General features: G+C 27.5%; 60 protein-coding genes (2 of these 60 only partly in view). 14 read left to right on the top strand and 46 right to left on the bottom strand.

Going from position 1 to position 57,671, the window contains the following annotated elements:
- The 12 genes from AMRN_RS05730 to rpmJ all read right to left on the bottom strand — a co-directional run.
- Nucleotides 1-12, bottom strand: the 5' portion of a protein-coding gene (locus AMRN_RS05730; RefSeq protein ID WP_099310588.1) for a hypothetical protein. The gene continues 339 nt to the left of window position 1, outside the view; 12 of the gene's 351 nt are visible here — the first part of the coding sequence; it begins with the start codon at nucleotides 10-12; its stop codon lies beyond the left edge, outside the window.
- Between the two features lie 78 nt (nucleotides 13-90).
- A complete protein-coding gene (locus AMRN_RS05725; protein WP_099310587.1) occupies nucleotides 91-504 on the bottom strand; it encodes a GNAT family N-acetyltransferase in 414 nt (137 codons plus the stop codon).
- 80 nt (nucleotides 505-584) lie between these two features.
- Entirely contained in the window at nucleotides 585-1,028 is a 444-nt protein-coding gene (locus tag AMRN_RS05720; protein WP_079577522.1) for an NUDIX hydrolase, read from the bottom strand.
- Between the two features lie 789 nt (nucleotides 1,029-1,817).
- Nucleotides 1,818-2,207, bottom strand: a complete 390-nt coding sequence (locus tag AMRN_RS05715; RefSeq protein ID WP_099310586.1) for a DUF6678 family protein — start codon at nucleotides 2,205-2,207, stop codon at nucleotides 1,818-1,820.
- Nucleotides 2,208-2,623: 416 nt separating this feature from the next.
- Nucleotides 2,624-4,069, bottom strand: a complete 1,446-nt coding sequence (gene guaB / locus AMRN_RS05710; protein ID WP_099310585.1) for an IMP dehydrogenase — start codon at nucleotides 4,067-4,069, stop codon at nucleotides 2,624-2,626.
- A 21-nt stretch (nucleotides 4,070-4,090) separates the two neighbouring features.
- Entirely contained in the window at nucleotides 4,091-5,452 is a 1,362-nt protein-coding gene (gene gatA, locus AMRN_RS05705; protein ID WP_099310584.1) for an Asp-tRNA(Asn)/Glu-tRNA(Gln) amidotransferase subunit GatA, read from the bottom strand.
- Between the two features lie 166 nt (nucleotides 5,453-5,618).
- Entirely contained in the window at nucleotides 5,619-5,972 is a 354-nt protein-coding gene (gene rplQ, locus AMRN_RS05700; protein WP_099310583.1) for a 50S ribosomal protein L17, read from the bottom strand.
- Between the two features lie 15 nt (nucleotides 5,973-5,987).
- Entirely contained in the window at nucleotides 5,988-6,986 is a 999-nt protein-coding gene (locus AMRN_RS05695; protein WP_079577257.1) for a DNA-directed RNA polymerase subunit alpha, read from the bottom strand.
- Nucleotides 6,987-7,001: 15 nt separating this feature from the next.
- Nucleotides 7,002-7,628 (bottom strand): 30S ribosomal protein S4, encoded by a 627-nt coding sequence (gene rpsD / locus AMRN_RS05690; protein ID WP_099310582.1) that lies wholly within the window; start codon nucleotides 7,626-7,628, stop codon nucleotides 7,002-7,004.
- Nucleotides 7,629-7,638: 10 nt separating this feature from the next.
- Nucleotides 7,639-8,031 (bottom strand): 30S ribosomal protein S11, encoded by a 393-nt coding sequence (gene rpsK / locus AMRN_RS05685; RefSeq protein ID WP_099310581.1) that lies wholly within the window; start codon nucleotides 8,029-8,031, stop codon nucleotides 7,639-7,641.
- Nucleotides 8,032-8,040: 9 nt separating this feature from the next.
- A complete protein-coding gene (gene rpsM, locus AMRN_RS05680; protein WP_079577254.1) occupies nucleotides 8,041-8,409 on the bottom strand; it encodes a 30S ribosomal protein S13 in 369 nt (122 codons plus the stop codon).
- 6 nt (nucleotides 8,410-8,415) lie between these two features.
- Nucleotides 8,416-8,529, bottom strand: coding sequence for a 50S ribosomal protein L36 (rpmJ, locus tag AMRN_RS05675; protein WP_079577253.1), 114 nt, complete (start codon nucleotides 8,527-8,529; stop codon nucleotides 8,416-8,418).
- A 312-nt stretch (nucleotides 8,530-8,841) separates the two neighbouring features.
- Here rpmJ and AMRN_RS05670 point away from each other — a divergent pair, with 312 nt between their 5' ends.
- Both AMRN_RS05670 and AMRN_RS05665 read left to right on the top strand, forming a co-directional pair.
- The gene (locus tag AMRN_RS05670) at nucleotides 8,842-9,204 is read left to right on the top strand and encodes an HIT family protein (protein ID WP_099310580.1); all 363 of its coding nucleotides are present in this window, start codon (nucleotides 8,842-8,844) and stop codon (nucleotides 9,202-9,204) included.
- Between the two features lie 56 nt (nucleotides 9,205-9,260).
- The gene (locus AMRN_RS05665) at nucleotides 9,261-11,318 is read left to right on the top strand and encodes a BCCT family transporter (RefSeq protein ID WP_099310579.1); all 2,058 of its coding nucleotides are present in this window, start codon (nucleotides 9,261-9,263) and stop codon (nucleotides 11,316-11,318) included.
- A 23-nt stretch (nucleotides 11,319-11,341) separates the two neighbouring features.
- On the opposite strand, the gene AMRN_RS05660 is transcribed toward AMRN_RS05665, so the two are convergent.
- The 4 genes from AMRN_RS05660 to AMRN_RS05645 form a co-directional block, all read right to left on the bottom strand.
- Complete coding sequence (locus AMRN_RS05660; RefSeq protein WP_099310578.1) at nucleotides 11,342-12,271, bottom strand: DHH family phosphoesterase; 930 nt, start codon at nucleotides 12,269-12,271, stop codon at nucleotides 11,342-11,344.
- A 76-nt stretch (nucleotides 12,272-12,347) separates the two neighbouring features.
- Entirely contained in the window at nucleotides 12,348-13,601 is a 1,254-nt protein-coding gene (locus tag AMRN_RS05655; RefSeq protein WP_099310577.1) for a coiled-coil domain-containing protein, read from the bottom strand.
- Between the two features lie 203 nt (nucleotides 13,602-13,804).
- A complete protein-coding gene (gene leuB, locus AMRN_RS05650) occupies nucleotides 13,805-14,872 on the bottom strand; it encodes a 3-isopropylmalate dehydrogenase (protein WP_099310576.1) in 1,068 nt (355 codons plus the stop codon).
- On the bottom strand, nucleotides 14,859-15,371 hold the full coding sequence (locus tag AMRN_RS05645; RefSeq protein ID WP_099310575.1) for a 3-isopropylmalate dehydratase small subunit: 513 nt from the start codon (nucleotides 15,369-15,371) through the stop codon (nucleotides 14,859-14,861). Before AMRN_RS05645 ends, leuB begins: the two co-directional genes overlap by 14 nt.
- 175 nt (nucleotides 15,372-15,546) lie before the next feature.
- Between AMRN_RS05645 and rpoD the strand changes: the two genes are divergently transcribed.
- On the top strand, nucleotides 15,547-17,400 hold the full coding sequence (gene rpoD, locus AMRN_RS05640) for an RNA polymerase sigma factor RpoD (protein ID WP_099310574.1): 1,854 nt from the start codon (nucleotides 15,547-15,549) through the stop codon (nucleotides 17,398-17,400).
- Nucleotides 17,401-17,403: 3 nt separating this feature from the next.
- Nucleotides 17,404-18,093, top strand: coding sequence for a hypothetical protein (locus AMRN_RS05635; protein WP_099310573.1), 690 nt, complete (start codon nucleotides 17,404-17,406; stop codon nucleotides 18,091-18,093).
- Here AMRN_RS05635 and AMRN_RS05630 read toward each other — a convergent pair.
- Genes AMRN_RS05630 through hemL form a run of 3 tightly spaced genes read right to left on the bottom strand, consistent with a single transcriptional unit; the run spans nucleotide 18,068 to nucleotide 20,207 of the window.
- Nucleotides 18,068-18,643: a hypothetical protein gene (locus AMRN_RS05630; RefSeq protein ID WP_228150799.1), complete on the bottom strand. Its 576-nt coding sequence runs from the start codon at nucleotides 18,641-18,643 to the stop codon at nucleotides 18,068-18,070. The two genes, AMRN_RS05635 and AMRN_RS05630, sit on opposite strands and share 26 nt — an antisense overlap.
- Complete coding sequence (locus AMRN_RS05625) at nucleotides 18,609-18,914, bottom strand: AtpZ/AtpI family protein (RefSeq protein WP_099310572.1); 306 nt, start codon at nucleotides 18,912-18,914, stop codon at nucleotides 18,609-18,611. The genes AMRN_RS05630 and AMRN_RS05625 overlap by 35 nt, the downstream gene beginning before the upstream one ends.
- A gap of 12 nt (nucleotides 18,915-18,926) precedes the next feature.
- Nucleotides 18,927-20,207: a glutamate-1-semialdehyde 2,1-aminomutase gene (gene hemL / locus AMRN_RS05620; protein WP_099310571.1), complete on the bottom strand. Its 1,281-nt coding sequence runs from the start codon at nucleotides 20,205-20,207 to the stop codon at nucleotides 18,927-18,929.
- Nucleotides 20,208-20,260: 53 nt separating this feature from the next.
- Here hemL and AMRN_RS05615 point away from each other — a divergent pair, with 53 nt between their 5' ends.
- Entirely contained in the window at nucleotides 20,261-21,070 is an 810-nt protein-coding gene (locus AMRN_RS05615; protein ID WP_165772835.1) for an energy transducer TonB, read from the top strand.
- 57 nt (nucleotides 21,071-21,127) lie between these two features.
- Here AMRN_RS05615 and AMRN_RS05610 read toward each other — a convergent pair whose 3' ends face one another.
- Nucleotides 21,128-22,234 carry an FtsW/RodA/SpoVE family cell cycle protein gene (locus tag AMRN_RS05610; RefSeq protein ID WP_099310569.1) on the bottom strand — a complete coding sequence of 369 codons (1,107 nt, stop codon included), beginning with the start codon at nucleotides 22,232-22,234 and terminating at the stop codon, nucleotides 21,128-21,130.
- Between the two features lie 19 nt (nucleotides 22,235-22,253).
- Here AMRN_RS05610 and AMRN_RS05605 point away from each other — a divergent pair, with 19 nt between their 5' ends.
- The 6 genes from AMRN_RS05605 to AMRN_RS05580 are packed head-to-tail and all read left to right on the top strand — an operon-like array spanning nucleotide 22,254 to nucleotide 28,408.
- Nucleotides 22,254-23,240, top strand: a complete 987-nt coding sequence (locus AMRN_RS05605) for an RluA family pseudouridine synthase (RefSeq protein ID WP_099310568.1) — start codon at nucleotides 22,254-22,256, stop codon at nucleotides 23,238-23,240.
- A complete protein-coding gene (locus tag AMRN_RS05600) occupies nucleotides 23,188-24,468 on the top strand; it encodes a fibronectin type III domain-containing protein (protein WP_099310567.1) in 1,281 nt (426 codons plus the stop codon). Before AMRN_RS05605 ends, AMRN_RS05600 begins: the two co-directional genes overlap by 53 nt.
- Nucleotides 24,469-24,471: 3 nt before the next feature.
- Nucleotides 24,472-25,656, top strand: a complete 1,185-nt coding sequence (trmB, locus tag AMRN_RS05595) for a tRNA (guanosine(46)-N7)-methyltransferase TrmB (protein WP_099310566.1) — start codon at nucleotides 24,472-24,474, stop codon at nucleotides 25,654-25,656.
- Nucleotides 25,656-26,318, top strand: a complete 663-nt coding sequence (locus tag AMRN_RS05590; RefSeq protein WP_079577237.1) for a cell division ATP-binding protein FtsE — start codon at nucleotides 25,656-25,658, stop codon at nucleotides 26,316-26,318. Before trmB ends, AMRN_RS05590 begins: the two co-directional genes overlap by 1 nt.
- On the top strand, nucleotides 26,305-27,123 hold the full coding sequence (locus AMRN_RS05585) for a cell division FtsX domain-containing protein (protein ID WP_099310565.1): 819 nt from the start codon (nucleotides 26,305-26,307) through the stop codon (nucleotides 27,121-27,123). The genes AMRN_RS05590 and AMRN_RS05585 overlap by 14 nt, the downstream gene beginning before the upstream one ends.
- On the top strand, nucleotides 27,116-28,408 hold the full coding sequence (locus AMRN_RS05580; protein ID WP_099310564.1) for a murein hydrolase activator EnvC family protein: 1,293 nt from the start codon (nucleotides 27,116-27,118) through the stop codon (nucleotides 28,406-28,408). Before AMRN_RS05585 ends, AMRN_RS05580 begins: the two co-directional genes overlap by 8 nt.
- Here the strand turns inward: AMRN_RS05580 and AMRN_RS05575 are convergent.
- From AMRN_RS05575 to AMRN_RS05540, 9 genes are all read right to left on the bottom strand, one after another.
- On the bottom strand, nucleotides 28,394-28,747 hold the full coding sequence (locus AMRN_RS05575; RefSeq protein WP_099310563.1) for a winged helix-turn-helix domain-containing protein: 354 nt from the start codon (nucleotides 28,745-28,747) through the stop codon (nucleotides 28,394-28,396). The genes AMRN_RS05580 and AMRN_RS05575 overlap by 15 nt on opposite strands.
- A gap of 73 nt (nucleotides 28,748-28,820) precedes the next feature.
- Nucleotides 28,821-29,240, bottom strand: a complete 420-nt coding sequence (locus AMRN_RS05570; RefSeq protein ID WP_099310562.1) for an FKBP-type peptidyl-prolyl cis-trans isomerase — start codon at nucleotides 29,238-29,240, stop codon at nucleotides 28,821-28,823.
- Between the two features lie 96 nt (nucleotides 29,241-29,336).
- A complete protein-coding gene (locus tag AMRN_RS05565) occupies nucleotides 29,337-30,239 on the bottom strand; it encodes a hypothetical protein (protein ID WP_099310561.1) in 903 nt (300 codons plus the stop codon).
- A gap of 47 nt (nucleotides 30,240-30,286) precedes the next feature.
- Nucleotides 30,287-30,424 carry a spore cortex biosynthesis protein YabQ gene (locus AMRN_RS14190; protein WP_165375105.1) on the bottom strand — a complete coding sequence of 46 codons (138 nt, stop codon included), beginning with the start codon at nucleotides 30,422-30,424 and terminating at the stop codon, nucleotides 30,287-30,289.
- A 41-nt stretch (nucleotides 30,425-30,465) separates the two neighbouring features.
- A complete protein-coding gene (locus AMRN_RS05560) occupies nucleotides 30,466-31,653 on the bottom strand; it encodes a tetrahydrodipicolinate N-succinyltransferase N-terminal domain-containing protein (RefSeq protein ID WP_099310560.1) in 1,188 nt (395 codons plus the stop codon).
- 60 nt (nucleotides 31,654-31,713) lie between these two features.
- Entirely contained in the window at nucleotides 31,714-33,561 is a 1,848-nt protein-coding gene (locus AMRN_RS05555; RefSeq protein WP_099310559.1) for a primosomal protein N', read from the bottom strand.
- Nucleotides 33,558-33,968, bottom strand: a complete 411-nt coding sequence (locus tag AMRN_RS05550) for a type II secretion system protein (protein ID WP_099310558.1) — start codon at nucleotides 33,966-33,968, stop codon at nucleotides 33,558-33,560. Before AMRN_RS05550 ends, AMRN_RS05555 begins: the two co-directional genes overlap by 4 nt.
- Nucleotide 33,969: 1 nt before the next feature.
- Nucleotides 33,970-34,146 (bottom strand): hypothetical protein, encoded by a 177-nt coding sequence (locus AMRN_RS05545; protein WP_228150626.1) that lies wholly within the window; start codon nucleotides 34,144-34,146, stop codon nucleotides 33,970-33,972.
- 4 nt (nucleotides 34,147-34,150) lie between these two features.
- Nucleotides 34,151-34,372, bottom strand: a complete 222-nt coding sequence (locus AMRN_RS05540; protein ID WP_079577228.1) for a cell division protein ZapB — start codon at nucleotides 34,370-34,372, stop codon at nucleotides 34,151-34,153.
- Between the two features lie 232 nt (nucleotides 34,373-34,604).
- Between AMRN_RS05540 and cobA the strand changes: the two genes are divergently transcribed.
- Complete coding sequence (gene cobA, locus AMRN_RS05535; RefSeq protein WP_099310556.1) at nucleotides 34,605-35,324, top strand: uroporphyrinogen-III C-methyltransferase; 720 nt, start codon at nucleotides 34,605-34,607, stop codon at nucleotides 35,322-35,324.
- 16 nt (nucleotides 35,325-35,340) lie between these two features.
- Here the strand turns inward: cobA and AMRN_RS05530 are convergent, their stop codons facing one another.
- From AMRN_RS05530 to hypB, 8 genes are all read right to left on the bottom strand, one after another.
- Nucleotides 35,341-35,745: a hypothetical protein gene (locus tag AMRN_RS05530; RefSeq protein ID WP_099310555.1), complete on the bottom strand. Its 405-nt coding sequence runs from the start codon at nucleotides 35,743-35,745 to the stop codon at nucleotides 35,341-35,343.
- Between the two features lie 81 nt (nucleotides 35,746-35,826).
- Entirely contained in the window at nucleotides 35,827-37,704 is a 1,878-nt protein-coding gene (locus AMRN_RS05525) for a sensor domain-containing diguanylate cyclase (protein WP_118897376.1), read from the bottom strand.
- Nucleotides 37,705-37,793: 89 nt separating this feature from the next.
- A complete protein-coding gene (gene hypA, locus AMRN_RS05520; RefSeq protein ID WP_099311343.1) occupies nucleotides 37,794-38,135 on the bottom strand; it encodes a hydrogenase maturation nickel metallochaperone HypA in 342 nt (113 codons plus the stop codon).
- A complete protein-coding gene (locus tag AMRN_RS05515) occupies nucleotides 38,136-39,785 on the bottom strand; it encodes a hydrogenase maturation protein (RefSeq protein WP_099311342.1) in 1,650 nt (549 codons plus the stop codon).
- Nucleotides 39,785-40,780, bottom strand: coding sequence for a hydrogenase expression/formation protein HypE (hypE, locus tag AMRN_RS05510; protein ID WP_079577222.1), 996 nt, complete (start codon nucleotides 40,778-40,780; stop codon nucleotides 39,785-39,787). Before hypE ends, AMRN_RS05515 begins: the two co-directional genes overlap by 1 nt.
- Before the next feature lie 39 nt (nucleotides 40,781-40,819).
- Nucleotides 40,820-41,965 carry a hydrogenase formation protein HypD gene (gene hypD / locus AMRN_RS05505; RefSeq protein ID WP_099311341.1) on the bottom strand — a complete coding sequence of 382 codons (1,146 nt, stop codon included), beginning with the start codon at nucleotides 41,963-41,965 and terminating at the stop codon, nucleotides 40,820-40,822.
- 10 nt (nucleotides 41,966-41,975) lie between these two features.
- Nucleotides 41,976-42,251 carry a HypC/HybG/HupF family hydrogenase formation chaperone gene (locus AMRN_RS05500; RefSeq protein ID WP_079577220.1) on the bottom strand — a complete coding sequence of 92 codons (276 nt, stop codon included), beginning with the start codon at nucleotides 42,249-42,251 and terminating at the stop codon, nucleotides 41,976-41,978.
- Nucleotides 42,252-42,318: 67 nt separating this feature from the next.
- Nucleotides 42,319-43,110 (bottom strand): hydrogenase nickel incorporation protein HypB, encoded by a 792-nt coding sequence (gene hypB, locus AMRN_RS05495; RefSeq protein WP_079577219.1) that lies wholly within the window; start codon nucleotides 43,108-43,110, stop codon nucleotides 42,319-42,321.
- Between the two features lie 120 nt (nucleotides 43,111-43,230).
- Between hypB and AMRN_RS05490 the strand changes: the two genes are divergently transcribed.
- Nucleotides 43,231-43,887 carry a hypothetical protein gene (locus tag AMRN_RS05490; protein WP_099311340.1) on the top strand — a complete coding sequence of 219 codons (657 nt, stop codon included), beginning with the start codon at nucleotides 43,231-43,233 and terminating at the stop codon, nucleotides 43,885-43,887.
- Here the strand turns inward: AMRN_RS05490 and AMRN_RS05485 are convergent.
- Nucleotides 43,884-46,268 (bottom strand): methyl-accepting chemotaxis protein, encoded by a 2,385-nt coding sequence (locus AMRN_RS05485; protein ID WP_099311339.1) that lies wholly within the window; start codon nucleotides 46,266-46,268, stop codon nucleotides 43,884-43,886. The two genes, AMRN_RS05490 and AMRN_RS05485, sit on opposite strands and share 4 nt — an antisense overlap.
- A gap of 246 nt (nucleotides 46,269-46,514) precedes the next feature.
- Between AMRN_RS05485 and AMRN_RS05480 the strand changes: the two genes are divergently transcribed.
- Nucleotides 46,515-46,793 (top strand): DUF3817 domain-containing protein, encoded by a 279-nt coding sequence (locus AMRN_RS05480; protein WP_099311338.1) that lies wholly within the window; start codon nucleotides 46,515-46,517, stop codon nucleotides 46,791-46,793.
- Between the two features lie 24 nt (nucleotides 46,794-46,817).
- Here the strand turns inward: AMRN_RS05480 and AMRN_RS05475 are convergent, their stop codons facing one another.
- From AMRN_RS05475 to AMRN_RS05440, 8 genes are all read right to left on the bottom strand, one after another.
- The gene (locus AMRN_RS05475) at nucleotides 46,818-48,164 is read right to left on the bottom strand and encodes a sodium-dependent transporter (protein WP_099311337.1); all 1,347 of its coding nucleotides are present in this window, start codon (nucleotides 48,162-48,164) and stop codon (nucleotides 46,818-46,820) included.
- A 123-nt stretch (nucleotides 48,165-48,287) separates the two neighbouring features.
- The gene (hypF, locus tag AMRN_RS05470; RefSeq protein ID WP_099311336.1) at nucleotides 48,288-50,516 is read right to left on the bottom strand and encodes a carbamoyltransferase HypF; all 2,229 of its coding nucleotides are present in this window, start codon (nucleotides 50,514-50,516) and stop codon (nucleotides 48,288-48,290) included.
- A gap of 9 nt (nucleotides 50,517-50,525) precedes the next feature.
- Complete coding sequence (locus AMRN_RS05465) at nucleotides 50,526-52,181, bottom strand: hypothetical protein (RefSeq protein WP_099344737.1); 1,656 nt, start codon at nucleotides 52,179-52,181, stop codon at nucleotides 50,526-50,528.
- Nucleotides 52,165-52,728: a HyaD/HybD family hydrogenase maturation endopeptidase gene (locus AMRN_RS05460; protein ID WP_099311583.1), complete on the bottom strand. Its 564-nt coding sequence runs from the start codon at nucleotides 52,726-52,728 to the stop codon at nucleotides 52,165-52,167. Before AMRN_RS05460 ends, AMRN_RS05465 begins: the two co-directional genes overlap by 17 nt.
- Complete coding sequence (cybH, locus tag AMRN_RS05455; protein ID WP_099311584.1) at nucleotides 52,725-53,396, bottom strand: Ni/Fe-hydrogenase, b-type cytochrome subunit; 672 nt, start codon at nucleotides 53,394-53,396, stop codon at nucleotides 52,725-52,727. The genes AMRN_RS05460 and cybH overlap by 4 nt, the downstream gene beginning before the upstream one ends.
- Before the next feature lie 9 nt (nucleotides 53,397-53,405).
- Complete coding sequence (locus AMRN_RS05450) at nucleotides 53,406-55,136, bottom strand: nickel-dependent hydrogenase large subunit (RefSeq protein ID WP_099311585.1); 1,731 nt, start codon at nucleotides 55,134-55,136, stop codon at nucleotides 53,406-53,408.
- Nucleotides 55,137-55,139: 3 nt separating this feature from the next.
- Complete coding sequence (locus tag AMRN_RS05445) at nucleotides 55,140-56,300, bottom strand: hydrogenase small subunit (RefSeq protein WP_099311586.1); 1,161 nt, start codon at nucleotides 56,298-56,300, stop codon at nucleotides 55,140-55,142.
- A gap of 442 nt (nucleotides 56,301-56,742) precedes the next feature.
- Nucleotides 56,743-57,671 carry the 3' portion of a nickel-dependent hydrogenase large subunit gene (locus tag AMRN_RS05440; RefSeq protein ID WP_099311587.1) on the bottom strand. 427 nt of this gene lie beyond the right edge of the window, so 929 of the gene's 1,356 nt are visible here — the last part of the coding sequence; its start codon lies beyond the right edge, outside the window; its stop codon occupies nucleotides 56,743-56,745.

Genomic DNA, 57,671 nt, shown 5'->3' with positions numbered 1-57,671 from the left:
TAATTTTCTCATATTATAACTTTCCTTTAAAAATCTAAAATACCTTTTTAATATAACGTTTGAGTTGAGAAATATTTTGTCATATACATTTTAGTTTAATTTATCTTGTCTTCCAAGTGTCCAAGTTGAATTGTGTTGAGTAAATCCAATTTTTGGATAATACTCTGTTGCATCAGGTGCTGAGAGCAATATAATTTTACATTTATCATTTAATTGTTCTTGAACTTTTGAAATGAGTTTTTTACCAATTCCATTCTTTTGGTATTGTTCATCTACTGCCAAGTCTGATAGGTAACAACAATAATTAAAATCAGTAATTGCTCTTGCAACACCAATTATTTTGTCATCTATTGTAGCCGTTACGATTATATCTGCATTTTCAATCATACCTTTGATTGTTTTCAAATCATCAATAGGTCTTCTTTCGCCTAGAGTTGAGTTTTTTAAAACCTCTATAAATTCTGATGATGTAATATTTTGATTTAGTTTATATTCGATATTCAAGTTATACTCCTTTGTGCATATAACGTTTAAAGTGAGCTAATAAATTGCCCGCAGGGTAGTTTATTAGCTCCACTGATTTGTTATGATTTAGTTCTTTCATTAGCTATTTCCTGCATTAAAATAGGATTTGAAAAATCCATTTCTTTATCTAAAGCTAAAGGAATTAGCCATTGTAAGTTCGGAATAATATTTTTTGGTAAGTTATTCACTTTTACTATATGAACTTCTTCTTTTTCAATAGTCCTGACATCAAAAGCAAGGTCAGAATGAGCATAATATAGGTCCAAATGATAAAATCCGGGACGATGAATATGTGAAAATTGAACCCACTCTTCAGCGTTTATAACAACTCCTGTCTCCTCTTTAAATTCCCTGGACATAGCATCGCAAGACTTTTCATTTTCTTCTATTTTTCCACCCACGCCATTAAACAATCCTCGTTGCCATTTCGGATTTAGCTTTTTTATTAAAACAACATGATTAGAATCTCTTGTAAATAGAAAACCGGTTACATAGTGTTTCACATAATTTCCTTTGAATCATAACTATTTATTAGTAATACATTATATATTAATTACCCATAAAATTACTTAATAGGATTACATTTTTAATGTTATGATATTAACTTAAATAAAGTCCTATAAATATAGCGATATCAATAAAATAATAAATAATATATTACAATATGTAATATTTTTTATCTTATTTTTTATACTTGGTATAATTATTTTTGTTAGATTATTACCAATATGTTTAATATCTTATCAAAATGTTCTGATATTGGTTAAAAATTGTAATAGTTTAACAAAATGCTAAGTATTTCAGGAGTTAAAAATGGGAAAGAAATTACTAGATATTATGAGAGATAAATTCTAAATATTCACTTTTTTATTGAAAAAAGTAAAATAAAAACAACCCACAGGTTTCGAAGCCGAAGGTTCCCTCGCTTATTATTTATTATTTCTGTTTTGTCTTGTGCTTGCACTCTCTTTGAGAAAACTTACATAAAAATATGCTCCCAGCATATTTATTATGCTCAAACAGTTACAAAACTTCTCCGAAACAATAAATAAACACTTGGCTTCTCAAATGCGGGAAGGTACGATATTGACCTTTGCATTTTTTAGTACCATTTAATATTTTCTCTGCCCATTTAGTTAAATAAATTTCGTCAAAATTTAAGGTGACAACTGACCCTATTTTTTTGTTAAGTCCAAGAAGTTCCTTTGTGTTTATAACGCCGCATCAAGAGTAGGCAACACAAATCACTGTACTCAAACTAGCATTCAAATGCCCAGCTCTTTAATACTTTGTTATACGAATACTGGATTTGTATGTTGGTTCAAATATCCCCAAACTCGAAAGTAAGACCCTTCCATAGAATATTTGATTCCATGCTTCTTTAAAATTGCCAGAATTTCATAACTCATATCAGTTTCTTTTGGCGCGACTAAACGTCCACGATACTTAGAAATTATTGGATTAAAATCTATCCACTCGATAGCTGAACTTTCTTCGTAGATTTCATTCCACCAAACTGCACTGAACCCTAAAATTTCTTCAGATGAAATCAGTTTGTATTTTACCCTAATGTATAGAGAGTGGAGCTTTTCAAAATCATGACACAATTCTCGCCACTTAGTTTTGTTCATCACAGAAACTAACTGACGTTCGTTTATTATTTTTCGATATTTTTCGTTCATATTATATTCGTATAACCATTCATTAATAATATATTATATATTAATTACCCATAAAACTACTTAATAGTAATACATTTTTAATGTATGATATTGAGTTAAACAAAATTCCGTAAATACGACGATTTTAATAAAATATTACAATATATAATAATTTTATCCTAACTTATATATTTAATATAATTTTTTAAATGATTTAATTGTTAAGATATTGTAAATTCGTCTTGGGTTTTTAAAATAAATTATAAAAGTTTTAGAAAAATCAATGAAATCAAAAAGTGATATTAGAAATATTAGATTTTAGATTTAGTCAAGGCGAAGCTTGAATTTTAAGCGGAGTGTACATATAAGTACATGAGCATTAAAATTTAAGCTTCAACGCAGAATAAGTTTAAAAGATGATGTTTATAACATCACTTTTAAACGTGGTAGTTAGGCGCTTCGTTTGTAATAGTCACATCATGAACATGAGACTCTTTAAGTCCAGCTGTTGTAATCTCTACAAACTCTGCTTTCTTTTGAAATACAGGAATACTTTCACTTCCTACATATCCCATAGAAGCTCTTAGTCCACCTACCATTTGGTGAATAATATCTGAGATACTTCCTCTATAAGCAACTCTTCCTTCAATTCCTTCAGGTACAAGTTTATCTGTAGCTGTTCCTTCTTGGAAATATCTATCATTACTTCCTTTTGCCATAGCTCCAATACTTCCCATACCTCTGTATGTTTTGAACTTTCTTCCTTGGAAAAGTACAACTTCACCAGGGCTTTCATCAGTACCAGCTAAAGCACTTCCCATCATACAAGAACTAGCTCCAACTGCTAAAGCTTTTGCTACATCACCTGAATATTTAATTCCACCATCAGCAATAACTGGAACTCCATGTTTAGCACCCTCAGCAGCACACTCATCAATTGCAGAAATTTGTGGTACACCAACACCTGCTACTATTCTAGTTGTACAAATAGAACCAGGTCCAATTCCAACTTTTACAGCATCAGCACCAGCTAAGACTAAATCTCTTGTAGCTTCTGCTGTTGCAACATTTCCTGCAATTATTTCAATATCAAGTTCAGCTTTGATTTGTTTTACTGTTTCTAAGATACCTTTTGAGTGTCCATGTGCAGAATCAAGTACTAAAACATCAACACCAGCATCACAAAGTGCTTTTGCTCTGTCCATTTGTCCTACGCCAATTGCAGCACCAACTCTTAATCTTCCAAATTCATCTTTATTTGCATTTGGATATTCTCTTTTTTTATTAATATCTTTAATTGTAATAAGTCCAATTAGTTTGTTATTAACGTTAACAATTGGAAGTTTTTCTATTTTATTTGCGTGCATAATATCAGCAGCTTCATCAAGTGTAGTACCCTCTTTTGCAGTAATAAGAGGCATTTTTGTCATTTTGTCTTTTGCTATTAATGTAAAATCTTTTGTAAATCTCATATCTCTATTTGTTAAAATACCTAATAAAGTATTACTTTCATCTACAACAGGAACACCTGAGATTTTATATGAAGCCATAATATCTTCTGCATCTTGTAAAGTTTGTTCAGGTCCAATTGTTACAGGGTCAATAATCATACCTGATTCACTTTTTTTAACTTTTTTACATTGTAATGCTTGTGTTTCAATATCCATATTTTTATGTATGATACCTATTCCACCAAGTCTAGCCATTGCAATTGCAGCTCTATATTCTGTAACTGTATCCATAGCAGCACTAACAAATGGGATATTTAAGTTAATATTTTTTGTTAGTTTTGTTTCTAAACAAACCTCTTTAGGTAAAACTTCTGATTTTTGTGGTACTAAAAGTACATCTTCAAACGTTAATGCTTTTTTTCTAATTCTCATTTAATATCCCCTTTATAATATTTATTTCTTATAATTTACACATTTTTCTAAAGATAAAGCACCATCAAACATAGTTTGTTCATCATATGCTTTACCTATTAATTGAACACCAACTGGCATTCCACTATTATCTTTATCTACAGGCAATGATATTGCAGGAAGTCCCGCTAAGTTTACAGAGATTGTATATATATCACTTAAATACATATCAAGTGAAGTTTTAAAACTTCCAAACTCTACAGCTGTAGTTGGAGATACTGGAGAAAGTATTAAATCTGCTTCTTTAAAAATTGTTTCATATTCATCTTTTATAAGATGTCTTACCTTTTGAGCTTTGATATAATACGCATCATAGTATCCAGAACTTAATACAAATGAACCTAATAAAATTCTTTTTTGTACCTCATGTCCAAAACCTTGTGATTTTGTTTGTGTGTACATGTCTTTTAGACCTGCATCACCTTTTCTATTTCCATATCTTACACCATCAAATCTACTTAAATTCGCACTAGCTTCTGCAGTTGCTACAATATAGTACGAAGATAGAATCTTTGAAGTATCTACCATATTTTTATAAACAATTGTATGACCAGCCTCTTTTAATGCATCAACTGCTTTATTAAAACCTTTTTTTACTTCATCACTTGCTTGTTCAATAAAGTTTTCAATAACTGCAATTGTAAGTTTTTTATCACTATTTAAATTTTGGCTAACTTTTGGATATTCGACATTTGCAGAAGTTGAATCCATTGGATCATTTCCAGAAATAATATCATATAATATTGCTGCGTCTTCAACATTTTGAGTTATTGGTCCACATTGATCTAAAGAAGATGAATAAGCAGTAATTCCATATCTTGAAACTCTTCCATAAGTTGGTTTCATACCAACACATCCACAATAAGCTGCTGGTTGTCTAATACTTCCACCAGTATCTGTTCCAAGTGCAGCAATAGCAATTCCACCTGCAACAGCAGCAGCAGAACCACCAGAACTTCCCCCTGGAACTTTTGTATTATCAACAGGATTTAAAGTTTTACCATAACATGAAGATTCAGTTGAACTTCCCATAGCAAACTCATCCATATTTGTTCTACCAAATGGACTTAATTTAGCTTCAATAAGATTATCAATCACAGTTGCATTGTATGGCGATATATAATTTTTTAAAATATTACTAGAGCAAGTAATTTCCCAATCTTTTACGTTAATATTATCTTTAATAGCTATAGGTATTCCCTCACCACAAATAGAAATATCATTATTAGTTAATTGTTCTACATAAGCACCTATATTGCTCTGTTTTATCTTTTCTTTTAAATCTTTTCTTAAATCTTTTATTTCCTCACTACTAAGTTGTAGTGCTTCTTTTAGAGTTATCAATTATTGCTCCTAAAATTTGTTTACAAATATAGTATTACGCCACATTATATATAAAAAATGATTAAAATCTAGTAAAGTAAATAGGAGTTGAAAAAATTATTTTTTAAGGAATAAAAAAAGGGACAGAAGCAAAGCTTCTATCCCTTTTGTGAAAGTTTGTTAATAATTACTTAACAAATGAGATGAATGCCATTTGTGTAGCATCACCTCTTCTAATTCTAGTTTTAACAATTGAAGTATATCCACCATTTCTTGTTTCATATTGTGGAGCTATTTCATTAATTAATTTTTTAGTTGCTTCTTTATCTTGTAATGAAGCGAATACTTGTCTGTGAGTATTTAAGTCTGCATTTTTTGATACAGTAACTAATTTCTCAATATATCTTCTTAATTCTTTTGCTTTTGGAACAGTTGTTTCAACTTTTTCTCTTGTAATTAAAGCAATTGCCATATTTTTTAACATTGCTTTTCTATGAGAAGATGTTCTATTTAGCTTTCTATAACCATGCTTATGTCTCATATTAAACCTTTACTACTATACTTTTAATTGTTCAAGCTTTCTTCTTAAAGCCGACGCAATATTTTCTGGAAGTGTATTATCAATAGGGAAACCTAAGCTTTCTAACTTATCAGAAATTTCATCAAAAGATTTCTTTCCTAGGTTTTTGATATTTTTAACTTCTACTTCACTCATAAGTACTAATTCACCTAAATATTTTAACCCAGCTCTATCTAAAGAGTTAAAACTTCTAGCACTTAAATTCAAATCATCAATTTTTACAATCAAATCTTTTAATTCAACTGGTTCTTCACCAGAATCATTAACTGTTACTTCAGATAAATCAAATACCTTATTGAATACTGACATTTGAGAATACATTACAGATATTGCTTCTTTAAAAGCAGTAATTGGTGTAATTTGACCATTTGTCTGTACTGTAAATACAGCTTTTTCAAAATTTGGATTATCTTCAACTAACATTTTTTCAATATCATAAACAACTTTTTTTACTGGCGTGAAAAATGCATCAATAGGAATGTAATCAGGTCCAACTATATCTCTAATATCTTCAGAAGGCATATAACCAATACCTTTTTGAATAATAATTGAGAAAGTTAAATTACAATCACTATTAATCGTAGCTAGGTGTGCTTCAGGACTAACAACTTCAACATCTGCATTAGTTAAGTCAGCTCCCTTTATCTCTCTTGGTCCATCAAAAGAGTATTCAGCAATAACCTGCTCTTCATCACTATTGATTTTAAACTTAATATTTTTAAGATTAATAATAAAAATAGCTATATCTTCAAGCATACCTCTTAATGAATCAAATTCATGATTAGCACCTTCTATTTTAACTGCAATTGGAGCGTATCCAATTGAGCTACTTAATAGAAGTCTTCTTAAAGGGTGAGCTAAAGTAATTGCAAAACCACTCTCAAATGGATATGCTGATATTTTAGCTTCAGTTTCACTGATAGCTTCTATTTCAACTTCTGTCGGTAAAAACGGTGCGTCTGCAAACTTTTTCATATGCTACCTTACTTATTATTTAGAATATAACTCTACAATTAATCTTTCTTCAACAGGAATAACTACTTCTTCTCTTGTAGGAATTCTTGTAAAAATACCAAATACTTTATCTTTATCTACATCTACCCAGTCAACCATACCAGTTTGGTTTGTTAACTCTAAAGCTCTTACGATTTGTGGGTTAGTTTTAGATTTTTCTCTAATTTCAATTTTTTGTCCAGGTTTTACAATATAAGAAGGAATATCTAATTTTTTTCCATCTACTAAAACATGTCCATGTGTTGTAAATTGTCTAGCGTTTGCTCTAGTTGAAGCAAATCCCATTCTATAAACAACATTGTCTAATCTTTGCTCAATTAGTGTAATAAGGTTTTCACCTGTATTTCCACCTTTTGTTGCAGCTATTTTGAAGTATTTTCTAAATTGTTTTTCAGATACTCCATAAAGATATTTAGCTTTTTGCTTTTCTCTTAATTGTAAACCATACTCAGAGATTTTAGTTCTTCTTTGTCCATGTTGTCCTGGAGCGTATGGTCTTTTTTCTAATGCAGACTTTCCATTAAGTCTTCTCTCACCTTTTAATCCAAGGTCTGCATCTAGTCTTCTTTCAATTTTTTCTACTGGTCCTCTATATCTTGCCATTACCTACTCCTTACACTCTTCTTCTCTTAGGAGGTCTACAACCATTGTGTGGTAGTGGTGTAACATCCTTTAACCATGTAACTCTGATACCTTCCATAGCACCAACTGATTTAACTGCAGTATCTCTTCCAGAACCTGGTCCTTGGATTTTGATTCCTACATTTTTAATACCATGTTCCATAGCTTTTTTCATTGCATCTTCTACTGCTTGTTGAGCAGCAAATGGAGTAGATTTTTTACTACCTTTGAAACCTAAGTTTCCAGAACTTGACCATGCAATAGCATTTCCTGCGTTGTCAGTTACTGTTACCATTGTATTATTGAACGTTGCTGCAATGTGAACAATTCCGTCAGCAATATTCTTTTTTACTATTTTTTTTCTAGTTACTTTTCTTTTTGCCATCAGTTATCCTTATTTCGCTGCTGCACCAACAGTTCTCTTTTTACCTTTTCTTGTTCTAGCATTAGTTTTTGTCTTTTGCCCTCTACAAGGTAAACCTTTTCTATGTCTTAAACCTCTGTATGAACCTAAGTCCATTAATGATTTGATATCCATAGCAACTTTTTTTCTAAGATCACCCTCAACCATATAGTTTTTTTGGATCTCTTGTCTAATAGCTGCTGCTTCATCTTCTGTTAGCTCGTGAGCTCTTTTGTTGTAATCAATTCCAACAGCGTCTAAGATTAATCTAGAGTTATGTAAACCAATACCGAAAATGTATGTTAAAGCATACTCCATTCTTTTTTTATTTGGTAAATCAACACCTGCAATTCTAGCCATGTCTTTTTATCCTTGTCTTTGTTTGTGTTTTTTGTTATCGCAAATTACTCTTACGATCCCTTTTCTCTTGATAACTTTACATTTATCACACATTTTTTTAACTGAAGCTCTTACTTTCATAAGCTGGTCCTCTTTTTGTGTTATTTACCACTTTTCAACAGGGAAGAATTACACTTGAAAAAAGCATAAACCTTTTATCAAAAATGTAAGCTAAGCTAAAACAACCTTAATATAAGGAAATTTGCTTTTTTCTGATTCTGCCCAACTCTTTATAAAACACAAATATTTTATAAAAAATTCCTCTTTGGCTGAAAAATGGAATTGGATTATATTTAATGTTTACTTAAAGTATGTTGAATTGTGTATCTAAATAGGTTTTTTAACTTGATTTAGTATATTTTTGATAAAATGATAAAAAAACAAGGATAAAACATGAATTATATTTATGAAAACGATTTAATATATATAGATTTAGAAAAAAGTGAAATACCTTGGTTGAAAATTTTTACAAAAGAGAATTATAAAGAGTTTTGTCATTGTCCTCAAAATGTTAAAAATGAGATTTGGAGTAAACTTGATATTATAGAAAAAGAGATGATTGATTATTTTAATCCTGAAAAAATAAATATTGCTTCATTTGGGAACTATGTGCCTCATGTTCATTTTCATATTATGGCAAGGTTTAAACAAGACTCCTATTTTCCCGAACCTATGTGGGGAAAAAAACAAAGAGAACCAAGCTTAATATTACCCTCATTTGAAGAATTTTATAGTAATTTGAAAAAAAAATTATAGACTTAATTTCAATTTTGATATTATATATAAATATAATAATTTTTTAAAGGACAAAAATGTTAGAGAAACTTAAAAATTCTAACTCAACAATTTTGGTTCCTGTTTTTATTCCTGCTGTTATAGTAATTTTATTATTAGTAGTAGGAACTATAAGCAATCCAAAATTAATGGGAGAAATTTTTTCTTCAACACTTGAATATATCACTGATGACTTTGGTTGGTTTTATATGCTTGCAGTGGCACTATTTTTGATATTTATAATATCAATTTCTATTTCACCTTGGGGACATATTAAATTAGGACCTGATCACTCAGAACCAGAATACAGCTTTTCATCTTGGTTTGCTATGCTTTTTTCAGCTGGTTATGGTATTGCATTATTATTTTTTGGTGTTGCTGAACCTATACTTCATTATGCTGCACCCCCTTCTGGAGAAGCATTGACAATTGAAGCTGCAAAACAAGCTATGCAAATTGCTTATTTTCACTGGGGATTTCATATTTGGGCTATTTATGGATTAGTTGGTTTAACACTTGCATATTTTGCATTTAGACATGGTTTACCTTTATCAATGAGATCAACTCTTTATCCACTAATTGGAGATAAAATTCATGGCCCAGCTGGTCATACAGTTGATACTTTTGCAATTTTAGGAACACTATTTGGTATAGCAACCACTTTAGGTTTATCTGTATCTCAAATTAATGCGGGACTTAATTATTTATGGCCTAGTATTGAAGTAAGTACTACAGTACAAGTTACTATTATTGCTTTAATAACAGCACTTGCCCTATTTTCAGTACTTGCAGGGATGGATAAAGGTGTAAAGAGATTATCTATAATAAATATATTACTTGCTCTTGCACTTATGTTATTTGTATTTACTGTAGGTCCAACTATTTTTATTTTAAATACTTTCTTGGAAAATACAGGTAGTTATTTAAGTAATATTGTTGAAAGAACTTTTAGTCTTCAAGCATATACTTCAAATGATTGGATTGGAAACTGGACATTGTTTATTTTTGGATGGACAATTGCATGGGCACCTTTTGTTGGACTTTTCATTGCTAAAATTAGTAAAGGTAGAACAATTAGACAGTTTGTTGTAGGAGTTATGTTAGTACCTACAATTTTTACATTTTTATGGTTTTCGATATTTGGTGATACTGCACTTCATATGGTAATGGTACAAGGTTATGATTCTTTAATTACAGAAGTTCAAAATGACAAAGCAATAGCACTATTTAAACTTTTTGAAAGATTACCTTTTACAGAAGTAATCTCTTTCTTAACTGTTTTTTTAATTATTACTTTTTTTGTAACTTCATCAGATTCAGGTTCACTAGTAATAGACTCTTTAGCTTCAGGTGGAGCAATTCATACACCTGTATGGCAACGTTCATTTTGGGTTATATTAGAAGGAGTTGTAGCTTCTGTACTTTTAATTGCAGGTGGATTAGGAGCTTTACAAACAGCATCCATTGTAAGTGCACTGCCCTTTGCTATTATTATGTTAATAGCAGGAGTTGGCATGTGGAGAGCTTTGATTATTGAAGATCATAGAGAGCATAGTTTGCAACACACTGTAAATATGAACTTGCAACATCCAAGTGTAGATAATGATGAGTTTTGGAAAGGTAGATTAAAAGAGTTAATTAACTTTCCCAAAAAAGATGTTGTTGAGCATTTTATAAGAAATGATGTTTATAACAGTATGAAAAAAATCAAAAAAGAGTTAAAAGAATCTAATTGGAATTGCGAAATAGAGTATGATGAAGAGTATGTAAGAGCTATTATTTCTATTTATAAAGATGAACATGTAAACTTTAACTATGAAGTTAGATTAAGAGAGTATGATCTGCCAGATTTTGCATATTTAACTCTTGATAAGATGGAAGAAGAACAAACTTATTATTATAATGCAGAAGCATTTTTAAAAAGAGGTGGTTTACATTATGATTTATATGGATATGAAGAGCATACGATAATAAATGATATTTTAACACAATTTGAAAAATATTTAAGATTTATTCATACAACACCAGCAACACTTCCTTGGGATATGGAAGAGCATGATGACTTACTAGATAATGAAAGTGAGACTAATAAATAGACATTTTGTCTATTTATTAAGTTTTATCCATCTATATTAATTTTAGTAATTAACTCATCTAGCACTTTATTAGCATCTTCATGGTCAATTTGACAACCACCAGCAGCTTTATGACCTCCGCCATTATACTTAAGCATAAGTTCACCTACATTTGTATTTGAAGTTTTATTAATAATTGATTTTCCAGTACTATAAACAACATTTTGTTTATCTTTTCCCCAAATAGCATGAATAGAAATATTTGCTTCTGGATACATTGCATATATCATAAATCTATTACCTGGGTATATTATCTCTTCACCTCTATAATCAACTATAATAAGATTTTTATGAATGCTTGTACATCTTTTTAGTTGTTCTTTAAACTGTTCTTCATACTTAAAATATAAATCTATTCTCTCTTTTACATCACTTAAAGCTAAAATATCACTAATATCATGATCTTTGCAATAATCAATCAAATCCATCATTAGCTGATAATTTGCAACAGTAAAATCTCTAAATCTACCAAGACCTGTTCTACTATCCATCAAAAAGCTTAATAATTCCCATCCTTTAGGATTTAATATATCTTCTTTTGTAAAAGATGCACTATCAGCTTTATTGGCTGCATCCATCATTGGTTTAAACTTTGAAGGAAATTTTTCATCTGCACCATAATATCTATATACAACTTCTGCTGCACTAGGAGCATCTGCATCAATAATATGATTATCTTTTTTTTCATTTCTAAGTGTTTCACTAAAATGATGATCAAATGCTAAATACACACCATCAACATATGGCAAATTTGTCGTAATATCACTTGATGTAATTTCTATTTTTCCATCTTGCATATCTTTTGGATGAACAAAAGTTATTTCATCAATAATTCCTAAATACTTTAGTAATGTTCCACAAACAAGACCATCCATATCGCTTCTAGTTACGAGTCTATACTTTTTATCAGACATAATTTTCCTATATAAAAATATTTTTATAAATTTTATCATAAAAAAAATAAATTTGAACTATTGATACAAATATCAATTAAAATAAGACATCTTCTTCTTTTTGTTTTGAACTTTTATTTATTTTTTCTGTTTTAAACTTTAAATAAGAAGTAATTACTTTATGAAAACTGACATTTTTTGTAAAGTCCTCTCTTGCAGTAATTTTATTTATAATAGTTTCCATTGATTCAATATTTTTTACTTCTAATTCTTCTTCTACTTCTGCATATGTACTTAGTAAAGAATCAAATGCAAAGTGATAGTGATATGCAAGTTTTCCCTTATCATTTAAAAGTTTTTTTATAAAAACCCATCTATCAAAAATAATAGACCACGCTTTTTTTTGCTCTGTTGTTATACATAGCTTATTTATAATCTTTTTCCATCTAAATAAGGCAAAGTATGCTTGATGACTTGACCACAACTCTCTTATCCACCAATCTTCATATTTTGGAAATCCTGGGAATTTTTTTTCAATTGGTTTTTCTATTTTAGTATTTTTTGTTTTTAAAAGTTTGTTACTTAAAGTTTTCATTGTTGATTGAATATCAAGAAGTTCTTGTTTTTTTGTACTTTTATCTGTTTGTTTAGCCTGTAAAAGTTCTTCTTGTTCTTTAAAAGATTCTTGAATTTTTTTTATTTGTAGATTTTTTTCTTCTTCTAAATCTTTTTGTTTTTGTAAAGCTTTATCATTAATTTTCTTTATATGGTCTTGTATATTTGACTTTAAAACATAAAAATGAAGTACAACAAGAGGAATTAAAAAATCAATTGTTTGGAATTCTTGTAAATTTTCATCTTCAATTTGATCTTTAATAGCTTTAAACTCACTTTTAATATCTTCTAATTTAGAATGAAACTCTTCTAAATCAGAAAGATTTAATTCTAAAGATTTTTCAGCCATTTCAAGTAACTCTTTATCTTCAAATTGAATACCTTCTGGTAATTCATCTAAAATTCTTAAAACCTCGAGTTTTTTATCACTACTTTCTTCTTTATTTAGTTTTATTCTAGAAGGTTGTGCATCAAAATACTTTTTTCTCTCTGCTAAAATCACGAGCTGCTCTTTTTCTCTTAAAGCTTCTCCTTCAATTGATTGAAGTTGTTCTAACATTTTTTTATATTTTTCTACTAATTGTGTTGCTAATTCAAGTGAATTTTCAGCAGAGGCTAAACCCATACGAGAGAGTCTATATACACCAGTTTCATGATTTTTAATCTGTTTTTCTTGTAAAGCAATTTTTGTTTCATTATCTTTAATGAGTTCTTCTAAAGCAATAATACTTTCCATTTTAATTACCTTTTAAAGATTCTACCTAAATTTACATCAAAAGAATAAATTATTTAAAGAAAATAATAAAAAATTTTAATTAAATATTTATCAAAAGAATTCTTTTACTTTTATCTCAAGTTTTATTTGTAGTATAAGATTTAAACAAAAAATAACGTAAAAAAAAAGAGTTACTTATATTTTTATAAATAAGAGAAAATCTCTTATTTATTTATATAATTGGCGATAATATCACCCATTTCTGCTGTTGTAACAATCTCTTTAGCATCATATGCTGCTAAATCTTTTGTTCTATAACCATCTTTAAGTGCTTTTTTAATAGCTGAATCAATTTTATTTGCTGCTTCATCTTCACCTAAAGAGTATCTAAGCATCATTCCAGCACTTTCAATTGTAGCAATAGGATTTGCGATTCCTTGTCCAGCAATATCAGGTGCACTTCCATGAATTGGCTCATAAACTGCTGTTTTATCACCAGTACTAGCACTTGGCAATAATCCAATTGAACCAACTACCATTGAAGCTGTATCTGATAATATATCTCCAAATATATTTCCTGTTACAATAACATCAAACTGTTTTGGATTTCTAACAAGTTGCATAGCTGCATTATCTACATACATATGAGATAATTCAACTTCTGGATAATCTTTTGATAACTCTTCCATTGTATCTCTCCATAATTGAGAAACTTCAAGAACATTTGCTTTATCAACAGAACAAACTCTTTTATCTCTTTTCATTGCAAGTTCAAAAGCTTTTTTACCAATTCTTTCAATTTCAGGTTTTGTATAAACCATTGTATTAAATGCTTTGAAACCATCATTTTCTCTTGGTTGACCAAAATAAATTCCACCAATAAGCTCACGTACAACCATAATATCAACACCTTCAATAACTTCAGGTTTAAGTGTTGAAGCATTTACTAATTCATCATAAATAATTGCAGGTCTTAAGTTTGCATATACACCCATAGCTTCTCTAAACTTTAAAAGTCCAGTTTCAGGTCTAAGTTCTCGTGGAAGTGTATCCCATTTTTCTCCACCAATTGAACCAAATAAACAAGCATCAGAGTTTAAAACACCTTGTACAGTTTCATCAGGAAGTGGAACACCTGTCATATCAATAGCAATTCCACCCATTAAATACTCTTTATACTCTAAAGAAAATCCACAAGAGTAAGAAACAGCATCTAGTACTTTAATTGCCTCATCAACAATCTCAGGACCAATTCCATCACCTTTAATAATTGAAATATTATAATTCTTCATTATTTTCCTTCTTTATTTCTTCTTTTGCATAGTTTATTAATCCACCAACTGCAATCAACTCTTGCATAAACTCAGGGATAGCAATAAATTCATATGATTTATTAGTTGTATTATTAATAATTTTTCCATTATCAAGATCAATAGAAATTTCATCATTCTCTTTTATTTCTAATGCTTCTGGTAGTTCAAAAATAGGCAATCCCATATTAAAAGCATTTCTATAAAAAATTCTTGCAAATGATGGGGCTACAACAGCAGCAACACCAGCAGCTTTTAAGGCAATTGGAGCATGTTCTCTACTAGAACCACAACCAAAGTTTTCACCAGCAACAATAATATCACCCTTTTGTAGTTTCTTAGGGAAATCTGGATCTGCATCTTCCATTACATATTTTGCTAAATGTTCAGGCTCTGAACTATTTAAATATCTAGCAGCAATAATAATATCAGTATCAATATTTGCCCCAAAATTCCATACTTTTCCAGTAATTACATTCATATTCTGTCCTTAAGTTTTTAGTATTTCTCCATACAATTTTTATCTTATATAATTTTAAATGAAGACGCATTTTATCCAATTATTTAAAAATAATAGATTAAATAGATAAATTTAATTATTTTTTTAACTAATTTCGGTATAATATATGACTATCTAAAATAAGGAACTTTATTATATGAGTGCAAAAGATTTAAATAAATCAATAGAACAAATTGTTAAAGAGTACAAAGATTCTATCTTAACTTATGAAAAAATCATTAAAATCTTTCCAAAAGCACCTTCAGCAGCAAATATTAAAAAACTTCTAGCTTTAGTTCAGTTATATAATGTACAACTGATTAGTTCGCAAGAACAAGCTAAAAGAATGAATGCCGAAGAAGCAAAACGAAAAGCAGAACATAGAAACAAACTAAGAGAAAACGAAGAAGATGTATATGACTTACTAAAGAATAAAGAACTTTTAGAATGGAGTAGATCTGATTCACCTGTTAGGATGTATTTAAGAGAAATGGGACAAATTCCTCTTTTAACAAAAGAAGAAGAAATTGAAATTTCCAAAAAAATAGAAATGGGTGAAGATGTAATTCTTGATGCCATTTGTTATGTTCCATATTTAATTGACTTTATTCTTGAGTATAAAGAACCTTTAGTAAATAGAGAAAGAAAAGTTAAAGAACTTTTTAGAAACTTTGATGATGAAGATTCAGATGATAAAGATGATGACATTGAAGAAGAGTCTGAACCTGAAGAGGAAGAAGAGAAAAAAGGTAAAAAACAAAAAAAACTTGATAAAAGAGCAGAAACAATTATTGCAGCTTTTAAAGTTTTAGAAAAAGCAAAAAAAGATTGGTTAAAATTCTTGACAAAAGAATCAGCAAAATCTGATGATGAAATTGATCAAATGCAACATAATCTAGCTATTGCTTTTAAGAAAAAAATATTAAAAGAAGCTTTACTTGATTTAGGCCCAACTTCAAAACTTATTAGTGAAATCGTAAGAGCTATGGAAACTGCACTAAAATCAGACACTGGTTTTGAACATGAATTAAAAAGATTAGAGTATAGATTACCACTTTTTAATGATATGCTAAAGAAAAACCACCAAAAGATTTTGGATAATATTTTGAACTTAACTAAAGTTCAAATTACTTCTATGGTTCCAGAAGCTACTATGGTAAGTACTTATATGGAGATTAAAAAACTTTTCCAAACAGCAGAAGCAAGTAAAGATGGATTTGATTTAGAACCTGAAGAGTTAAAAGATGTACTAGAACAAATTAAAAGAGGTAAACAAATTACTGATCAAGCTAAGACAAGAATGGCAAAATCAAACCTTAGACTTGTTGTATCTATTGCAAAAAGATATACAAATAGAGGTTTACCTTTCCTTGATTTAATTCAAGAAGGAAACATTGGTCTTATGAAAGCTGTTGATAAATTTGAGTATAAAAAAGGTTATAAATTCTCTACTTATGCAACATGGTGGATTAGACAAGCAATTAGTAGAGCAATTGCTGATCAAGCAAGAACTATTAGAATTCCAATTCATATGATTGAAACTATTAATAGAATTAATAAAATCATCAGAAAAGGTATTCAAGAAAATGGAAAAGAGCCAGATGTAGAAGAGATTGCAAAAGAAGTTGGACTTCCAATTGATAAAGTTAAACAAGTAATCAAAATCACTAAAGAGCCTGTTTCACTTGAAGCACCAATTGGTAGTGATGATGATGGTAAGTTTGGAGACTTTGTACCTGATGAAAAAGCTCCAACTCCTGTTGACAATATCATGAAAGAAGATTTACAAGGTCAAATTGATCAAATTCTTGCTCAATTAAATGAAAGAGAACAAGCAGTTGTAAGAATGAGATTTGGACTTATGGAAGATGCTAGTGATAGAACTTTAGAAGAAATTGGAAAAGAATTAAGTGTTACTAGAGAAAGAGTAAGACAAATAGAATCAAGTGCAATTAAAAAATTAAAACACCCTAAAGTTGGGAAAAATCTTAAAAACTACGTAGAAAGCTAATATATGAGTAATAACTTCTTTGAAAAGTGGGTAGAGTTAGATTTAAATCCAATAATATCTTTTTCTTCAACAGGGAAAATGCTTTACTCAAATCAAGAAGCACAGTTTTTACTTAGTCGAATATCTCAAAAAGAGATATTCGAACTAGCTGTTGAGTATGCACCTAAAAACTTCGGTGCAGAAACTACTTATATTGATCTTCATATGAAAAATTATATTTTTTATGCAATTACTGTTTCATATGAAAATGAAGAAGCCATCAATATAAAACTATATAAAAGTACTATGGTAAAAAAAGAATCAAAACTTAATACTAAAAATAGTGACATAGTAAATGTATTTACTTTAGTTGATTTATCTATTTCAGCAATGAAGTCTAAATCAGACATAAAAGTTATCAAAAATTATGATCCTTCAATTCCTGATTTTAAGTTAAATGCAAAAGAGTTTATAAAAATATTAAATTCATCTTTAGAGTGCTTTAACACTTCATCAATAATTACAACAACAATAATGCTAAAAATAGGAGAGTATATTAAAATTGAGAAGAAAAAATACTCACTTATATCAATCGAAGTATCTAGTAAAGATTTAGCAGACTATAGCAATTTTAAGTATGAAGACAATTCGTCTTACTTTATTCTTACAAAAGATAAGTCAAAAATAGCTATTGACTTACCTCTGATTTTATAATTAGTTTTGTTAATAATACAGCAATAGGAACTATTCCTAAACCAATTAAAAAAGGTATTGGTAAAAATATATTATTATTATTTAAAGAGAAAAATCCAAAAATCAAAATACCATAACCAAGTAGTCTATAAATTGAAACAAAACCACCTGTTGAAAATATTGTATTTTTAAAAGAGTTTCTTTTTACTTTACTTTTCTCTTCTTTTATAATCTCTTTGATTTTTTCTGGTGTCAAATCTTCTTCTTTTATAGGTTCTATATCTTCTGAATATAAATCAAAGGGATCATCAATTTCATCCACTTTATCTCTATCTTCAATTTTAGTTTCCATTTTACTATCAAAATTTTTTAATCTATTTTGTATATTCTTTCTATATGATAAAAAAGAAGAAACAGTAATAACTATAGAAGCAAAAAAAGCAACTTGTGAATTAAGTAACCAATAAAAGTTTTCAAAAGACAAAGAGTAAATTATAATGCAAAGGTCTACAAGTAAAAAGACCTTTGCAAAATTTTTAATCATCTTCATCATCAAATTTTTTATCCCCATATTTTGCTCTATGGGCATATCTTGGATCGTTTTCTAAACCTTCATACTCTTTTTGAGCTCTTTTATATGCTTTTACTATATTTAATACAGCTGCTGCAATACCCCAAAAAAGTCCTAGCCATAAAAGCCAGTCATATCCAAATAGATGTTTCAAGCCATACCCTACACCAAATCCAATCGCAACTGCTGCAACTAAAGAGAGTCCTAAAGATAAATTATCTAAAGCTCTTAACTTAGATTGGTGTTTTGGTTGTTGATTATTATTTTCCATATATTTCCTATCTTATAATTTAGCCATCACTTCTTGTGCAGCTTTAATACAATTGTCAATATCCTCATCACTAATTGCTTCACACATAAATGCTGCTTCATATTGAGAGCAAGCAAAATAAAAACCTCTTTTTAGCATCTCTTGGTGAAACTTAGCAAATCTATCAAAATTACAAGTACCAACCTCTTTAAAGTTTCTTGGTGGTTTTTCACAAAAGAAGAATCCAAACATAGATCCTCTTGAATCAACTTGAAATGCAATATTATTATCTTCTGCTGCTTTTTTAAATCCTGCTAACAGTTTTGTTACTTTTTGGTTTAATTTTTCATATAAACCTTTTTGGGCTTTAATCTTTCTAAGACTTACAAGTCCTGCTGCCATAGCAACTGGATTTCCACTTAAAGTACCAGCTTGATATACTGCTCCATCCGGACTTAAATGAGCCATTATTTCACTACTAGCAGCAAAAGCTCCAACTGGCATACCAGCACCAATTACTTTACCAAAAGTTATAATATCTGATTTAGTATTAACTACACCATGAGCTCCTGTTAAACTCGCTCTAAAACCACTCATTACTTCATCAAATATTAAAAGTGCACCATTTTCATCACAAAGTTTTCTACATTGTGTTAAAAACTCTTCATCAGCTGGAACAAATCCCATATTTCCTGCAATTGGCTCAATAATAATACAAGCAATATCATCACTTGCTTCAAAACATTTTTTTAACTCATCAATATTGTTATATTCACAAAGTAATGTATGTTTTGTTAAATCTGCTGGAACACCTGGTGAGCTTGGAGTACCAAAAGTAGCCATACCAGAACCTGCTTGAACTAATAAAGAATCAGAATGTCCATGATAACATCCCTCAAACTTTAAAATTCCATTTTTACCTGTAACACCTCTTGCTAATCTAATAGCACTCATCACTGCTTCTGTTCCAGAATTTACAAATCTAACTTTATCTATATTGTCATACATCTCAACAATTTCACTTGCAAGTTCAGTTTCTAATACAGTTGGAGCACCAAAACTTAAACCTTTTTTTACAGTTTTAATTACAGCTTCTTCAATATCTTTATCACAATGTCCAAAAATCAAAGGACCCCAGCTTTGAATAAAATCTAAATATTTATTACCATCTACATCAATAAGATAAGCACCCTCACCTCTATCAATAAATGGAGGTGTTCCACCTACACTTTTAAATGCTCTAACTGGTGAATCAACTCCACCAGGAATTACTTTTTTTGCTTCTTCATATGCTGTTATTGATTTATCAAACATTAAATATCCTATCTTTGTTAAATTTAAAAGCTTCATTATACTATAATCCCGTTATGAAAACGTTTATACTAGCACTTATTTTTTCAATTATTATACATATACTTTTTTTATTTAACTATGAGGTTGAAAAAAAGCAAGAAGATTTCCATGAGAAAAAAATAGAGAGTAAAAAGAAAAAAAGCTCTATTACATACGTTCAGCTAAAAAAACCAAAACCAATAAAAAAGAGTGAACCAAAAATTATAAAAGAAAAAAAGAGTTTAAAAAAAGAAATTCCAAAGAAATTTAAAAAAGTACAAAAAGAGATAAAGCCTCAAAAAAGAAGAGAAAAAGTTGTAAAAACAAAGAAAAAAATTGTCAAAGAGTCTAAAAAAATTGTTAAAAAACAAAAAGAATTTAAAAAAGTACAAAAAGAGATTAAACCACAAGAAAGAAGAAAAAGTGTAGATAAAAGTTCACTTGAAAACTTTTTACTTGAAAATCCTGTATTAGATAAAGAGTTACTTGATGATGTAACAAAAAGTTATATTAAACTTTATGGTGATGAATATGATAAGTTTACAAAAGTTCAAAAAGCATTTTTACAAAATAACTTAAAAGATATTGGAAGAATTACACAAAAATATTTAAGTTCTAAAGGTTATCCAAGAATTGCAATAAGGACAAAACAACAAGGAGTGAATGTTGTTGAATTCTTTTTATACCCAAATGGTGATATAAAAGGATTAAAAGTTATAAACTCTTCTAGTTATACAGCCTTGGATGAGAATAGTATAGATACAATAAAAATTGCATATAAAGATTATCCACGTCCTAAAGAGGTTACAAAAATAAGAATATATGTTCATTATAGATTATATTAAAAGTAAAGTAACTAGAATTAAATAGTTACTTTACTAAGAAAGTTAGTATATCTTTTATTACAATTTTCTCTCAAAATCGTACATATCCATAAATCTAAATGCAAGTAAATTTTCTAATATTGCAATTAATACAATAAAATTTATAAAGGAACTTCCACCATATGAAAAAAGTGGTAAAGGAAGTCCAACAACTGGAGCAAAACCTATAACCATAAGTATATTTACACTCATATTAAAAAATATCAATAAACCAACTCCTGAAGCAAAGGCTCTAATTATAAAATCATCTTTAAAGTAGGAGTTCATTAAAAGCAAGTGATAAATCAATAAAGTATAAATTACTATCAGTAAAACTGCACCTAGGAAACCATATCTTTCAACAAAAAAAGCAAAAATAAAATCACTTGTGGCTATGGGTAGAAACTTTAATTGTGTTTGAGTAGCTTCATCACTATCTTTACCGTTTAAACCTCCAGAACCTATTGCTATTATAGATTGTTGTACATGGTAACTTGGCTTTTCAGAAACAAAATCTATTATTCTTTTCTTTTGATAATCTTTAATTAAATATGTATATGCAAAGGGTGCACTAACTGCAACTATAAACATAATAGTTGCCCAAATTCTCCAATTTACACCAATTACAAATAAAATTCCATAACCAACTAAAAGTAAAACAAGTGCTGTTCCTAAATCTGGCTCTTTTGCAATTAAAATAAAAGGCAAAAGAATATAGAATGAAAAATAAATAAAATCTTTGATTCCATATCCATCTCTTGGAGGTGGCCTATTGTGAACCAAATAACCAATCATTAAAATAAATACAGGTTTTATAACTTCTGAGGGTTGAATTGTGGTTTCTAAAAATGGAATACTAATCCATCTTTTAGCACCAAGCCTACTTTCTCCCCAAAACTCAACTGAGAGCAAAAGTGCAATACCTATCCAATAAAATAATGGCATTAACCTTATGTGTTTTCTAATTGGAAGTAAAAATACACCAATAAAAAATAGTAAAGACAAAGAAAAATATACCAATTGTTTATTGGCTAATGTTTCATTAGTTTCACTTATCAAATGGTATGATAATAGTATTAATGGTAAAATAAAAATTATTAATAAATAATCAAAATGAGATACAATTCTCTTATCAAATAAACGCATAATGAAAGAGTAGCAAAATATGGATAAAAATTTTATTGTTTACAGCCCAAATAGACTAGATAAGTTTCTTTCAATGCATATAGATGCATCTAGAAATCAAATAGAACAGCTTATAAAAAAGGGCTTTGTTAAAGTTGATGAAAAAGAATCAAAAAAAACAGGATTAAAGCTAAAAGAGAATCAAAAAGTTAGTGTAAATTTTCCAAAAGCAGAAATTTCTAAAATCAAAGATAAAGATTTTATAATAGAATCTTTAAAAGGCAAAGAGATAAAAGTTATCTATGAAGATGAGCATATATTAGTTTTAAATAAACCTTATAACTTAACTGTACATGATGCACCAAGTGTAAAAGATGCCACTTTAGTTGATTGGTTAAAATTAAAAGATATATCTCTTTCAACAATAAGTGGAGAGCAAAGACATGGAATTGTACATAGACTAGATAAAGGAACCAGTGGTGTTATGGTTGTTGCTAAATCAAATGAAGCACATGCAAAATTAGCAAAGCAACTAGAAGATAAATCAATGGGTAGGTACTATCTAGCAATTATAGATTTACCATTAAAAGAGAATATGATTATGGAAAAACCAATTGCAAGAAATCCCAATAATAGATTGAAAATGGCAATTGTTGAAGATGGTAAATATGCAAAATCTGCATTTGCAAAAATTGCTTTGAGTAAAAATGAAAAATATGAATTAATTGCTGCAAAACTTTTCACAGGAAGAACTCATCAAATAAGAGTTCATATAAGTTCGATAAGTAGGCATATTCTAGGGGATAATTTATATGGGTTTAAGGGCGAATTAAATAAAATAAATAGATTTTATCTGCACGCTTATAGTTTATATCTTTATCATCCTATAACAAACGAAAAAATGAGCTTTAAGGCAGATTTACCCGATGATATAGAACAATTTTTACAGAATAATTTTAAAATGGAGAATATTGATGAAAAACTTGATGAAAATCACATCATCACTTGCTTTGATTCTTTTAGTTAGTGGTTGTAGTTACAAAGGTGACTTAATGTCAGCTAAAAAACCAAAAATTGATGAAACACTTGAAATAGTGGATTCTAATTCTATTAGATCTATAAGTGATATTAATGCGATTGCATTTGAGTGGAAAAAAGTTGATGATACAAGAGTTACAGGTTATAATTTTTATAGAGCAAATTTACAAAAAGATGGAACAAAACTAAAACTTATTGATACTATTGAAAACAAATATATAACTCACTATTTAGATACAAATGTTGAACCAAATACAAAATATGTTTATAAAATATCTAGTGCAACAAAAAATGATGTTGAATCAAAAACTACAAAAGACTATATAGTTTCAACATTAGACTTACCAGAGGGAATTAGCTTTATTCAAGCTATTTCTAATCTTCCAAGACAAATTAAATTAATTTGGAGACCTCATGGGAATGAAAGAGTTGCATACTATAAAGTTGAAAGAAGCTCTCCTCAAACTCCTAAATGGAAAGAACTAGATGATGTAAAAGGAAGACTTCAAGCTGAATATATTGATGAAGATTTAAAAGATAGTGTAGTTTACAATTATAGGGTAACTGCATATACTTTTGATGATATTCCAACAAAACCAAGTCAAATAGTAAAAGCACAAACAAAGGCTTTACCAGCTGGAATTTATACATTAAAAGCTTCAACAAATAGACCAAGAAAAATAGTATTAAATTGGAATGCATCTGAATCTTCTGATATTGTAAGATATAATATTTATAGAAGTTCAAGTGCCACTAGTGGGTTTTCTTATTTAAAAAGTGTTAATAGTAAAACATTAGATTATGAAGATTTTATTAATGAAGATGGAAAAATCTTTTTTTACAAAATTACTGCAACTGATAAAGATGGTTTAGAAAGTAGTTTAAATGTAAATGCAGTAATGGGTTCTACTTTAAATAAAGTAAATAAACCAATTATGACATTAGCACAAATTCAAGGTGAAAAAGCGATTTTAAATTGGCAAAGTGCTGATAAAAGAACAGTTAGCTTCAATGTCTATAAAACAGTAAAAGATGGTATGTTCAATAAAAAGACTATTAAAATATCTGGAATAAAAGCATTAAGATATGAAGATAAAGATATCGTAAGAGGTGTTGAGTATAGCTATTCAATTCAGTCTGTTGATGAGTTTGGGATTGCATCTGAAAAAACAGATACAACACAACTAATATTACCTAAATTAAGAGAGTTAAAATAATCAATGCCTCATATAGTTTTTAATAATGAAAAAAATATAAAAACACCATTTGAAAAAAATGGTGTTGATTTTAAGTTTTGTGCAAAATCATATAACTTTACTAAAGAAGATAGAAGAGTAGAGTATAAAATTGGTGTAAGTTATGAAAGTAAAGATTTTTTATTAACGTTAAAAGATAAAAATGACAATAGAATGCTAAAAGCAGATAAAGTAACTAGAGTTACTCCTGTTACTTTAGTAAAAGATGCATTAAATGCATATGTAGAAGAGATTGGTGCAAATATTGTTTTTTCAAATACAAACAGTTTTAATCAAAAAATAGAGCCTAAAAAAGAGTACTTAAAAGATATACAATATTTTGTTGATGATTTTAAAACTAATAAAGAAATTCAAATAGAAATTGGGTTTGGAAGTGGAAGACACTTACTTTATCAAGCAAAAAAGAACCCTAATGTTCAATTTATTGGATTAGAAATTCATACACCCTCAATAGAACAACTTTTAAAACAGTTAAAAATTCAAGAAATTGATAATGTTTTAGTTGTAAATTATGATGCAAGACTTTTTATGGAATTTATAGATTCAAATAAAGTTGGCAAAATATTTGTACACTTTCCAGTACCATGGGATAAAAAACCTCATAGAAGAATCTATTCAAATGAGTTTATAGATGAAGCATTAAGAGTACTAATGCCAAAAGGAACACTTGAATTAAGATCAGATAGTAGAAAATATTTCGATTATTGTGTTGAGCTTTTAACAAATTTAAATAGCGGAAAAATTACAATTGACATAAATAAAGACTTAGAAGTTTCTAGCAAATATGAAGATAGATGGAAAAAACAAGGTAAAAATATCTATGATGTTGTTTTGCAATGCCAAAGAGAAGATGAAGATATTGATTTAAAATATGATTTCTCTTTTGGGAAAATAAACCTTGAAAAGTTTAAAGATATCATTTCAAATAAACCTATGCTTGATGAAAACTTTTTTATTCATATTGAAGACTTATTTTTATTAGATGAACCAAACTCTGGATTAATAGAAGTTACATTCGGAAGTTTTAATAGACCACTTAGTAAATATATATATGTAGAAAATAATAAGGCTTCATATTATCAAGGTTCGCCTCTTCCTACAAGTTCAAATATTAAAGCCCATGAAAGATTGAAAGAGATTTTAAAATAATGATAAAAGCAAAAAATATCTACTTAGCATATGATGAAAATAAATTTATTATAAAAAAAGGAAACTTTGCAATTAATAGTAAAGAGTTTATTTTTATTGGTGGAACAAGTGGTAGTGGAAAATCTACACTTTTGAAATCATTTTATGGAGATATCGGCTTAAAACATGGTAGTTTAAATATTGATGGACAGGAGATGTATAATATATCTGCAAAAATGCTAAGAAAAGTAAGAAGAGATATAGGAATAATTTTTCAAGATTATAAACTTATACATGAGTGGACAATTGAAGAAAACATAATGATTCCCCTTAAGATAAATGGTTACTCAAATGAAATATCAAGAGATCAAGCAACAAAACTTTTACATCACGTTAAGCTTGGTCATAGAGCAGGATATTATCCAAATGAATTAAGTGGGGGAGAACAACAAAGAGTAGCAGTTGCTAGAGCATTAGCACATAATCCAAAGCTAATCATTGCAGATGAACCAACAGGAAACCTAGATGACTATTCTGCTGAAGTTGTATGGAACTTATTAAAAGGTGCAAATGAACAATTAGGAATAACTGTCGTAGTTGTAACACATAGGGTTCCTAAGAATTTTGGAATTAGATTTAGGCAATTATCAATTGAAGATGGGATAATATATGAAGTTTCTTAAAAATATTCTTGCATTTGTTATACCTCTTAGTGCAATGTTAATAACATTTACCTTATATTTGTTTGCACAAAATACAGTAAATCAATATAAGAAAAAAATATCAAATGATTACTCAATAGTTGTAATAACTAATACCCCTTTAATAAAAGAGAATATAAATAAGCTTTCAAATATAAACGTAAATAGAATTGTTACATTAAAAAAAGAAGAGATTATCGATGATATCAAATCAAACTTATCAGATACATCTATTAAGCTATTAAGACAAAAATTACCAAATTTTTATAAAATTCATTTAGAAGAGTTCCCCACAACAACTGAATTAAATAATATAAAAGATGAACTTTATAAGAATAAAAATATAAGAAAAGTTGAAATTTTTTCAAAAAACCATAACCAAGTCTTTTTGCTGCTATTACTTATAAATGAAATAAGTTTAGTTCTTTTTGTTGTTATTTTAATCTTTTCAATTTTAATACTAGCAAAACAAATTCAAATTTGGTTTTATGAACATCAAGAAAAAATTGCCATACTGCAACTACATGGTGCGTCTATTTTGTATAGCTCTTCTACAATAATAAAATATGCTATTTTAAGTGCATTTATTGCATTTTTCTTAGTTGCAGGATTATTTACATTTCTAGTTAATAATTTAATTTTAATTTTTCCTCAAGAATTAAGCGAAATAGTAGATGTTGAGATATCATTAAGTAGTGAATTAGTTAAACTATTCTTTTTATCTCTTGGTATTTCTATTTTAACAATATTTGGTGTATTAATAAAATATAAGATTAAAAATGATTAAAATAATATTAGCTATTACTCTAATTTTTAATTTCTTAAATGCTTCAAGTAAAAGTATTGAAAAAAAGATTGAAAACAATAAATCAATACTTGATAAAAGTAAATCAAGAAAAATGAAAACAACTTTAAAAATTAAACTTTTAGCAAAACAAATTAAATTGCAAAATAGTGAATTAACAACTCTTGAAAAACAAATAATTAATGTTAATAATGATATAAAAAAGCATCAAAATTTACTTGAAAATTCAAAAAACAATTTAAATAAACTTCAAAAAAAATCAAAAAATTTAATAGAAAAGAAAAAAACAAATGAAGAACAAATTGTTGATACAATTATTGAAAACTTCACTTCATCAATTGCAATAAAATTAGCAAAGGAAAGTTCAGAAAAAGAGTTAATAGATAACGAAATTTATACTTTACTTTCAGAGCATTCTAAAGATCAAATTTTAAAATTAAATAATAACTATGAAACAATAACTTTAAACAAAAAAGAGAATGAAAAGAAAATCGATACTATCAAAGATTATATTCAAAAAAGAACTAAGAAAAAAGTAGAGTTAAATAAACTTATAAATGAACATTCAAAATCTATAAAATCACTTGAAAATAAACATGAAACATATCAAAAAGAGTTAAAAAGTGTAATAAGAAAACAACAAGAGTTGTCATCTTTACTAAGCCAATTAAATATCTTAAAATCTAAAGAGTTAAAAAAAGAAAGAGCAAGAAGAGAAAGAGAAAGAAAAAGATTACTTGCATTAAAAAAGAAAAGAGAAAAGCAAAGAAAAGGTAAAAGTAATACCAAAAGTGAAGTTCAAAAAAGATATGCACAAGATATTGACTTGGATGTTAGAATGATTGGTTCTTCAACAAGAGGTGTTAAAATATCAAGATATAGAGGTAAAAAAACCATTTCACCATTAAAAAGCTTTAAAGTCATAAAAAAGTTTGGGAAATATTATGATCCAGTATATAAAATAAAATTATTTAATGAATCAGTTATATTAAAAACAAATAGACCAAAAGCAAAAGTTTACTCTATATTTAATGGAAAAATTGTTTATGCAAAGAGAAATGCAGGTATGCTTGAGAATGTTGTAATAGTACAACATAGTAATGGCTTGCATACTATTTATTCTCATCTTGATGAAATAGCTCCAACACTAAAAGTTGGTAAATGGATTAAAAAAGGTTATGTAATTGGAAGAGTAAGTGATACATTAAACTTTCAAGCAACAAAAAATTCATATCATGTAAATCCAAAAGACTTATTTAGAATCTAATAACTCTTTTGTAAACTTTTTATTTATTACTTTTAAAAATTCATCATGTTCTTTTTTCAAAGTTTTATATGAATGTATGATTTTTTTACCATAATTTGTTATTGTATAGATATTTTCATTTTCTTTATTTTGAATAGCCAAAGGTTTATTTGCGATTTTATTAATTGAAATAATATTTTTCAATGCTATATCATAATCAATATTTGCTTCTTTTGCAGCAACTTTTAGATTGTTATTTTCAATAAGTTTTTCTAAAAGATTAATTCTACCAGGCCCCATAAAGTTTCCACTATCTTTTTGAACCCATATTTGTCCACCGATATTATATTTATTTTTCATGAGTGTAATTTAGCCTAAAATTGTTAAAGTTTTTATAAAAATCAAATGAAGTAAGTAAACTTACTTCATTAAATTATACAATTGAGTTAACTGTAATTGAAAAGTTTAAGTCTTTTCCAGCTAATGGGTGATTAAAATCAACTACTACTTCATTTTCTTTGATTTCTTCAACTACAACTTGAATTGGTTGTCCATCTTGCCCTTGACCTTGTAAAGGCATTCCAACGCTTAATTCAATTCCTTCAAACTGCTCTTTTGGTAAAGTTTGTTTTGCTTCTTCATTATACTCACCATAAGCTTCAGCTGCTGGAACTGCAATCTCTTCTTTGTCACCTTCATTCATTTCAATCATTCTTGATTCTAAACCTGGAATTAACTGTCCAGTACCAAAAGTAAACTCTAAAGGATCTTTGTCAATGTTACTATCAACTACTTCCCCATTAATTTTTAATTCATAAGTGATTGACACTACTTGATTGTTTTCTATAGCCATATTGACTTCTCCTTTTATTTGTTTAAAGCTAAAACTATATCAAAAAAAAATAACATTTCAATAAAACTAAGCTATTTTTACTAGAAAATCTTAAAATCAATATATTTCAATTTTGTCAATTTTTAATTGCCAAGTCGCTTCACCTGCAATTAATTTGTATTCTATCTTCTTTGTTTTTCCATTTTCTAAAGGAAAAGTTCTTACTAATTTATTATTTGATATTTTAAAGCTATCTAAACCAGTATAACCTTTAAATGCCTCTTTATTATATTTTAAATCAGAGATATAAATAGGTGTTGCTGATAAATAATTGTTTACACTATAAGCAATTACACTTGCTTGCTTTTTATCCTTTAAATAGATGTAAATTTCTATATTGCCATCTTCATTTATATCTGCTACTTCACTATGAAAAACTTTAGCCTTAGTTTTATGTATAAATGGTTCTTTTGAATATTTTAAACCAGTAGTTTGAATTTTTAAAATATTATCTTTTTGAGTTACAAAAAAACTAACTTTTTTGCTAAAAAAGCTTTTTTGATACTGTGTATTATCAATTTGCGCCAAATCAAGTTTTTTATTATATTTTATATATTCTGCTTTTAATGTAGCTCCACCACTACAATAAAAATATAGACTATTTTCATTACTGTTTTTTTCTGTTGTTATATTTAATTTGTTGTTTTTAATTATAAAAACTATATTTGCATTTGCAGTATATGAAATGTATTTGTTATTGCTTTTTTTATAAGCAATTCCATCAAAGGTACATCTAGGTTTCTTTTTATCAGCTCGTGAACGTATAATTACTCTTGCTTGATTTTTATCAAGTTTTTCAAATTTAACACTTATCCAATCATACCCTTCTTGTTTTTTCATATAGCTTTTTGTAACAAAAACTAAACTATTATTTGAATATTCTAAACTATTATTTTTAGAAGAACAAGAAGTAAGTAAAAGTAAGAAAGTAAAAATTAGTAGTATATTTTTTAGTTTCATTATATAACCTTTTATTTAATTATATAACTAAACTATTTATATGATGGTTAGTCTTTTTGTTGTTTTTGTTCTATTTTTTGTAACTTTTTATCTTCTATTTGTTTATGCATATTATTACCCTTTAATAAATAAAAAGTTGCAATAATAGCTAAAACTAGCCAAAAAAGTATATCACCTATTTTCAATTTGTCTCTTTTTTATTTAAGAAGAGCAAAAGCTCTTCTTATTAGTGTAAGTCTTTGTTTAGTTTTACTTCTCTTGTACTTCTCATAGCAACTGTTTGCCCAGTAGTAGAATTAACTCTAAAATGTACTCCATTTACACCTAGGAAATCCATTCCTTTCATAACTGTTTTAATCTCTTTATTTGGATTTATCTCTTTTAATTGTTCAACAGCTTTTTCTGAAAGTGAAATTTTTGTTCCAGGTAAAATTGTAACACCTGCATCTAAAATACAACTATCACCAATTGCTGTACCTGTGCAAGAGTTAGCTCCAAGTAAAGTATTTTCTCCTATAGTAACAGGAACTCCATCTGTTCCAGAAAGAACACCAAGAATTGAAGCTCCTCCTCCAACATCTGAACCAGCACCTACTTTTGCACTTGAAGATATTCTACCCTCAACCATAACAGCACCCTCAGTACCTGCATTAAAGTTAATATATGAAGCACCTGGCATAACTGTTGTTCCAGCTGCTAGTTGTGCACCAAATCGCACTTTTGAACTCTCTAATATTCTAGTATTATCAGCAGGAATTACATGTCCTAAAAATCTTGGGAACTTATCTATCATATCAATAGTAGGATATTTACCTGATAATTTAAGTGTTATTTCATTTTGTCTTAACCAATCTAACTCAATAGGTTGATTTCCAATCCATGCGCAGTTTTCAAGCTTACCAAATGCACCATTTAAATTTAAGCTTCTTAGTTTTGCTTTTCCTAAAGATAAAGCATAAAGTTTTAAATAAACTGTTTCTGCACTTTGAGGAGCATCATCTTCAAATAAAAATACAACTTTGAAATTTTCTGATGTTAATCCACTATCAATTGGTAAAGAAGCAAGTGTAGATATAACTTGTACATTTTTATGTTCATCACCCTTTGCTTCTGGAATATATGGTCTAAAAGACTCTATACATTTTTCTAAAAACTTATCATTTATTTCACAAACTAATTCTGATTTTGAAGTATCAATTTCTACTCCACTTTCTTTTAAAGCATTTAATAAAATTGCTGCACTTCCAAAATTTTCTTCCCAATTTACAATAGGAAAAGTCGCTTGTAATATTTTTTCTTTATTTAATTGACCTCTATCAACTCTTGCAATACCAAAACCAATAGGGTTTTTGTACCAACTTTGAGATTGAATATCCGTTACTAGTTGTTTAAAATCATCTTTAGTGTAAGCCATTTATTCTCCTTAAATTTTGTGGATTATACTATAAAGTTTACTAAGATAACTTTAAAAGTATTAGTAGTTTGTATCCATGTCTATTGTTGCCATAGTTGAATTTATACCATGAAGTGCTGTTAAAATAGCTTTTATACTTTTAGAACGAATTATAACTTCATATCTATATTTGTTAGCCAATTTAAAAATTGCACACTGACCAAAACCAACAACTTCAATAGAGTTGTTTTGTTTTAAAATATTAACATACTTGTCAAGTTCATCTTTCACTTTTAAGCCATTTGCATGGGCAAATAAAATCCTTGCCATTTTTACATATGGAGGATACAATTCTTCTCTAAATTCTAACTCTTCTTCTAAAAACTCTTTATAATCTGCTTGAGTAAAAAAATATTCAAAAAACTCTTGATTTTTTGTTTGAACAATAACTTCACCCTCACCTTTTCTCCCACTTCTTCCTGCTATTTGAATAAGTAAAGATAATGCTTTTTCTCTTGCTTTGTATGAATTCATATTTAAAACAGAATCAATTCCTAAAACTACTGCTAGTTTTACATTATGATAGTCATGTCCTTTTGAAAGCATTTGTGTTCCAACTAAAATATCGATTTTATTGTTATTAAAATCATTTAAAACAGCTTTTAATTTTGTGTCTGTTTTTATCTCATCTCTATCAAATCTTTTTATAACTTTATTTGGAAAAAGATTATTTAATTCTTCTTCAATTTGTGCAGTTCCAACTCTTAGATTATGAATTATACCTGTATTGCATGAGGGACAAGTTTGTGGAATTTGTTGAGCATATCCACAATAGTGACATTTTAATGCTAAATCGTTTTTGTGTAAACTCATAGAGACAGAACAATATGGACACTCAACAGATTTACCACAACTTGTACAAATTTGATATTTAAAATTTGCTCTTGTTGGTAAGAAAACTATAACTTGTTTATTCTCTTGTAGAGTTTTATTTATTTTTTGTATGGTTTTAGGGGATAAATTTGCATCACTATCATCAAACTCTATTGCTCTTTTTGTTTCAAAAAAAGTCTCTTTTAATCTATAATAAGGAATTTTATTAAAAGAAGAAGCTGAGGGCGTTGCACTTCCTAAAATAAGTTGAATATCATACTTTTTTGATAAATATATTGCTAAATCTTTAGTTTGAAATCTTGGTTTAGAATCACTTTTATAAGACTCATCATGCTCTTCATCAACTACAATCACACCTAAATTTTTAAAGGGTAAAAAAAGAGATGATCTAGCTCCTGCTATTAGCCTAATTTTTCCACTTAATAAAGCTTGAATTATCTCTTTTTTCTTTTTTTTTGTAACTTTTGAATGCCATATTGCAACACTTGTATGAAAAACCTTTTCAAGTCTTTTTTGCATTTGTGGAGTTAAAGATATTTCAGGCATTAATAAAACTGCTTGTTTTTGTTCATTTAAGTGTTTTTCAATAGTTTTTATATAAACTTCTGTTTTACCACTTCCTGTATTTGCAAAAAGTAAAGCTTGCTTTTTCTCTTTTAAAAATATAAATGCTTCTTCTTGTTTTTTTGATAATTTTATATTACTATCAAAACTTTTTTCATCAAAATCTTCTTCTAACTCTTCATTAAAAGGGCTATATGAACTCAATGCTTCACCAATACTACACACATAATAAGTTGAAATAAATTTTGATGTTTCAAGCATTTGTAAATTATAATACTCTTGTGTCAACTCTTGAATATCTACACATTTAAATGTTGGTTTTTCAACTTTTTTTAAAACTACCGCTTCACAAAGTTTTTTCATTCTTGCTAATTTAACTAATACTTTTTTACCAATTTCTATTTCATTTTCACTTTGGTAAGTTAAAGGTGTAAGGGGTGATTTTAATATTGCTAATTCATAATAATTCATTCTAATTCTTTACATATTTTACTATTATTAAAACATTTAAATTCTGTATTTATATATTGAAATTTTATTTTTTCACCTTTTATTTTTAAAGTATAAATATTATCATCTACTTTCATCCAAGAATCTTTTGAAGAGAGTATTCCTTCATCAAATATTTTTGTAAATAACCTACTATTCTCTTTATTTAAGGCTGAATCATCTAAGTTATTTAGCTTTTCGAAATCATTTAAACTTTTAATAGCACTTTTTTCTTTTATAGCACTTCTAATTTGAGCTATTTGAAACTTGTGCTCCTTTGAGTTAACAAATGATAAAACATATTCATATTTATATGTAAAAAAAGAGATTAGCAATGCAAGTGTTGTTATTACAAAAATTAATTCAAGTAAAGAAAAAGCTCTTTTCATCTTAAAAAGAAGGGATTTTGTTTGATATTTGATCTATTTCTTGTTTAAATTTAGAATGTTCTTGAGAAACTCTGATATATGCAGCTAAAAGTTCTCTTGTTTCAAGATTCTTATCTGTTTGCAAATATCTTGTTAGTTCTGATTTTAAAGATTCATCTACATTTATTGTATAAGCCATATTATTAATATGAAAAGTCAATTTCTGCGTCACTATTCTTACCTTTTGTCAATGTTATTGCACTATCAATTCGTAAAAGCATATCCTGATTATTTCTTACTAATTCATCATTTGTATTTTTTAATTGATTAAGTTCTTGTCTTAATGCATCATTTTCTATTCTTATTCTTTCATAATCATGAATTAGTTTTTCGATTTTTGAATCGAGTGCTTTGATAATTTCCATGCTTTGCATTTTATCACAAACTTCCTAGTAATTAAATTATTCTGTATCTATTTACATTATTAGAGTTTTTTAATTAATATTATTCAATTTTTATATTTTACACTTAAAATATTGAAGAATATATTATTAAATAGCTCTATTTACCCATTTTATTTCAAAATATAATATTAAGTTATTTAACAATATAATTTTATCTAATTTTTATCATAATTTAATTTAATAAGGATTTTTTTTGGTTTATTTAGTTGGTGCAGGACCTGGAGATATTGAACTTTTTACATTAAAAGCTATAAATATTTTAAAAAAAGCTGATGTGATTTTATATGATGCTTTAGTAAATCCTGAATTTACAATTTTTTGTAAAAAAGATTCTATTAAAATAAATGTTGGGAAAAGAAAAGGCAAGCATCTCAAAAACCAAGATGAGATAAATGAACTACTTGTAAAATATGCAAAAGAAAAAGATATTGTAGTAAGATTAAAAGGAGGAACTCCTTTTGTTTTTGGAAGAGGATATGAAGAAGTAAATGCTTTAAAACAAATTGGTATTACACCAGTTATTATATCAGGTGTTTCTTCAACTACTAGTGTTCCTGAAAGCTTTATGATTCCCTCAATTGATAGAAGTTTTTCTGATTCATATAGAACTATTACAGGTCATGATTTGACTATTTTCAATGAAATTATTACCTCATATCATGAAAGAGAAAACTTAATAATTATGATGGGTGCTTATAAAGCCAAAGAAATTGTTCAAAGTTTACTAAAAAAAGGTTTTCCTAAAACTACTCCTATTGCATATTTAAGTAAAGGTACAACATTAGAACAAAAATGTATTATTTTAACATTAGAAGATGTTTATAATAAAAATGAAGATTTTTTTCTACAATTAAAAGAGATGACTCCTATAATTACATTTGTAGGTAAAACAATTGATGCTTTAAAATATTAATCCTTATTCAAGAGGATTACTCCTCTTGTAATATAAGTTTACCTTGTTCGTACAATGAAGCAACTGCTTTACCCCATTGAGAAAAATAACTTATATCTTTTGTTGAAAAACCAAAAGTTTCATTTATTGTTTCAATTAGCTCTTTCTCTTTTAAATCAAAAGAATCATCAGCATGAATTAAAATCATCAATTCAAGCATTACTATTTTTTTGCTTTTTTTACTTTTAAAATGTCGCAAAGTGTCTTTTAATGAAAACTCTGCAACATCAAACAAATCTTCGTTTTCAATTCCCATTTCTGCACAATACTCTTCTATGATTTCTTGTTCAATTTCTCCATAATCACTATCAATTCTAGCAAGATAATGAGCAAGTTGCAAAAAGCAAAATTTCTCTTTTGTTTGTAATTTCATTAATAACATTTATTACATTCCTATAATTTATTCAATGATAAAATTATATAGTTTTAATGTTAATAGTTAGTAAATGTAAGTTATATCTATTTATTTTCTTAATTTTTTATTTTTATACATTGTTTCATCTGCTTCAATTATAAGTTCATTTATAGTTCTATGATTATTTTTGTATTCAGATATTCCATAGCTTACATTAAAAACTATATTATTATTTTCTTTTTTATTATTTTCTTCTATTTTATTTAATATTTTTTCCACAACTATATAAGCATCTTTTTCTTTTGAGTCTTTTAATAAAAGTAAAAACTCATCTCCTCCAAGTCTTATAATACAGTCACTTTGCCTTACACTTGTATCAATAATATTTATTAGCTTTTTAATAACTTTATCGCCAGTATCATGTCCAAAATTATCGTTAATTTGCTTAAAATCATCAATATCAAAAAGAATCACACTTAATGTAGTAGGTTTACAATTAAACTCTTTTGCAAAGTCATCTAAAAATCTTCTATTATAAATTCCAGTTAATGCATCAGTATTTGCTAGTTTTTCATTTACTAATTTCAAAGCTTCTGTTTGAACTAATTTTTGAGTTCTTTGTGTTAATTCTAAACTTAAGTTATTGAAATTTTTTGCAAGTTTATCAATTTCGTAAATTCCACTAAAGGGTACTTTATTGACAGGTTTGTTTGTCACAAGTTTTTGTGTAAATCTAACCATATCTTTTAAAGAAACATTAATTGACTCAACAAATTGTTTTGACTTATGATATAAAAAAACTAAAAATATAAGATAAAAAATTATTATAAAAGTAATTAAAAAATAGCCTATTTTCAAATGTTTTTTTTCTAAATTTTTAACTGAACTTAATAAATTCTCCACAGGAAGTAAAGATACAACTTTCCAATCATTAATTCTTATTTTATTTATAAAAATCATATACTCTTTATTTTTTATTTTTATTCTTGAATTAGAGTTTTTTAAATAATTATTTTTTGTAAATATATTTTTAAATTTTTCATTACTTATTATATTAAATTCATTTGGTCTTAAAATAGTTGTATTTATTTGTTTATTTTTGTCTGGATTTTTGGATTTTTTAATATCAAAAATATTATTAAGATCTTTACTCATTGCTAAAATTGTTCCTGATTTATCTATTATCATAGACTTCGTTTCATAAGGTAAATTAAAATCAAAAAAGTTTTTAGTAAAACTATCTAAAGAAACATCAATTCCAGTAACACCTTCTAAAAAATTATTATTATAAATTGGAACAATGCAACTTATAATCCACTCTTTTTTAACTGGATCAAAGTATGGTTTTGTCCATACCGAACTTTTCATAGGATTTTCTTTTAATGTAGCTTGATTATAAAAATTATAATCTTTTAAATTTGTATCTGAAGAAAAAACTTTATAAACATCTTTGATAAAAGGATAGTATCTATTCATATTATCATATGAATTAAAATAAACAGCCAAAATTGAAGGATTTTCATCAATGATTGTTCTAAAGCTTCTATCAAAATTTTCTGTTTTAAAAATTTTTTCTTTCATTTTATTTGTAAGCTTATCTTTTGACAAAAGAACAACAGAAGAACCACCATTATTCTTCTGTTTGTAATAAACACCATCTCCAGCATAATTAATATCTATTTTTTGTTTTTTTATATAATTTATTTCATTTATATTTTCAAAAAAGAACTCATGTTCAGCTTTTAATATTTTCAATAAGCTTGTAACTTCATGTAACTTTATTCTTAAAGTTGAAATTTCTTTATTAATTAATTTTGTTGTATTTTCATTTGCATCTTTTAGTAAAAAGTCTATACTACTATTAATTATATTTTTATTCGTCCAAAAATAAGCACATATTAATAATGTACCAATAAAAAAGATAGATATCAATGAAGTTTTTAGATAATTTCTAAATAATAGTTTTTTAAGAATTATTTTTTTCATAGACTTCCTTTTTTTACAGTCTAAAGAAATTATTATATAAACTTGATAATATCCATGAATCAATTACAAAGTAATATCTTAATTTAATCTTATTCTAATTCTAAACTCATTAAATACATATCTTCTCCATCTATAACATTTAAATTACCGCTATTACATAAAGGACATAAAAACTCATGTTTTTCTAAGGTGGATGTTTCATTGCAATCATTGCACTCAACTACTATATTTTGCCTATTTACGACAAACAAGGCTTCATCACAGATTGTTTTTTCTTTAAATGTATCAAAGGCAGTTTCAAGTAAATCTACTTCAACACCACTTAATATACCAATTTTAATAACAATTTTCTTAACTTTTGTAGCATTATTTGCTTTTGCGTGTTCTTCACACTGGTCTAATAATGATTGAACTATACTATATTCATGCATTTATATTTCCTTTAATCTTTTTGGAGTTTCTAAAACTTTCTTTTTATATACAAATTTTTGTCTTAAAATATGGAAATTAGAATCCTTATCCCAAAACTGCTTGTACATAAGTTTTAACTCTTTTTCTTTACAACTATTTATATATTCACTATTTTCATCTAAGTACTCTTCTTTTTTTTCACAAAAGTCATAAAACCAATCTAAATCTTTTGTTAAACTTTTTGTAAAATTTTTTAAATCTTCTTTATAACTTTTATCTTCAAAAACAATATCCACCATATTTATCTTTTTTGCTTCTTTACTTCCTATTGGCAAACATTTGTCTATTATTTCTTGAGCTTTTTTTTCTCCTACTCTTTTTGGCAAAGAGTAGGTATGATACTCACTTCCTGTAAGAGCTAGTGTTTTATAATGTGGATTTAAAACAACCTCATCATTGATTACAATAAAATCACTTGCTAAGCCTAAAAACACTCCCCCTGCACCTGCATTTTTTTCAAAACTTGTAACTGTTATAATCTCAGGAGAAAATATGATTGATTTAACTACATCATTTATTGCATTTATATTACTCCAACCATCTTCGCCTTGCTTTTTACTATCTTCTAATATATTTAAATGTATTCCATTACTAAAAAAATCTTCTGCACCCATAAGTACAAGAACTTTGCATTCTTGTTTTAAATAATCAATTGCATATTTTAATCTAATACATTGGCTTGTACTCATAGCACCATTGTGAAAATTAAAATACAAATATGCTATTTCATCATCTTTTTGCACTCTTAATTCATAAAAGGTATCAATATGTGTATCTAAAACTAATGGTATTCTATTCTCTTTTACACCTTTTAGTTTATCTTTTAGTACATAAGTTGCTGGAAGTTTAAAATAATCTTTCTCTTTTAGATGAGTAATCCAAATTGACTTATCAATTGTTCCAATGCAAATTGCCCCATCTCTTTTTGCAATTATCTCTTTTGGTTTTGCTTTTAAACTCTCTTCTTTGAAAGCACAGTACAAATAACACTCTTTACCTAAAAGATTATCTTTAACTCCAGGACTTGAATCACTTGCATTTATTTTTTTGATAATTGTATCACTACTATCTTCTTGCCAATTTATTTTTCTATCATTTTGTGTGATTTTTTTATGTAAAGGATTTAATATCTGCTTTATTGGAGAAAACTCTTTATTTTTTAAATTTATAAAAAGTTCATCAATTGCCTTTATTGCACAGTTTGTTGCTTCATTTCTATATATTGAGGCTTTGCTTTTATTTATTGGCATTGTAAAGTTTTTATAAGAGTAAATATCACCACCATCAAAATTTTCATTGGCTTTAAGTATCACTATACCCCAGGTTTTTTTATCTTCTAAAATTGCTAAGTCAAGCGAGTTTGAGCCTCTATCGCCAATAATTCCTGGATGAACAATAAAAGTAGGAGTTTTTTCAAAAATCTGGCTTGGAATAAATTTATTTAAAAAAGGGCAAAGAATAATATCAGGTTTAAATCTTTGAACCTCTTTTATCATAAGCTCATCACTTAAAGCATAATCAACACTAACTATATAATTTTTCTCTTTTAATCTTACATATACCTTTTGAGATAGTGAGTTAAAAGAAGATACAATAAGTAAAACCCTCATTAGCAAATTCTTGGTAATAACTCACCTGTTGGTAGTTCTAAAAATCTTTTTGTTCCCCATTCTGAGTTAAGAACTACTTTTTTAGAATATTGTTGTGTAACATTAGCAATTATTGAAGCATTTTTTGAGTTTTCAAACTGTTTTAAAACCTCAATAGCTTTTGATGCTTCATCTTTATTTATAGCCATTACAAAGGTACCCTCATTTGCTAAACTCATAGCTTCAAACCCAAGTAATTCACAAATACCATTTACTTCATTTGAAACTGGTATTTTTTGTTCATCAACTTCAATACATACATCTGATTGATTAGCCCACTCATTTAATACAGCACTAACTCCACCTCTTGTTGCATCTCTTAAAGCTGTAATTTTTATACCAGCTTCAATTAAAGCTTTTACTTGAATAAAAAGTGATGCACAATCACTTTTTAAATCACTAGACATATCCATACCTTCTCTTGCAGCAAAAATAGTAGCTCCATGACAACCTATATCTCTACTTACAATAATTACATCATCTTGTGTAATTGAGTTTGAACTAATACCTTTTTGTTGTATTTGACCAATTCCTGTTGTATTTATAAAAATCTTATCTACACTTCCTTTTGGAACTACTTTTGTATCTCCACTTACAACAATTGCTTCATTTATTTCAAGCTCTTTTTTCATAGAGTTTACTATTTTTTCTAAACTTTTTATATCAAAGCCCTCTTCTATAATCACAGAACAAGTTAAATACTTTGGCTTTGCTCCCATCATTGCCAAATCATTACAAGTTCCACAAATAGAAAGTTTTCCTATATTAGCACCACTAAAAAATAAAGGACTTACAGTAAAAGAGTCCGTTGTAAAAGCTAAGTTTCCATCTTCAATAACAGCTGCATCTTCACTTTTTGTTAAAATATCATTTTTAAATGCTTTATAAAAAACTTTTGAGATAAGTTCTTGATTTTCTGCTCCACCATTTCCATGAGCTAATGTTACTGTTTTCATATGTTTCTCTTTTCTTTATATTTAAAATCTTTAGTATTTTTATAATAAATTTCCATATTTATAATATGCTGCACAAGCACCCTCACTAGACACCATACATGAACCAACAGGTTTATTTGGTTTACATGCAGTACCAAAAATAGTACAGTCTGTTGGACTCGCCATTCCTCTTAAAATATCACTACAAATACAAAGTTTGTGGTCTTCAATCTCTTCTATTGGTAAAATATCTTTATATATCACTTCTGCATCATAATCTTCATAATCTTTTTTTAGTTTTAGTCCAGAATCTTTAATATTTCCTAAACCTCTCCATTTAAAAAGTGATATTTTTTCAAAATAGTTATTAATTAATTCTTGTGCTTTTATATTTCCATCATATGAAACCAATCTTTTATACTCAATTTCAAGTTCACATCTATTTTCAATAAACTGTTTTACTATCATAGAGATTGATTGCATAACATCAACTGGTTCAAACCCTGCAACAACAACAGGAGTATTGTACTCTTTTGGAAACTTTTCATATATTTTGCTTCCACTAATAACACTTACATGTGATGGGCCTAAAAAAGCATCAATATTATGATTATAACTATCTACATGTTCATCTCTACTATCTATTAATTCACTCATAACTTCAGGAACTGTTACATGATTTATGTGAAAGAGTATATTTTTTATATTTTGTTTTATTACAGTATTAAGTAGTGCTGCTGTCATTGGTGTAGTTGTTTCAAAACCAATTGCAAAAAAGATTATCTTTTTATTTGGATTTTCATCTGCTATTTTTATACAATCCATAGGTGAATATACAAATCTAACATCAGCACCTTTACTTCTCGCATCTTGTAAACTTCCTTTACTACCAGGAACTTTTATCATATCCCCTAAAGTTACAAGTATTACATCTTTTTGCATACTTAAAATATATGCATGGTCAATTCTCTCTTTTGGCATAATACATACAGGACATCCAGGCCCATGTATAAATTTTATATTTGAAGGAAGAAGTTGCGGAATTCCATATTTCATAATTGTATGTGTATGACCTCCACAAACTTCCATTATATTTATTGTTCTGTCAAGTTTTTTAGCATCTTCATCTATTATCTTTTTATAGGCTTTTATAGTTTTTGCATCTCTAAAACCATCATATAAATCTTTTAATTGTATCTCTTGCATTATATCTCTTTTAACAGCTTTTATTTTCTCTTATTATTTGTGCTTGCCTCTCTTCTTCTTCAATGTTCTCAATTATTTGTTCATAAAGACTTAAAGATTCCAAAGCATCTTCTTCGTCAATTTTATTCATTGCAAAACCTATATGAATTAATACATAATCACCAATATTTATCTCTTGGTCAATTAAATCTAAACTTGCACTTCTTTCAACACCCATAGTATCAACTGTACAGATATTGTTTTCTCTATCAATTTTTGTTATCTTTGATGGTATAGATAAACACATTTTTTCTCCTTTTAATGCATGTAATTATAAACTACATACATTAATTTATTTTAGCTTTAAAGTAAAACTATCTCATTTTTCTTTTAAAATTAATCCAGTCTAATACTTTTTTCAATGACTCTTCATCTTTTGTAGAAACCTCTAATATATCAACATTTGGTTTTAATTTTCTTGCTGTTTCTTTCTCTTTTTCTAAATCATACTCAAAGTATGGAAGTAGATCTGTTTTTGTAAATAGTATTAAATCTGCTGCTCTAAACATTACAGGATATTTCGCAATTTTATCTTCACCCTCAGGAATAGATACTAATACAATATTTAAATGTGTACCTACATCATATGAAGCTGGACAAACTAAATTTCCTACATTTTCAACAAAACATACATCTAAATCATCTAAAGGCATATCATGTAAGCCTTTATGTACCATAAAAGCATCCAAGTGACAAGCACTTCCTGTTTGAATTTGTACTGCTTTGATATTTTTGCTATTTAATCTATCTGCATCTTTATTTGTTTCTAAATCACCCTCAACAACACCAAATTTAAAATCAGCAAAATCAACTAATTTTTCTAGAAGTGTTGTCTTACCACTTCCTGGGCTACTCATTAAGTTAATTCCTAAAACCTTATGATTATCAAAATGAGCTCTATTGTGAGCTGCTTCATGATCATTTTTATCTAAAATCTTTTTTATTACTGAAACTGTTTTACTATCATTTAATTGTGGATTATGATGTAATGTTTCATGTGCTGCTTGATGACTTGAACTTCCATGTTCATGGCTATGTTCGTGACTATGACTATGTTCATGATTATGCTCATGATCTGTTATACTACAACCGCAATCTTTACACATATTTTCTTTCCTTCTGAATAGATATTCATTTTTAATAGTTTACTCATTTTTTCTTAAAATAGGTGAAAAAAATTTCAACGCTTATGTATATTTTGAACAAAAATAAGATATAATTTTTTTATGAAAATAACAAATTGTCCATATTGCAATTCAAGAACACTTTATACGTTAAAAGATAATTATAAAAAATGTAAAGATTGTAACAAAAAATTCTCTTTAAAAAAAATTGACACTGATATAAAAATTATCGAAGGTTTTTGTAATAATACCCCTGCTTTAAATCTTTCAAAACATTTAAATGTAAATTACAGAACTGTATCAAATCGTTATGATATTTTTAGAAAACTTATTGCAAACTACCTTGAAGAACTTTATTATATCTCTATTCAAGATAATACATCATATGAAGAGTTTTATTACTTCAATGAAAAACAACTACAAAAAAAGAATAAAAGCCTTTATGAAGCTATAAATATTATAGGATTTTATACAAATAACAGAGTTTATACACTTTTAATGCCCTCTTTACCAAAAGCGCCAATGCAAGATAAAGATGAAGACTTTGAAAGATATTTAAAATGGCATAAATTACAATCACAAAACTCATATGCCACCCCACTTAAAGAGTTTTGGGAATTTTTAAAACAGAATTTAAAAAAGTATAAAGGAGTAAACCAAGATAACTTCTTTTTTTACTTAAAAGAGTGCGAGTTCAAATATAATTTTACAAAACCTATTTGCAAAGCACTCTTAAAAGATATTTACTTTAGAAATTAAAGCTTTATTGCTTTAACTTCATCTTTTCCTACAAACTCTTTTGCATCTGCATTATTAACAATTCTTTGTGATATTTCAGAAGTTTGAGATGATACATCTTTTGTTCTCATTGCTACACTTGCATTTTGTTGTGTTTGATGATCAAGCTCATTAATTGCATCATTTATCTGCTCAATTCCAACTTGTTGTTCTTTACTAGCATCTGTAACATCTTCAATAAGTGTAATGGTTTTATTTATATTTTCATTTAAAACATCATAACCTTTAATCATCTCATCTGCAATTGTTTTACCCTCATTTGCTTTAATTGTTGCATTTTCAACAATTTCTTTAATTTCACTTGCTGCTTGGGCACTTCTACTTGCAAGATTTCTCACCTCACCTGCAACAACTGCAAAACCTTTTCCAGCTTCACCTGCTGTTGCTGCTTCTACTGCTGCATTAAGTGAAAGTATATTTGTTTGAAATGCTATTTGATCAATTACAGTTATTGCATCATTTATTGAATGAACTTGCTCATCTATTTCATCCATAGATTTAGAAGTTCTAGTAGCTAAACTATTTCCCTCTTTTGATGAGTTATTTAATGCACTTGCATATTTACTCATAGTTTTAATATGATCTACATTTTCTCTAATATTTCCAGTTATCTCTTCAAGAGCAGCTGCTGTTTCTTCTAAAGAAGAGGCTGATTCTTGAGATGATGTATTTAAAATATCAACATTAGCAGATAAAATTTTAGCCGATTCATTTAAAGTGAGTCCATTTTTCTTATTTTCTACAAGCATGTCACTTATTGTATGCCCTAAATCATTGATTCCATTCATTAAATCGCATATTTCACCTGTACATTTCATAGTAGTTTCTACTCTAAAATCATTCTCTTGGTATTTTTTTAATACGCCAAGTGAATGGTTTACTATTTCTTGAAGATGTTTCATCATATCATTAAATACTAGAATTAATTGTTTAATAGATGGACTTAAACTTGTAGCATTGATTCTTCCTGATAACTCACCTGAACTAATGTGATTAACTAAATCAGAAACCTCTTCAATTACTATTTTATCTTGATTTATTATTTTTTGAGTATTTACAATATTATCATTTATCATTTTAGACATATGACCTATTTCGTCATTTGAGAATACTTCTAGATGTTTTATATCATTTGATTCATGATTTAAAAATTTAAAAAACTGTAATAATCCTGATTTTAAATCTTCAATTGGTTCAACTAAAATCTTATTTAAGACAAATGAAATCAAAAGTGTAATCAAAATAACAACAACAATAGATATTATTAATATTTGTAAAATAACATTATTAATCTCTTCTTTTGAGTGCTCAACCATTTTATCTATACTTTTTTCAATATCTTCTATATAAGTTCCTGTTCCTATAATCCAATCCCATGGTTCAAAATATGCAATATATGATAGTTTTTGTTTAGCTTTTGTTTCACCAGGTTTATTTTTATAATAACTTGTAAGTCCCTCACCTTTAGCTTTTGCAACATCAACAAACTCTTGAAAGTATTTTTTACCATTTGAATCAACTGTATCTTTTAAATTCTTTCCTATTTGATCTTTCCCATTTGGATTCATAATTAAAACAGGCTTAGAATCATTTACCCAAAAGTATCCGTTATTTGAATATCTCATTTGCGATAGATTATCTAAGGCTTCTTTTTGCATTTGTGCATCTAAATTATCAACATATTCACCTGTTGCAATAACCCAATTAAAAGGTTCAAATAATCTTCCATAAGAGATTTTTGTTTCTAATTCTTTTGTTTCTGGTTTTTCCCAAACATATGAGATAAAACTATCTTTTTTACCTGATTTAATTTTCTTAGTTAAAGCTTTTATGAAAGCTATTCCATTTTTATCTTTTACTTTTGAAAAATCTTTTCCCTCAAGTTTTGGTTCTATAGGATGGGCGATAATTTTATTATTTAAATCAGTAACAAAAAAATAACCTGTTTTACCAAACTTAGTATCTTTTATAATTTCAGTAATTTTTGATTTCAATTCATTTTTTGAAAGTACATTTTTATACCTATTATATTGTTCATTTATAATTGAAAATATAAAATCGGTATTTTTATCTAAATCCTCTTCAACAAGCTTTTGAAGTTTTTGTTTTGAAGTTTGTTCATAAAAGCTTTTTACACTTCTAAGTGCCATACTTACGTAACTTTTCAATTCATTTTCTTTTTGTGCAAAGGCATTATCCTTATATTCTTGGATATTTTTTTGCGTCAACTCTTCAATTGAAAGAATTGATTTAGAAGCAATGATTATTGCAATAGTTACTATTGTTAAGATTACTATTGAAAGTATCTTTGTTCTAAGATTTAAATTCTTTAAAATACTCATGGAACACCCCTTAATGATTACTAAAGTTGCAATTGCCTAAAAAAAGTTTTTTAATATAACTTCAAATTAACAAAAAAATAATCAACTCATATACACTATAAGTTATTGTTTATTTTAAAACTCATTTTAATTCATATCTTAACAATCTAAAATAGCATTTAGGTAGCATTATAAAATTAAAAAATATATATAAAACATTACTAATAAAACTTTAACTATAATAACGCAAAATCAAAAAGGATAAAAATGTTAAGTAGTTTCAGGATAGTATCTTTTATCGAAGGATTATCTTATTTAGTACTTCTATTTATTGCAATGCCTATTAAATACATAGGTGAGAATCCCTATCCCGTAAAAATAGTAGGTATGACTCATGGTGTATTGTTTATAGTATTTGCTATTGCATTATTTTTTGCTATGAATAGATTAAACTGGAATAAAGTCTTTGGTTTTCAACTTTTTATTTATTCACTTATTCCATTTGGAGCTTTTTTAATAGAAAAAAAAGTAAAAGAAAGAAATTAATATTACTAAGAGGAAAAGTTCCTCTTAGAATTTAAACAATCCTGTTTCATTTAAAATAACTGCAATAAGTGCAATAGGAATAACATATCTTACCATGAAAAACCATAGTGCAAGTAATGACTTTCCTAAAATAGGTGTTAATTCTTGTTTAATAACTTCTTTATCCATATAGTATCCAACAAAAACAACAACTAATATACCACCAATTGGTACAATAATAGTAAAGCAAACAAAATCAACCCAATCAAAAAATGATTTTTCACCAACTTGTAAGGCAGGTGCAAACTCAGTTATATTTGAGAAAAGAGTAATAGTACCTAATATATAAAAGAATAAACTACAAATAATTGCAGCTTTCATTCTTGTCATTTTATATCTTTCTATTAAATATAATACAGTTGGTTCCATCATTGAAATAGCTGAAGTAATTCCAGCAAATGCAATAGCAACAAAGAATAATAATGCTAAAAATTGTCCAGCTCCACCAAACTCATAAAATACTGATGGTAATGAAATAAATACTAAACCTGCACCTTTTGTTGATTCTGCACCCTTATCAAATAATAATGTAAATATTACTAATCCTGCAACTATTGCAACTACAGTATCAATAATAGAGATTGTAACAGCCGATTTTGCAATATTAGTTTGTTTTGGTAAAGATGCTGCATATGTAATAATAATACCCATACCCAAAGATAAAGTATAAAATGCTTGCCCAATTGCCGCAATTATAGCAGATGAAGTAATCTTTGAAAAATCAGGGTTAAACATAAAATAAACTGCATCACCAAAAGCATCAACATTTATTGAATAGATAAATAAAATAGCCAAAATAACACCTAATAAAGGCATCAATATTTTATTTATTTTTTCAATACCATCTTTAATACCTCTTAAAATAATTAGTGTTACTAATACAAAAACTATTGTGTGATAAAAAAGTTGTGTTTGATAATCTGATGTTAATAAAGTCATAAAATTATCAGTTGATTCTTTAACTGTTGATGGTAGTTTATTAAAAGAAAGTACCACATAATGAAAAATCCAACCAATTACAACAGAATAATAAGAAAGAATAAGTAAAGGGACAACAGCCATAAAGCCCGCATACTTCCAAATCTTTTTATGTTTTGTTGCTAGATTTTCAAACATAGAAACTGCATCACTTTGCCCTACTTTACCAATTAAAAGCTCAGCAATTAATACAAAAACACCAATAAAAAGTGCTGTAATTAAATATACAATTACAAACGCACCACCACCAAATTCACCTGTTACATAAGGGAATTTCCATACATTTCCTAAACCTACGGCAGATCCAACCGCAGCTAGGATAAATCCCAATCTACTAAATTTTACTTGATTCATAGCCAACCTTATTTAAAATTCAAATATTGATTTTATCTAAACAGAATTTAAAAAAGATAATTTTTACACTATTTTTTGAAACTTTTTATCAATTTCTACATTATTTATGGATTTTTTCAATATTTAAACTAAAAAATACAATTGACCTATTGAAATGCCTCCATCATTTAAAGAGACTTTTTTATTAAAAAATACTTTCTTATTCACTTTTTTAAGTTCATCAATGCATTTTTCTAAAAGTGTTTTATTTTGAAATACTCCACCTGTTAAGACAATATCTAAATCATTATAATTATTTGAAATATCAACTACAATTTTTACAATTGTATTTATAAACTTTGAGCAAATAATCTTTTTATTGGACTCAGTTATAATCATTTTTATCATATCTGAAATATCAATTTCTTCATTTTCTATTTTATATTTATAAGAATCTAATATATTTTTATCATAATACTCTTCAATCAAAAGTCCTGTTTCACCCTCATATGATTGAGTATGTGCAATATTAGATAAAGATGCAATTGCATCAAAAACTCTTCCAAGTGAGCTTGTAAGAGGAGCATTAATCTCTTTTTGCCACATCATATAAAAATTATTTAATTCCATATTTGTAAACTCATTTAATAATGCAATATTCATTTGTTTTAATTCATTTAAAGTGTAATTATCAAATAAAAGTGATAAAGCAACTCTTTTAGGCTCTTTTACTGCTTTTTCTCCACCAAGTAATTTAAAATATTTAAAATGAAAAAGACGTTTATAATTTTCTTTTGATGCAAGCATGACTTCTCCACCCCAAATATTTCCATCATCTCCATAACCTGTGCCATCAAAACTAAAACCTAAAAGTTTATCTTTTAACTTATATTCTGCCATAGTACTTAAAATATGTGCATAGTGATGTTGTATTTTTACTACTTTAATATTTAATTTACTTGCCCATTTTGTGCTTTCATAATTTGGATGCTTATCACAAACAATAACATCAGGTTCAAAATCATAAAATCTTTTAAAAGTTTCAACTGTTCTTGTAAAATATTCAAGGGATTCAATAGAGTTTAAATCCCCTATATGAGGAGAAACAATTATATTATCTTCAAAACAAAAAGATATAGTTGATTTTTGATTTGCTCCTAGTGCCATTATCTTTTTATTTTGTTTTGTTTCTAATTTTATTGTAGTTGGGGTATATCCCCTTGCATTTCTTAATTTAGCTACATCATCTTTAATCACTTGAACAACACTATCATCAACTGCATTTATAATCTCTCTATTAAAATCTAAAACAAAATCAACCACATGTCCAAGTTTTGATAAAAGTTCATCTTTATGCCTTATAATTGGCTCATCTTTTAAATTAGCACTTGTTGCTATAATTGGATTGTTTAAAAATTTAAATAAAATAATATGCAAAGGAGTATAAGGAAGAAATACACCAATTTTACTTATATTTGGTGCGATCAAGGAACTTAAATTTGTATTTTGTTTTTTCTTTACTAGTGTAATTGGTTTTTCTTTTGAAGTTATAATATCTTTTTCAAATTCATTAAATAATGCATAATCATATACTTGTTCAATATTTTTAAACATAACAGCATAAGGTTTTGTAGGTCTATTTTTTCTTAATCTTAATTCTTCTACTACCTTATCATTTGTTGCATCACAAACCAAATGAAAACCACCAAGACCTTTAATGGCAACTATTTCTCCATTATTAATTAGTGCAGCAATCTTTTTTATTGCTTCAATATCTTTTTGTATTTTTTTATTTTCTTTATTAAATAGTTCTAATTTTGGACCGCACTTCTCACAACATACAGGTTGTGCATGATACCTTCTATTAGTAGGATCTGTATACTCTTCTTGGCATAAAGGACACAAAGTAAACTTTTCCATTGAAGTATTAACTCTATCATAAGGAACAGTTTTTATTATTGAGTATCTTGGACCACAATTAGTACAATTTGTCAAAGCATAATTGTATCTGAAATTATTTTCATCATTTATATCATCAATACAATCTTGACAAATTGAAATATCTGGAGAAATTATTGTAGTTTTATTTGAGTTATTTTTACTTTCAATAATTTGAAAGTCATTAAAATTTTCAAACTCTTTATCTAAAATTTTCAAAGAATCAATAACAGCCAAAGGTGGAGAATAAGTTTTTAATTGTTTTATAAACTCTTCAATTAAAAACTCATTAGCCTCTAAAGCTATGTTTACACCCTCATCATCGTTATTTACCCAACCATTGATTTTTAACTTCTTACAAAGATTATAAACAAAAGGTCGAAAACCAACTCCTTGAACTATTCCTTTAACTTTTACTATCTTACTATTTATCATTAAAACTTCTTATTTTTGTATTACGAAGTCCTTATTATAATATATTTTAAAATTTTTTGTAATACTTTTATGAACTAATTTAGAAATTAATTCATTAGAAAAAAGATTGCCTGTAAAACTTATTCCATCAAGTTTAACTTCACTATGTATATCATCAATTAAAGTTGATATATAGTGTGCAAAACTCTCAACATAACCTAAAGATAAAGTTTTATCATCAACTCCAGCAAGTTTAAAACTCATGCCAGATTGAATTAATTTATGAAGTAAAAACTCTTTATTAAAAATTTTATCACTCTCTTTTAGTTTATAATCAATTCTAGGACCTTTATCTAAGACACATGCTGTTGCATTATTTAAAAGAACATTATCCTCTTCTATTTTTGAAGTAAAACCTAAAATTACAGAGATTATTTTCCAATAAGAATAAATACTATTTGTTTTAAGAGAAGATATATCACAGTTTTTTGCATTTTCATAAATATCTGAATATTTATTTTTATAGTTTTCAAGTAGTTTTGAAGCAGTTTCATCTTTTTTAAGTGTTTCAAAAATTTCTTCAATTGAGTTTGGTAACTTGTAACTTACTATATCTAAAAGTCCTTCTATATCTTTAGAATATAAGGCGATATTATCATCTTCTTTAGTTGAAGAATAAAAATTTAAAATTGATTTATTATAAAAATTATATTCATGTAAAAGCACCATAAAATGGCTTTTTGAAGGCTCTTTAAATTTAGAATAAATATCATCTAAAACTTTATTATATGAGTTTGATTCTAAAATTATATTCTTATCATCAATGATTTTTATTTTCATAATATCAAGTGCTTCTAATTGCTTTTCATAAGTTAATTCATAATCAAACTTTGAAGTTTCATCATAAATCAAGAAATCTATATCATAATTTTTCAACTCTTTAGCAAGTAAATATAATATCAAATCATTTACAAATCTTACATTAGCATACTCTTGATTTAAAGTATTAGTTAATTTAAATACTTCATTTACCCTTAGATTTATAATAGGTTTTTCTATACTTGCAAGGGCAACTACTTCTGCTTTATTTGCAATAAAAACTTTAGATATATTTGCTAAATTTGTACATAATAGTTTTACATTTTCTTCTGTTTTCATTAGTTTTTTAAATACAAAACTTCCTGATCTAGTCTTTATTTTTATACTTTTTTCATCATTTAATAAAAAGGCTATTTTTTTAAATAACTCTTCATAGTTTTCATAATGAATTTGTTGTTTATCAAAATCAAGAAAGCTTAATTCATTTACATCACAAGTTGTTCCACAAATATCACAAGATACAAAGGGATTGTAAAAATTCTTAGAAGTATTATCTTCAACTTTTTCTAAACATGAAGAACAAAATGGTAAGTTTATTTTTTCATTATCAAAACCTATACTTTGCTCATCACTCATTTGTGATACAACTTCTGCTGTACTATCTTTAAAAAATATTGACATTGGTAAAGATGAACTTAAAGTTGTTGAAAACTTTGTAAGTTCATCTTCATTACCATTGATAAATAAATTTATAAAATTACTCTTAGTTACTTTATATTCTAAATTACTTTGCTTTGCAATAGTATGTAAAAAATAGATTAAAGTGTTATTATTTGAGTTATAGTCAAATTTAAATTTTAGGATCATTAATAATCTCTCTTTTATATGAAACTTGTGATATATGCGTGATTGTTATATCATCTTTTTTTATTTTTGGTGTTATTTCTAAGCTTTTTAAATGTTCTATTACAGTTTTTTCCATTGTAGAGGTTGCATTTATTACTTCATCACTTAATTCAAAAGTCGTATCATCTGCTACTCTTTTTGGAATAATACCTAAAACTTGCGTTTTAGGTAAATCTCCATTCATTTGAATCATATTAAGTGTTTGAAGCATTTCTATTTCATGAGCACTTCCTTGCCAATCAATCTCTTTTGGTGCATTTTCAAAATCAAAAAAATAGATATCTCCTGGCTTTGAATCATTTGCATCAATACAATCTATTACAATTACATGGTCAAACTTAACAATAAGTGGAATTAGCCTATGGGCTAATGTTCCACCATCTACGATACTTACACTACTGTGTTCACTTTCAAACTCATATTTTTCATCTAAATAGTGAACAAAGTGTGCGCCCATACCCTCATCTTGGAAAAGGATATTTCCTATACCTAAAATTAAGATATTCATTTATCTTTCTTTTTTACCCATCTATATCCACTAAAGATTGAATCCATAGCTCCAGATTTTCCATATACTGAGTTAAATACTGCAAGATATATGTGAATTGGTAAGAAAATTATAAAAATCCACATTGCAATGTGATGTAATTGTCTAACCCATGCTAATCCACCAAACATTGCTTCAACAGGTCTTAAAATATCATATAACATTCCACCCATACCTTGATGATACACATGAATATATAAAATCAATCCTGTCAAAGAAATAAGTATAATAGCACCATATACACCTACATATGCCATAAATTGTAATGGATTATAAACACCTTTTCCATGTGGATGTTTTCCAATTAACAAATAATACTTAATTTGATTAATCCAAACTTTTGGATTAATAAAATCTTTAAATGAAGCTCTTTCAACTTTACTTTGTTTATCAAAGAAAAATAGATAAAATTTACCAAGAGTAACTGATATTAATAAAAATCCAAATATTATGTGCCATGATCTAAATAATGCATTTAGAAAATTAACTGGTTCTCCTCCATTATGTGCTGGAGCAATAAATGGATATGCAATATAAAAACCACTAGCTGTTAAAATTATAATTGCTATTGCCCTTACCCAGTGTGTAACTCTAAGCCAAAACGAAAACTCATAGTGTTTCTTTATCATAATATGCTCCTAACAGCTCGCCCCATAAACTGGGTCTACTTTATATACTCCTAAATTATTACCCTTAACATCCATTACATGAACTGCACAAGCAATACAAGGATCAAAACTGTGAATAACTCTAATAATTTCTAAAGGTTGAGAAATATCTGCAACTTTCATTCCTACAAGATTTGATTCATAAGGTCCCATTAATCCATTAGCATCTTTTGGACCTGCATTCCATGTTGATGGAACAACAGCTTGGTAATTTTCTACTACTCCATTTTTAATTCTAATCCAATGAGATAGCATACCTCTTGGTACATCACCAATAAATCTTCCTTTATACTCTTTATCTTTATCAATTTTATAAGAAGTATAAGTCTCTTGATCTACTTTTAAATTTTCAATTAAAGTATTAAAAGTTTCCATACCATTATCTGCAATTGCTTTTACTTGAAGCATTCTTCCAGCTGTTCTTCCAAGCGTTGTAAATAGTGCCTCTGTTGGTAAACCTGATTTTTCTAAAAATTCATTTACAATTTTTTGGATTTTTTTATTTCCACTAGCATATGATACAAGTACAGAAGCTAAAGGTCCTACTTCCATTGCTTTACCATCATATCTTGGAGATTTAATCCAAGAGTATTTTCCATTTTCATCAATTGCTTTTGAATGAACCATTTTTCCATCCATTCCAACAGTGTCTTTATCTACAAAACCTGTATAGTTAGGATTTGTTTTTCCATCATATGGATGTAAAGGTTGATTATCTTTATACCAAGAGTGAGTAGCTTCTTCTGTAATTAAGTCTTCATTTATAGGATATACTTTTGATAAATCACCATTCATGATAATACCAGTATCAAATAGATATTCACTTCTATTTAATAGCATCTCTTCATGTGACATGAAGTTCATAACTCCTCTTTTTTGTACAACAGAAGGCTCAGATTTAAAAGCTTTTCCTGCCATTAAGATATCTGCATAATATGCATTATCTACGAAGTTTTTAGCCATTTTGAATATAGTTAAATATTCACCCATTCTTGAAGGGTCTAATAAATCCATAATACAAGTAACACCACCAACAGTTAAACTTTGTGGATGTGGTTGTTTACCTCCAAATATAGCCATCATTTTTGCTAATTCTCTTTGAATTTCTAAGGCTTTTAAATAGTGAGATAAAGCTATTAAATTTTCTTCAGGAGTTAATTTATAAGTTTCATGTCCCCAATATGCATTTGCAAATGGGCCAAGTTGTCCTTTGTCAACAAATATCTTAACTTTATCTTGAACTGCTTTTAACTCATTTTCACCTGTACCAATTGGATATTTTGCATATTTAAATGCTTCTTTTGAAGCCTTTGCAGGATCTGCTTTAAGTGCAGATACAACATCAACCCAATCAAGACCATGAAGATGATAAAAGTGGATTATATGGTCATGTAAAAATAAAGCTTGATTCATCAAACTTCTTGTTAATTTTGCATTTAATGGAGGTTCAATTCCTAATGCATCTTCAACTGCTTCAATCCCTGCTCTATAGTGAGAATATGTACAAACTCCACAAATTCTTTGCATTAAAAAACCAGCATCTCTTGGATCTCTGTTTTTAACAATTGTTTCTAAACCTCTCCACAATGTTGATGTTGAGTAAGCTTTTTGAATTACATTATTTTCATCTACTTCTACTTCAATTCTTAAATGTCCTTCAATTCTTGTAATTGGGTCAACTATTACTCTTTTATTTGCCATCTTTTACTCCTCATCTTCTTTTGGGTTTTTAAATTTAGATATTGCTGCATGAGCTGCTATACCAATACCTGTCACAGTTAATAGTCCAACTCCAATTCTATCAGCAGTTGCATCAGCACCTAAACCGCCAAAAACTGTATTGTATAATCTATCAGCAACAGGTTCTTCAAATGGTCCCATTGTATCCCAGAAATCAGGTTCAGAACAACCAATACATCCATGACCAGCTTGAATAGGCCAAGACATATGAGAGTTGAACTTGTTTTTTGAACAGTTATTAAAAGTATAAGGTCCTTTACAACCTACTTTATATAAACAGTAGCCTTTTTTTGCACCCTCATCACCAAACTCTTCTACAAATTCACCTGCGTCAAAATGCCCTCTTCTTTCACATAAATCATGAATTCTAAGTCCATAAGCCCATTTTGGTCTATTATATACATCAAGTGCAGGTAGTGTTCCATATAAAAGGTAGTGTAATAATGTACCAACAATATTTTTCTCACTTGGAGGACATCCAGGAACATTTATAACTGTTTTGTCTGTTACTTTTGATAATGCAACTGTACCTGTTGGATTTGGGAATGCTGCTTGAACACCACCAAAGCTTGAACATGTACCAATAGCAAAAATAGCAGCTGCATTTTCACTAGCATCAATAGCATTTTGTTCACCAGTTTTTCCATGACCACCAATAGTTAAGAAATGTGAGTTTTCACCTGCTGGGATACCACCTTCAACCATTAATATATATTGACCTTTGTATTTTTCAATTGCACTTTCTAAATTATGTTCTGCTTGCCAACCAGCAGCAGCCATCAATGTTTCATGATACTCTAAAGAGATATAATCAAAAATAAGTGAATCAATTGTTGGGGCATCTGTTCTAAGTAGTGACTCAGAACATCCTGTACACTCTGCCATATGTAGCCAGATAATTGGCAATCTATCACTAAGTTCAGCAGCTTTTGCAACTAAAGGAGTAAAATTCGCTGGAAGTGCTAACATAGCAGTCATAGCACCAGCCCATTTCATAAAATCCCTTCTACTAACACCTTTTTCCTCTAAAATAGATGGAATAGACTTCTTATCATCAAGTTTTTTTAGTCTTTCTAAACTTGACAATCTTTTTGATAACTTACTAAATAAATCAGTTGTTTTCAAAATAGTTCCTTTTTATTGAAGTAAAATAAACTTTTTACAATTTATTTTAAAATTTTTTACCTAAACCTTAATAGATACACTATAAATGAACAATCATTCATGTTTTACTTATAAAAAAAACCAAATTAAATCTGGCATTTTTTTTAAACTCGTTTAATGTAATATAAACTAATTAATTAATATTACATAACTTAAACTTAACCAAGTGTTAATTTTTAATTTTCTAATTTTTTTTTAAAATAAGATTATAATGTGTGTAAAATCAACTCAAAGATTATAAGTTTAATTTATTATTATATTAAATAATTAAGTTAAAACTTTCACTTATCTTAAAAAATTTTTTTAATGTTTCTTAGGTTAATATTATTTTTTAGCATATTTCTATAAATAAAAAAATTTTTGTTCTTTTTTTGTCACTAAAATGGCTTAAATATGGCGTTTACTAATGTGTTGTGCAAACAGAACAAACATCAAAACTTCTAAGTATAATTTGTGCTTTTTCTAAAGAATCAACTCCAATTATTGCTTTTTGTGCAACTCCAAGTTTTGCATTTATTCCTGGACCTAAATTCCACACAGTAGGTGTAATTACATCATAAGATTTTATAATACCTTTTTCCATAATTATTTTATGATACAAAGATCCTCTTGCTGCTTCAACAGTACTAATTGAACTTGCATGTTCTATTTCACTATAAGAGTATTTAGGTTTTATATAAGACTCTTGGGATATATCAATTTTTGAGATTAAATCCTTTGTTTTTATTAAAAGATGGGCAAACTCGTCCATTCTTGCAAAGACTCTTGTAAATACAGAATCTTTATACTCTTTATGAATTGATTTTATAAAACTTCTATTTGAAACTAATGCTCTTGATAAAGGTCCTGTTTCATAAAATTCATTATTATAAAGTGCAGTTTTTGACCAAGTATATTCATTATCTTTTTTAGTACTGTTTACTTTAAAACTATTGATATTTTCTTCTTTTACTTTATTTATATCAATTTTATGTTTATTTTTTGTTTTTATCTTAGCACTTTCAAATAAAGAGCTTGAAGCTAATACTATATGAGAATCATAACTTTTACCAATTTTTTCAAGTTCATTTTCAAAACTTATATTTTTAAAATCTTTAAGTGCATAATCCAATTTTTCTAAAGAGTCTATATTATCAAATGAAAGGTAATCAATAATATCAACTCCGGTTAAACTATTTTCAAAAAATATTACTGCTTGATCTAAATAGTTTTGCATTGAAGTTAAATCAAGAAGTGTAGGATCACTCATGACTCCACCAGGAACCATATATGAAGTATGTGGCCATTGACCACCTATAATTGCTAATGACTTTATAATTTCACTTGTAATTT

This window comes from Malaciobacter marinus (genome assembly GCF_003544855.1).
GTDB classification, from domain to species: Bacteria; Campylobacterota; Campylobacteria; order Campylobacterales; family Arcobacteraceae; genus Malaciobacter; species Malaciobacter marinus.
Note: the sequence above shows the minus strand (reverse complement) of the source record. Positions and strands in the feature narration are given on the sequence as shown.

Bases quoted from the DNA above. Each gene is read 5' to 3' on its own strand.
- hypF (WP_099311336.1), bottom strand. From the start codon at position 50,516: ATGATAAATAGTAAGATAGTAAAAGTTAAAGGAATAGTTCAAGGAGTT.
- AMRN_RS05660 (WP_099310578.1), bottom strand. From the start codon at position 12,271: ATGTCTGATAAAAAGTATAGACTCGTAACTAGAAGCGATATGGATGGT.
- hemL (WP_099310571.1), bottom strand. From the start codon at position 20,207: ATGTTTGATAAATCAATAACAGCATATGAAGAAGCAAAAAAAGTAATT.
- cybH (WP_099311584.1), bottom strand. From the start codon at position 53,396: ATGATAAAGAAACACTATGAGTTTTCGTTTTGGCTTAGAGTTACACAC.
- AMRN_RS05480 (WP_099311338.1), top strand. From the start codon at position 46,515: ATGTTAAGTAGTTTCAGGATAGTATCTTTTATCGAAGGATTATCTTAT.
- AMRN_RS05560 (WP_099310560.1), bottom strand. From the start codon at position 31,653: ATGGCTTACACTAAAGATGATTTTAAACAACTAGTAACGGATATTCAA.
- AMRN_RS05670 (WP_099310580.1), top strand. From the start codon at position 8,842: ATGAATTATATTTATGAAAACGATTTAATATATATAGATTTAGAAAAA.
- AMRN_RS05485 (WP_099311339.1), bottom strand. From the start codon at position 46,268: ATGAGTATTTTAAAGAATTTAAATCTTAGAACAAAGATACTTTCAATA.
- rpsD (WP_099310582.1), bottom strand. From the start codon at position 7,628: ATGGCAAGATATAGAGGACCAGTAGAAAAAATTGAAAGAAGACTAGAT.
- AMRN_RS05475 (WP_099311337.1), bottom strand. From the start codon at position 48,164: ATGAATCAAGTAAAATTTAGTAGATTGGGATTTATCCTAGCTGCGGTT.
- AMRN_RS05610 (WP_099310569.1), bottom strand. From the start codon at position 22,234: ATGCGTTTATTTGATAAGAGAATTGTATCTCATTTTGATTATTTATTA.
- AMRN_RS05580 (WP_099310564.1), top strand. From the start codon at position 27,116: ATGATTAAAATAATATTAGCTATTACTCTAATTTTTAATTTCTTAAAT.
- AMRN_RS05600 (WP_099310567.1), top strand. From the start codon at position 23,188: ATGAAAAACTTGATGAAAATCACATCATCACTTGCTTTGATTCTTTTA.
- AMRN_RS05695 (WP_079577257.1), bottom strand. From the start codon at position 6,986: ATGAAAAAGTTTGCAGACGCACCGTTTTTACCGACAGAAGTTGAAATA.
- AMRN_RS05570 (WP_099310562.1), bottom strand. From the start codon at position 29,240: ATGGCTATAGAAAACAATCAAGTAGTGTCAATCACTTATGAATTAAAA.
- hypE (WP_079577222.1), bottom strand. From the start codon at position 40,780: ATGAAAACAGTAACATTAGCTCATGGAAATGGTGGAGCAGAAAATCAA.
- AMRN_RS05575 (WP_099310563.1), bottom strand. From the start codon at position 28,747: ATGAAAAATAAATATAATATCGGTGGACAAATATGGGTTCAAAAAGAT.
- hypD (WP_099311341.1), bottom strand. From the start codon at position 41,965: ATGCAAGAGATACAATTAAAAGATTTATATGATGGTTTTAGAGATGCA.
- rpsK (WP_099310581.1), bottom strand. From the start codon at position 8,031: ATGGCAAAAAGAAAAGTAACTAGAAAAAAAATAGTAAAAAAGAATATT.
- guaB (WP_099310585.1), bottom strand. From the start codon at position 4,069: ATGAGAATTAGAAAAAAAGCATTAACGTTTGAAGATGTACTTTTAGTA.
- AMRN_RS05555 (WP_099310559.1), bottom strand. From the start codon at position 33,561: ATGAATTATTATGAATTAGCAATATTAAAATCACCCCTTACACCTTTA.
- rpmJ (WP_079577253.1), bottom strand. From the start codon at position 8,529: ATGAAAGTAAGAGCTTCAGTTAAAAAAATGTGTGATAAATGTAAAGTT.
- AMRN_RS05500 (WP_079577220.1), bottom strand. From the start codon at position 42,251: ATGTGTTTATCTATACCATCAAAGATAACAAAAATTGATAGAGAAAAC.
- rpoD (WP_099310574.1), top strand. From the start codon at position 15,547: ATGAGTGCAAAAGATTTAAATAAATCAATAGAACAAATTGTTAAAGAG.
- rplQ (WP_099310583.1), bottom strand. From the start codon at position 5,972: ATGAGACATAAGCATGGTTATAGAAAGCTAAATAGAACATCTTCTCAT.
- AMRN_RS05715 (WP_099310586.1), bottom strand. From the start codon at position 2,207: ATGAACGAAAAATATCGAAAAATAATAAACGAACGTCAGTTAGTTTCT.
- AMRN_RS05665 (WP_099310579.1), top strand. From the start codon at position 9,261: ATGTTAGAGAAACTTAAAAATTCTAACTCAACAATTTTGGTTCCTGTT.
- AMRN_RS05545 (WP_228150626.1), bottom strand. From the start codon at position 34,146: ATGGCTTATACAATAAATGTAGATGAATCTTTAAAATCAGAACTAACA.
- AMRN_RS05460 (WP_099311583.1), bottom strand. From the start codon at position 52,728: ATGAATATCTTAATTTTAGGTATAGGAAATATCCTTTTCCAAGATGAG.
- AMRN_RS05585 (WP_099310565.1), top strand. From the start codon at position 26,305: ATGAAGTTTCTTAAAAATATTCTTGCATTTGTTATACCTCTTAGTGCA.
- AMRN_RS05635 (WP_099310573.1), top strand. From the start codon at position 17,404: ATGAGTAATAACTTCTTTGAAAAGTGGGTAGAGTTAGATTTAAATCCA.
- AMRN_RS05530 (WP_099310555.1), bottom strand. From the start codon at position 35,745: ATGTTATTAATGAAATTACAAACAAAAGAGAAATTTTGCTTTTTGCAA.
- AMRN_RS05565 (WP_099310561.1), bottom strand. From the start codon at position 30,239: ATGAAACTAAAAAATATACTACTAATTTTTACTTTCTTACTTTTACTT.
- AMRN_RS05450 (WP_099311585.1), bottom strand. From the start codon at position 55,136: ATGGCAAATAAAAGAGTAATAGTTGACCCAATTACAAGAATTGAAGGA.
- AMRN_RS05645 (WP_099310575.1), bottom strand. From the start codon at position 15,371: ATGAATGTAATTACTGGAAAAGTATGGAATTTTGGGGCAAATATTGAT.
- trmB (WP_099310566.1), top strand. From the start codon at position 24,472: ATGCCTCATATAGTTTTTAATAATGAAAAAAATATAAAAACACCATTT.
- AMRN_RS05625 (WP_099310572.1), bottom strand. From the start codon at position 18,914: ATGGAAAATAATAATCAACAACCAAAACACCAATCTAAGTTAAGAGCT.
- AMRN_RS05605 (WP_099310568.1), top strand. From the start codon at position 22,254: ATGGATAAAAATTTTATTGTTTACAGCCCAAATAGACTAGATAAGTTT.
- hypB (WP_079577219.1), bottom strand. From the start codon at position 43,110: ATGTGTAAAGATTGCGGTTGTAGTATAACAGATCATGAGCATAATCAT.
- rpsM (WP_079577254.1), bottom strand. From the start codon at position 8,409: ATGGCTAGAATTGCAGGTGTTGATTTACCAAATAAAAAAAGAATGGAG.
- AMRN_RS05515 (WP_099311342.1), bottom strand. From the start codon at position 39,785: ATGAGGGTTTTACTTATTGTATCTTCTTTTAACTCACTATCTCAAAAG.
- AMRN_RS05630 (WP_228150799.1), bottom strand. From the start codon at position 18,643: ATGGGGATAAAAAATTTGATGATGAAGATGATTAAAAATTTTGCAAAG.
- AMRN_RS05465 (WP_099344737.1), bottom strand. From the start codon at position 52,181: ATGATCCTAAAATTTAAATTTGACTATAACTCAAATAATAACACTTTA.
- AMRN_RS05655 (WP_099310577.1), bottom strand. From the start codon at position 13,601: ATGGAAAGTATTATTGCTTTAGAAGAACTCATTAAAGATAATGAAACA.
- AMRN_RS05490 (WP_099311340.1), top strand. From the start codon at position 43,231: ATGAAAATAACAAATTGTCCATATTGCAATTCAAGAACACTTTATACG.
- AMRN_RS05550 (WP_099310558.1), bottom strand. From the start codon at position 33,968: ATGAAAAGAGCTTTTTCTTTACTTGAATTAATTTTTGTAATAACAACA.
- hypA (WP_099311343.1), bottom strand. From the start codon at position 38,135: ATGCATGAATATAGTATAGTTCAATCATTATTAGACCAGTGTGAAGAA.
- AMRN_RS05540 (WP_079577228.1), bottom strand. From the start codon at position 34,372: ATGGAAATTATCAAAGCACTCGATTCAAAAATCGAAAAACTAATTCAT.
- leuB (WP_099310576.1), bottom strand. From the start codon at position 14,872: ATGAAGAATTATAATATTTCAATTATTAAAGGTGATGGAATTGGTCCT.
- AMRN_RS05525 (WP_118897376.1), bottom strand. From the start codon at position 37,704: ATGAAAAAAATAATTCTTAAAAAACTATTATTTAGAAATTATCTAAAA.
- AMRN_RS05615 (WP_165772835.1), top strand. From the start codon at position 20,261: ATGAAAACGTTTATACTAGCACTTATTTTTTCAATTATTATACATATA.
- AMRN_RS05590 (WP_079577237.1), top strand. From the start codon at position 25,656: ATGATAAAAGCAAAAAATATCTACTTAGCATATGATGAAAATAAATTT.